This is a genomic window from Pseudoalteromonas sp. 2CM28B (assembly GCF_023161935.1).
Window position 1 is genome coordinate 57672 of record NZ_JALNTH010000008.1, and the last position, 57671, is coordinate 115342.

The window sequence follows — 57671 nt, forward strand, 5'->3', positions numbered from 1 at the left end:
ACAGTTAGAAAACGACTATAAACCATTATTTTTGTAATAAGTAGCGCAGGTTGCTTTTATTAGAGCCTGCTCTGTTGAGTAAAAAGGTAAACAAGCCCCAGTTATTTAACGCAATAAAAAAACGCAGTTGGAATGAGCAACTGCGTTGAAATGTATAGGTACAAGCCAGCGTACCTATAGCGAGGAACTTATTTTCTTAACCTGTTAATACTTGGCTGTGCATTTGCTCGTTTAATACAACGACCTCAGCACGTTTAAAAAAGTTAAAGTCGGTTGCTGTAGCAAGTGTGTAGGCACCCATCATACGGCTAATAATTAAATCGCCATTGTTTAGTTTTGGCAGCATAATTGAATCACTTATTACATCTATACTGTCGCATGTTGGGCCTGCAAGTACCGACTCAAAACGCTCGCCATCTTGTTTTGCACTATCGATAGGGTAGGCTGCCTCATCAAACATTAAACCGCTAAAAGAGCCATAAACGCCATCATCTAAGTAGTACCATGTTTTACCTTCGCGCGTTGCTTGTCCCATTACAGAGGCAACACTGGTTACACTACTTGCTACAATAAAACGGCCAGGTTCAGCAATAATTTGCATTGTTTCTGGTAATTGTGCCAACGCGATATTAATAGGCGCACAAAATACATCAATTGGTAGCACATCTGCGCTGTACGGCACAGGAAACCCACCACCAATATCGATTGTACTAAGTGCTGGTAAGCCTAACTCAGCCACCTGTTTAACCACTTTTGCAGATGCATTTATCGCTTCAACGTATTTAGTTGGGTTAGGTGATTGCGAGCCAACATGAAACGATAACCCTTTAATACGAATACCAAGTTGCTGGGCAAGGCTAATAATGTCGATTGCCGCCTCTGGGCTGCAGCCAAACTTTTTAGACAAATCAGCAAATGCATCTTTATTACGAAAGCTTAAACGCACTAAAATTTCGGCTTGATCTTTATAGGCAATAAATTTTTCAAGCTCGTTAATGTTATCCACCACAAACACTGTACAGCCGTAGGCAAGTGCGTCGCGAATGTCACTGTCGCGCTTTATTGGGTGCGTGTGAATTGTACGCTCGCTAGGTACGCCTTGGCTTGCTACTAAGTCAACTTCGCCACTGGTTGCTAAATCAAAGCTTGCGCCTTCATCTAACAAAGTGCGCACAACAGCAGCATGCGGTAAAGGCTTTAAAGCAAAATGTAACACAACGCCAGGCAGTGCATGTTTAAGTGCACGGTATTGACGGCGTATAGCGTCGCAGTCAAGCACCATTAGAGGTGCGCCAAATTGTGAAGCAAGTTGTTCAATGTGGGCAATACTCGGTTGCGCGCAATCAATTGCTTGATTTGCAGCAACCGCTGCTGCAGGTACTTTAGTTACGGTGTCTTGTTGTTGTGTTGATAAAGCCATTTTATTTTCCGAGTCAATTAAGCAACTGCTCGGGTATGGTGTATCCACGAGTCAGTTGAGTGAGATCAATAGTGCAAACGCACAGTCAAATTCACTCTTGGATAGTTGCTCTATCGCCTTGCTACAAACGGGGTTTGTAATGTACTCGGATTGGCTATCATCAAGAAGCGGCGAGATAATAATGTAGGTTTTTATCCAGCGCAATAAAAATTTTAAATAAATTCAAAATAATTTATTTGTTATTAAAATCAGTGGCTTATATTGATTTGTTGAGTTTATCTTGACGATTGATTTTACTCATCAGATGTTAAGTATACGTGCTCTTGAGAGTAAGCAAGCATCATAGCGCTGGATGTATCAGCACTATAGGCTTGTTGTAAACTTTTTTGTAAGCGCTCGTAAATTTCGGGGGTGTTCATTAAAATATTGATGGTTTTTATTACTTTTTCGCCAAGCTCTGACTTACTACATGCAAAGTAGCCATTAACAAATTCTGGAAATTCAGCTATTTCACGACTATCTATTTGTTTTAGTTGCTCACTGGTGAGTGCACCAAGTACGTTAACCTCGTAATCGACAATCATGTCTATTCTATTATGGATGAGAAGTTGAGGTAGTTGAGAGCTGGTATCTTCTGAGCTTATTGCTGCAATTTGCTCATTATACTTTGTTAAAACAGGCTCAAGTTTTTGATAACTCGTTCCTGAGTCTACGGCAAGGGTAAAGTCTTTTTCTAGTAGTTGAGCAACAGAGACTCGTTCAGGAAAGTTTTGTAAGGTGCGTTTAAATGCGTATATTTTTCGTTGCTCGTAAATAGTAGTTGGTATATTTGAGAACAAAATATGTTTTTCACGCTCGGGCGTTTTTATTATATCGTAGCTGCATACTGCTTCATTACCCATAAGCCGCTTGATTAAACGAGCTTGGTTGGTCCACTGCAATTTAGTATTAATTGTATGATTGAGCAGGCTTTCGAACGTTTTATCTGAGTTTAAAAAGCCATCAGTAGACGCATTCGCTCTAGAGAGTAATGTAAGTGGTTCATTTGCATGGCTCAATGATGATATAAGCAGTACATGCAAGATAATCAAAAATTTAGTAAATACAGGCATAAAACTTAGTGTAAATGTTCTAAATATTTTTGTCATAAAAAAAAGCCCAAACGGGCTTTTTTTAAGTTAAAACATTAAGGCATGTTTTATTTTTAGCGCGCGTTAGTGCTTTCAAAGATTTTATCAGCAGAGGCTGCAACAAACCCCGTGTAAAGCTCGCCATCGGCTTTAGGGTATCTAATGGCAAACTCATAAAAACAGCTAGGGATGCGCAGTTCGCCGTCGCTAAAGGTGACAGCATACTCATCTGCAAGGGTTGATGATTGCTCTAATAATACCTCTGGTGAGCCTTTTACTTCGCCGCCTGATGTATTTAGGGCGAAGCCTGCGTCTTTAAGTGCTTGGTTAACATCCTGAATATTGTCAAACTTAGCAAGCATATTAATATTTACAGTAAAGTGGTTTGCACGATAGCCCCATGCCGACATCCACGCTGCGTACTCACTTTCAGCGAGTAACTGCTTGTAAGTATCGCTACTTACTTGCCAATGTGTGCCTGAGTATAAAAAGTTATCGGCAGTTACTGCGTTTTCATCTATTTGCTCTACCATATCTGTCACAATGGCTTGTAACTCTGGTGAACATTTTTCAACTAATAGCTCAGAAATAAATACTTTAGGTTGCTTAGGGTCGCTATGCTCGTAGTGTTTAGCATAGAGCTTTTTAGCTTCAAAGTGGTATTCACCACACTCTGTATAACCAAGTGCTAAAAAGTGCGCGGCTAGTTTTTCTAGGCCTACTTTTTCAATATTAAAGGTCCGCAGCGCAATATGGTCGTTAATAATGTCATCTTTTTGCGTTGAGCCTAATAAATCATGAATTTTATCTGCCGAGGGGGTAACGGCTAAATAGTTATCCCATAGGTTTTCAAATAATGTATTTACGTTAGTGTGCATGTTAAATCCTTAAATTGGGTTATTCACTTATTCAATTACTAAGCCTGGCGCTAAAGTTTGTGGCAGGTTTACCTTATCGGCCTCAACTGATGCTACAGGGTAGGCACAATAATCAGCGGCATAATACGCACTTGCTCTGTGGTTACCACTTGCGCCTATGCCACCAAACGGTGCTGCACTAGAGGCACCCGTAATAGGGCGGTTCCAATTGACAATGCCGGCACGAATGCGTTTTAAAAAGTGGCTGTAATCATCTTCGTTATCGCCAAGTAAGCCTGCTGATAGACCAAAGCTGGTGTTATTAGCCTCTGCTATTGCGCTGTCAAAGTCGTTGTAGCGATACACTTTTATAAGCGGGCCAAAGTGTTCTTCATCGGCCATGTTGGTAATGTTAGTTACATCAATAATACCTGGGCTTACAAACCCAGTGCCTGCTTTGAGCTGCTTAAGCTCAACAAGTATTTCGCCACCACTTGCAACTAATTCTTTTTGCGCTGCAACCATGCCTAAGGCGGCTTTTTCGCTGATCATGGCACCCATAAATGGTTGATCGCTTGCAAAGCTGTCATCAACAACAATGTTTTTAGTTGCGCTAATCAGTTTTGCTAAAATAGCATCGCCATTGAGCGATTTTTCAATAAACACGCGGCGTGCACAGGTACAGCGCTGGCCAGAAGTAATAAAGCCCGATTGAATAATATCGTGCACTGCAGCGCTTACATCGGCTACATTTTTAACGATTAATGGGTTATTACCGCCCATTTCAAGCGCTAATATTTTACCTGGGTGGCCTGCAAACTGTTTATGTAATAAATGGCCGGTGTTTGAGCTGCCGGTAAAAAATAAGCCGTCTATGTTTTGATGCGAAGCAAGAGCTTTACCTGTTTCTACTTCACCTTGCACTAGGTTAATAACACCTGCTGGTAAGCCTGCTTTTAACCAAAGTGATAAAGTAAATTCAGCAACGTGAGGGGTTAGCTCAGACGGTTTAAATACCACGGTGTTACCCGCTAAAATAGCCGGTACAATATGGCCATTAGGTAAATGCCCAGGAAAGTTATACGGGCCAAATATAGCCACAACGCCGTGTGGTTTATGGCGTATAAAGGCTTTAGCACCCGGCATTGGGTTTTCAGTGGTGCCGGTACGCTCGTTGTACGCTTTAATCGAAATGGCCACTTTACCTGTCATAGCGCCTACTTCTGTGCGTGTTTCCCAAAGAGGCTTGCCGGTTTCGCGCGCTATAATGGCTGCAAATTCTTCGCTGTGCTCTTTTAATTGTGCTACAAAGTTTTCAAGTATGGTTATACGCGACTCAATAGGCGTATCTGCCCATTGTACTTGTGCGGCTCTAGCTGCATTGATTGCAGCATCTACTTGCTCAGCTGTTGCGCCATTACCTTGCCATACAACTTTGCCGTTACTCGGATTAACAGAGCTAAAAGCGGGGCCTTGGCCTGAATGCCATTGGTTATTTATAAGGTGTGTGTTCATATTTGTTTTACAGGCGGAAAAAACGCGCTGCATCTCCTTGGGATAAATTAAGGGCATCAGCCACTTCTTGGCTTATTACTAATGTGTGTTTAGCGTGGTTATAGTGGGCGTGCTGGGTAAAGGTTGCTCTAAACCCACTTACACCCTGATTGCAAACGGCTAAAGTATCTGAGCTGTGCTGGCTAATATGTTCCAGCTCGCCAATAGTAATAGGGCAAACTTGAGATTCACGAATACTGCGAATATTACCAAGCTTGGCTTCTACCGTTGGGCCTGCATCAAACAAATCAACGTAGCCACGGTGCTCAAAGCCTTCTTTTTCGAGCAGTTTAAGTGCGGGTTTAGTTTTTTCATGCACGTTGCCAATCACTGCTTGGGCTTTTTTACTGAGTAGATTGACGTAAATAGGGTATTTAGGCATTAACTCACTAATAAACACTTTATCGCCAAGCCCCACTAAATGATCGGCCTTGGGAAACTCAATACTAAAAAAGTGCTCTTGCAGCCACTGCCAAAACGGTGAATGACCATCTTCGTCACTTACGCCGCGCATTTCAGCAATCACGGTATCGGCAAAGCGTTCGCTGTGCTGCGCCATAAATAAAAAGCGTGAGCGTGATAAAAAGCGCCCGGTTAAGCCTTTACGGCTGTTTTCGCGCAAAAACAAAGTACATATTTCAGAGCATCCGGTGTAATCGTTACACATGCTTAAAATATCAACGGTGTTATAAACATTAAGTGTAGGCGAGTGGTGTACTGTTTTACCTAAATGGTAATGATAAAGCGGCACCGATAAGCCAACAGCGGCTTCTATGGCGGTTGTTCCAATAACCTCACTTGTTTCACTGTCTTCTAAAACAAATAGGTAGCTTTCATCTAACGGCTGATTGATATTTTTAGCAAAGCTTTTTTCGGCGCGGTCTATTTTGTCTTTTAATTGCTGATCGTCCACCGGAAGTGAGGTAAACCCATGGCCCGATTCAATCGCAATTTGCTTAAGTGCAGCAAAGTCTTCAGTGGTAATAGGACGTAATACTTGCATTTATTACTTGCTCCAACAGCGCGCCCTAAGGCGCGCTTAATTAAATTAGCCGTTTACTACGTCGCTTACTGCTTTTTCAAAGCGTGCTAGGCCTTCTTTAATATCTTCAAATGGAATAACTAAAGAAGGGGTAAAACGAATAACATTCATGCCTGCAACAAGGTTCATTAAACCATTGTTAGCACTGGCAACTAAAAAGTCACGTGCGCGGCCTTCAAATTTATCGTTTAATACCGCACCAATAAGTAAACCTTTACCACGTACTTCGCTAAATACGTTGTATTTTTCGTTAATTGCACTTAAGCCATCGCGAAATAGTTGTTCACGCTCTTTAACGCCGTTGAGTACATCCGGTGTGTTTACGGTGTCAAATGCAGCTTCTGCTACTGCACAAGCTAGTGGGTTACCACCGTACGTAGAGCCGTGCGTACCAACTTTTAAGTGCTCTGCGATATGAGTACGAGTGATCATAGCGCCAATAGGAAAACCACCGCCTAAAGCTTTAGCTGTCGTTAAAATATCGGGCACTACACCTAAACCTTCGTAAGCGTATAAATCGCCAGTGCGGCCAACGCCTGTTTGTACTTCATCAAAAATTAGCAGTGCATTGTGCTTGGTACATAACTCGCGTACTTTTTTAGCAAATTCATCTGTTGGTGAAATAATGCCGCCTTCACCTTGTAGTGGCTCCATCATTACGGCACATGTTTTATCACTGATGAGTGCTTCAAATGCTGCAATATCGTTATAATCACAATGCATAATGTCGCCAGGTTTAGGGCCAAAGCCATCAGAGTAAGCAGCTTGTCCGCCCACCGTTACTGTAAAAAATGTACGGCCGTGAAACCCTTTATTAAAGGCAATAATTTGCGATTTTTCTTCGCTGTGTTCGTCAAGTGCAAAACGACGAGCAAGCTTAAGAGCCGCTTCGTTGGCTTCTGCGCCTGAGTTTGCAAAATACACTTTATCTGCAAATGTCGCTTCAACCATTTTTTGTGCTAAACGCAGGGCAGGTTCGTTAGTCATTACATTTGATAAGTGCCAAATTTTTTCGCCTTGCTCTTTTAAAGCAGATACAAGCGCTGGGTGACAGTGGCCTAAACAATTAACGGCAATACCGCCTGCAAAATCAATAAACTCATTGTTATTTTGATCCCACACACGTGAGCCTTCGCCGCGCACTGGAATAACTGCCGACGGATTGTAGTTTGGCACCATTACATCGTTAAATAAGTCTCTTGTTACTTGCATTATGTACACCTAAAAATTGTGAATATTGAATAAAGATTAGCAAAATAAAAACGTTAGCGTTTTCTCAGCTAGGTAATTTTTGTTATTAAGCACTATTATCGAAGGTTGTAGGTTAAATTTGCAGTGCTATTTTGTGAAAAATGATTACAATAAAAGTCAAAATAACGAAATTAATAAGCAATATGATAACTCCACAAGACGAAAAGCTACTTTCAATTTTAAAAACCAATGCAAGAGCCAGTATTTCTGACTTGGCACGCATGCTTAATTTATCGCGCTCTACCGTGCAAAGCCGTATGTTAAAACTTGAAGAAACAGGAGTTATAAAAGGCTATAGCGTAGATTACGGTGAAGACTATTTGACCAGTATGGTCTCGGCTCATGTATCTATAAAGGTGATGCAAAAACTCACCACTAAAACCAATTTAGAACTTAAACAGATTGATGCTATTTCCCAGCTTTATGCCATAAGTGGGGAGTTCGATTTAATTGCTGTAGTGCAAGCGCAAAACTTAGAAAAGCTAAGCCATTTACTTGATGATATAGGTAATTTAGATGGGGTAGAGCGCACAACATCGTCAGTGATTTTAGAAACAAAATTTAAGCGTTAAAGTTAAGTGTTACTGAAGCGAATGGTTACCTATTGATTTAACTTAATATTTAATTTTATCGAAGTTAGATATTTTGGCAAAGCCTTACTATACTAATTGTAATTAACACAATTATTTAGCAATGGATTATGCCCACAACGTTATTTTTTGCACTTTTAACTTTAACTGAACCCTTAAAATTTGGTACCAATGTATCGCTTACAACACCAGATAATGCGGTTAACCAAGTGCAATGCATTTTACACAATATGGATATGCCATTTGAGTTGCAATCGTTACCTTGGCTGAGGGCTCGTCGCGAGGTAAAACAAGATAGGTTGGATGGGTATTTTACAACGCATTTAACCTCTGAGATGAGCCAGTATGGTAAGTTGTCATCACCTATTTACCTAGAAAATTGGTACTGGTTTACTCATCCCGATAGCGTTAATAAAGACCCGAAAAAATTACGTTATGGCGTGGTCCATGGCAGTTATCAGGCTAATTGGTTTAAAACGCAAAATATTACCTCGTTAGTTGAAGTGAACTCGCTAGAAGAAATAGTAAACGTACTTCACCATCATAGAGTAGACAAAGTATTACTTGATTTAGATGATTTTAATAATGCTGCCGATCACTTAGGTATTGACGCATCTGCCTATCCGCGCTCATTTTATCGTTATGTGCCTCTAGGGGTTTTTGCTGCTAATAAGCTTATTAATTCGCACCCTTCTTTTTTAGAAAAATTCGATGAAACGATTCCTCAATGTGCCCCTGCACCGTTTTATTTATCACAGGGCGAACAAGTACAAATATTAAATACATTGTTAGAGCCAATAAAGGCGTTAATTTCACAGCCCATAATTACCGATGCCGCAGCGCAAAGTAACCATATAAAGCTGACTAACAAAGCGCTTAAACTCGCTGACGATCATTGGATAAAAGAAGTTAAAACACATCAACATGATTTAGCTAAAAATATGCTATTTACTGATGCTTCATTATATTTAAAACAATGGCAAAGGCAGTTCAAAGGCATAATTACCGAAATTATAGTGACAGATAAGCAAGGTAAAAATGTGGCTATAAGCAAAATCACCAGCGATTATTGGCAAGGGGATGAGAATAAATTTAGCCTCGTATACCAGCAGTCTTTAGCGTATCGCTTTGACAGTGTTGAATATGATGCCTCAACACATCATTTTCAGGTGCAATTAAGTTTACCGATAAAAAATGCCAAGGGCGATCATATTGGTGTTATTATTTTGGGAGTTGATGTAGAAAAAGCGCTGCACTCATTTAATAACAACGCATTAAATTAATAGCGTGAGCAGCGTTTCATTAAAGCCCACGTGTATAGCAAAATTTTGTGTAAATATTGTATAGCTATTTATTTACAGCAGCCTTTGGCGCTTGTCTGATAACGGTTTTTTGTGCTTCGTTTAATTTAATAACGTAAGCATTTCCTCCTACCAGCCCTTTAAATTCTTCATCGGTAAAAATAAGCGTATTATCATCATAAAAGGTGATCGCTTCTTTTTGCGTAACAATACCTAAATCGATTCGAGACACATCACCAGAAAAAAACTTGTCGCCTTTAAAGTTTTCGAACAGCCAAATACTTGTAGAATCAAGTAACACAAGTTTAGTCCTGTCAGGGCTAAGAGCAGCGGATGTAATCCAACAGAGTTTTTCTAAAGTTGTGCATGTTTTAAATGAATCAATTAACTGAGCATCAAAATTGGCTGCATGATCGCCCACTTTATAAACATTGGTTATGCCATCGAAAGGTTCGGTTCTATTTTTGGTAAATAAATATAAATGGCGTTTGTATTCTACAAAGGCTTCTAAATCAAAGTTGCGTTTGTTAGGCGTAATGGGAGTGCCGTCCATTTCAGGATAGGTAAACTTAATAATTTCGGCTTCGGTAGTCTCTGTTTTTATATCTATTGGGTTTTCTATTTTATAGATAGTTAACCACTTTCTGTCGTTTTTATTATTGCCAAAATCACCTAAGAAAAAATGACCAAATTTATTTTGCGTCATGTCTTCCCAGTCTATATTTTTAGCATTCGTAACAAGGATTTCTTTTTCAATAGCGCCATCTTCGCCCAGGCGATAAAGTTTTGGGTCGTCACCGCCATCATTAATCGCCCACAAACGCTTTTTTTTATCAAACTCAATGCCTGAAATTTCTTTTAATTTAGGGTCTACTGATAATTGCTTTTTACTATAAAGGGTATGTATAGAAAGGCTTACAAAGGAGGCAAGTGCAATAAATACAATTACCGTAGTAAATAAAATGCTTTTTTTCAACATGAAATTTTTGGTATTTCAGAGACGTAAGATGCTGTGTATTATTACTTAAGCACACTGATAACGAAAGAATTTTATAGGTCAGTGTGAACCTTTATACGATTTTTTGCTCAATATATTAATAATGAAAAATGATTAAGTTGGTTTAATACTTGCTGTACATTAGTTTGTCATTAATAAGCGAAAATTTTTATCGTAATCGCACCTTATATGTGCAGCTAAAAACTTTTTTGCACTGTAATAATGCGTAAATAAAAATTTGTTTAAATTACCCGCGTTTAATGATGTTTAAATGCACCCCACATCGCCCTTTGAAGTGTTGTATCGGCCCTGTGGCAAAGATTAAGTACCCATTTTGGTTTAGTTGGAGCCTACTATGTTGAATAAACGTTTTTTCAAAACAAAAAATGAAGCTGAAGTTACCTTTGAGTTTACCCACCCTGATGCAGAGCAAGTAAGTTTACTTGGCGAATTTACCGATTGGCAGCCGGTGCCTATGAAGCTTAATAAAAAAGAAGGGGTATTTAAATGTAAGCAACGCTTGCCAGTTGATCAGCAGTTTCATTTTCGTTATTTAATTAATGGTGACATTTGGGATAACGACCACCAAGCAGATGACTACCTACCTAATACATTTGGCACAGAAAATAGCATAGTGAACACTCAACGCATAAATTAAGGCGAGTAAATGGACGCACTTTCGCAGTTGTTTTATCTGCACGGTATCGGTTATGAGTTTACTAAATACACGGGCGAGCAGGTTATATTTAGCGAAGACACGCGCAAACGTGCCTTACAATGTTGTGGTGTAAATACCGAAGATGAACACCAAATAGCACAGCTTAATTATCAATTAGATGTTGCGCCTTGGTTAGAGTTAGCACCCGATACCAGCTTAGTGAATTTAACTGATAACCTTTTTTATATTCGCATAGATGAGCGTCAACGTGATTTACCTGTTGCGATAACGTTGCCAAAGTTAAACGTAACCTATGAGCGTGCTAACTTACATAATTTGGCTATTACGGGCGATTACTATGTACATGGCGTGCGTTATATTGAAGTAGCAGTGCCTTTAGGAGCTATTCCGGTAGGTTATCATCAGGCGCTGGTTAGTGTAGGGGAGCAGAGCAAAGAGGTTCAATTGTGGGCCACCCCAGAAAAAGTTTTTCAAGTAGATGATACTAAGCGCACTGGACTTTCGCTGCAGTTGTACACAGTTAAAAACAAAGCGGGCTTAGGTATAGGGGATTTTAATGATTTACTAGAGCTATGTGATTTATGTGCGCAGCAGCACATGGACTACATATTACTCAACCCATTACATTTGCTGTTTGCACAGCAGAGTGAGCGAGCCAGTCCCTATAGCCCTAATAGCCGTGCGTTATTAAATCCTTTGTACATTTGTATTGGACTATCAGCTGATGCTAAAAACAATCCACAATTAGATGCTTTGTTACACAGTGATGAGGTAAAAGCGCTTTTTAACAGCAATGAACAGTTTATAAATTATGAAAAAGTAAGCGCAGTTAAATATGAATTATTTAAAGCGCTATTTAGTCATTTTGAAGCACATGCCAGCGCTTCACGACGCGATGAGTTTGCCCAGTTTTGCAAACAAAACGCCCAGACCCTAACTACGCTAAATTCAGCCAATCCTACCTTTGATTACTACTTACAATGGCAGGCTAAATTACAATTAAGCCATTGTCAGCAGCACTGTTTAAATAAAGGCATGGCAATAGGTTTAATTAATGACCTTGCTGTTGGTTGTGCAGGTGATGGCGTTGAGTATCAATCTCAGCAATCCCTTTTTAGTGATAATGCCAATGTTGGCGCGCCGCCAGACCCTTGGGCGCAAGCGGGGCAAAATTGGGGGCTGCCAGCGCTTAACCCGCAACAATTAAAAAATGATCACTTTGCCTTTTATCGCTCACTTATTCGCGCAAACATGCAAGGCGTTGGCGGTTTGCGCATTGATCATGTTATGGCACTAAGGCGCTTATGGTGGTGCTTTGAAAATAACCATACACAAGATGGCTGTTATGTTTATTACCCTTTCGAGCACTTATTGGCTATTTTAAAAATAGAGTCTCACCTTAATCAGTGCATAGTAATAGGTGAAGACTTAGGCATAGTCCCGCCCGAGGTAAAACACGCACTTGCTGTAAGTGGTATTTATTCAAATAGCTTATTTTATTTTGAAAAACAACATGATGGTGAGTTTTTACCGTTACAAGAATTACCTAAGCATTGTTTAATTATGATAGCGAATCATGACGTACCGCCATTTTGCGGCTGGTGGCAAACAGATGATTTAGATATTAAACGCCAGTATCAGCTTATTGATGATCAGCAGTACCAACAGCAATTGCACGAACGACAACAAGAAAAACAACGATTACTGCGTTTTATACAGTTACATAGCGCAGAGCAACTTAGCGAAACTAGCGATGCTATGTGTGTTTACGGTGAACTTGCCAAAGCACTTGCACGCAGTGAGACCCGTTTATTTGCACTTCAGCTTGATGATTTAGATAAACAAACGTATCCGGTGAATATACCCGGTACTAATACCGAATACCCAAATTGGCGCCGTGTTTTAACTCATTCAAGCAACGCTATTTTTAAAAATAATGCCAGTACCTTGGCTGCAGTTAATTCAATAAGGAAAGGATATGAGTAGTACCGCACCAAAGGATTCATTACAGACCCATTACGACGCACAGGTAACTGCACTTCAAGGCGGCAGATTTAAAGACCCTTTTAGTTTTTTAGGGGCACATGCTTATAAAAATGGCTACGAAATACGCGTGTATTTACCCGCAGCTAAAAATGTAAATATTATTATTAATGATAAACAAGTTATTGCTAAGCGTTATAACAGTAGCGATTTATTTATTGCAACAAGCAACGAAATGCCAACGCAACCTTATAAGTGCAACGTTGAATATGCAAACTCAGCATTATGTTTTTACGATGAATATAGCTTTGCAAGCAGCCTAGATACAGATGCAATGTATTTATTTAACGAAGGCAGTTTAGAGCATGCATATAAACATTTAGGCGCACACTTTATTAATCAACAAGGGGTTGATGGAGTGCGTTTTGGTGTGTGGGCGCCTAATGCAGCCAGTGTATCTGTTATTGGCGAATTTAACCTTTGGCAAGCTAATCGTCATTATATGCGTTTTCATCCTGCGTGTGGTGTATGGGAGCTTTTTATCGCAGGGCTTCAGCCCGATACCTGTTATAAATTTTCTATTGTGACACAGCAAGGCGATGTGCTTGAAAAAGCAGATCCGTTTGCCTTTAAAATGCAGCAAGCTCCGGGTACGGCCAGTGTGTTACAACAGCAAGCAACGCCTATTTCGCTCAGTGATAGCGAGCTTAAAAATCGCCAAAAGCGTAACCATATAGACGCGCCCATAAGTATTTACGAAGTGCACTTGGGTTCATGGCAAAGGGCTGAAGAAAACCGCTATTTAAGCTATAGCGAACTTGCCGACAAACTGGTTAATTACACGCTTGAAATGGGCTTTACGCATATTCAATTAATGCCAATAAGTGAATACCCGTTTGATGGCTCTTGGGGTTACCAGCCGGTGGGTTTATTTGCACCAACTAGTCGCTTTGGTGATTACAGCAGTTTTAAATACTTTGTTCAGCAGTGTCACAAAGCAAACTTAGGCGTGCTACTTGATTGGGTGCCTGGGCATTTTCCTAGTGATCCGCATGGTTTACACCACTTTGACGGCACGCATTTATTTGAGCATGCCGATATTCGACAAGGCTTTCATCCTGATTGGAATACCTATATTTATAATTACGACCGCCCGGAGGTTAAAAGCTTTTTAATCTCTAATGCGATGTATTGGCTAGAGCAATTTGGCCTTGATGGACTGCGCGTAGATGCGGTGGCTTCAATGCTTTATTTAGATTACAGCCGCAAAGAAGGTGAATGGGTTGCCAATTGTTATGGTGGGCGAGAAAACCTAGGCGCTATTGAGTGCTTAAAGCAGGTAAATTTGCGTAGTTATAAAAATAATCAGGGCATTATGATGGTGGCTGAAGAGTCGACCGCGTGGCCGGGAGTCACTCAAAGTGTTGATCACAATGGCTTAGGTTTTGGCTACAAATGGAATATGGGGTGGATGAACGACAGCCTTCATTACATGCAACATGACCCGCTTTATAGGCAGCATCATCATCACGAAATGACGTTTTCTATGGTGTACGCATTTAGTGAAAATTACATTTTACCGCTAAGTCATGACGAAGTTGTACATGGTAAAGGCTCATTAATTGAAAAAATGCCCGGTGATGATTGGCAAAAATTTGCCAATCTACGTGCGTATTACGCATTTATGTGGGCACACCCAGGTAAAAAGCTGCTGTTTATGGGCGGCGAAATAGCACAGCGAAAAGAATGGGATCACAACCATTCTATTGATTGGCATTTGCTAGAGCATAAAAGCCACCGCGGTATACAAAACACTGTACAAGCGCTTAATACTGTTTATAAAAAGTCGCCTGCACTGTATGAACTCGACTCAAGCCCTGCGGGTTTTGAATGGATAGATAACAACAATAACGAGCAAAGTATATTTAGTTTTGTACGTTATGCTAAAAATGCCCACGACTTTATTGTAGTAGTGGCAAACTTTACGCCTGTTTCTTATCAGGAGTATGAAATTGGGGTACCCGCAGCGGGTAAATATAAGGTTATTTTAAACACCGATGATGACGCTTTTTTTGGCTCAGGTATTAAAGTAACAGCAAACAAAAACGCCACGGTTAGTAGTGTTAAGGCAAGCGCTCATGGCTTTTCGCACAGCATTAAAATTGCAATGGGCGGGTTAACGACTATTTATTTACAAAAGGTTGAAGATGAGTAATCGATTTGAGGTTTCACATGGGCAACCACAGCCACTTGGCGCAACTATTAGCAGTGGCGGCGTTAACTTTAGCTTGTACGCACCTAAAGCAACACAAGCTTATGTGTGCTTATTTGATAAAAGTGGGCACTCTGAAATATTAAAAGTAACCATGCATATCAACGAAGGCGGTATATGGACAGCCCATGTCGCGCCCTTAGCCGAAGGCGCATTATATGGTTATCGCGTAGAAGGGGAGTACAGTCCTGAAAAAGGTCTGCTGTTTAACGAGCACAAATTGCTGATTGACCCTTATGCAAAAGACTTGTTTGGCGAATTTACATGGAGTGAGCGCCACTATGGGCAAATGCCTATTGGCACGAAAAGCACCGTTAATAATGCCATTGATATACCTAAATCACGGGTTATTAATAGTCAGCCTTATAAACATAAAAAGCCAAACCATAGCTGGTCTAATACCGTTATTTATGAGTGCCATGTAAAAGGCGCCACGTGCCGACACCCTAATATCCCTAAAAATTTACAAGGCAAATTTTTAGGCTTAAGCCACCCTAGCTTTATTGAGCATTTGCATAATTTAGGGGTTACCGCACTAGAGCTACTCCCTGTACATGCTTTTATAAGTGAGCAGTTTTTAACAGCAAAAGGGCTGCAAAATTATTGGGGCTACAACACACTTAACTTTTTTACGCCGCATAAAGATTACTTAGTTGATGATGACATTAACGAATTTAAGCGCATGGTTAGCGAGCTTCATAAAGCGGATATAGAGGTTATTTTAGATGTGGTTTATAACCACACCGCAGAAGCGGGCGCCGATGGGCCGATTTTATCTCTCAGAGGGCTAGATAACCTAGCTTATTACCGAACGGTGGCTGATAAGCCTCAGGTGTATATAAACGATACAGGCTGCGGTAACACCATTAATATTGATCATCCTAAAACTTTAAAGCTGGTACTTGATAGCTTACGTTATTGGGTGCAAGTAATGGGAGTAGACGGATTTAGGTTTGATTTAGCCACCATTTTAGGCCGAAATGCCCATGGTTTTAATAGCGCCCATGCGTTTTTTCAAGCCATTGAGCAAGACCCTGTATTAAGTCGTGTAAAGCTTATTAGTGAGCCCTGGGATATAGGGCCAGGAGGTTATCAACTGGGGGCTTTTGCTGCACCTTGGCGAGAGTGGAATGACCAATACAGAGATGTCATACGCCGATTTTGGCAAAGCGAAGAGGGCGTTATTGCAAATGTAGCAAAACGTATTCATGGCTCATTTGATATTTTTGAGCACAGCCAGCGCGGGCCGCTAAACAGTATTAATTTTATTACCAGCCATGATGGTTTTACGCTTGCCGATTTAGTGAGTTATGAGCATAAACATAATGAAGCGAATGGCGAGCAAAATCGCGATGGCCACAGCGCTAATCACTCCACCAATTGTGGTGTTGAAGGATTTACTAATGATGCCAAAATTATTGCCCTGAGGCTGCAGCAACAAAAGAACTTTTTACTTACGCTAATACTCTCAAAAGGGGTGCCTATGATTGCCTCAGGCAGTGAGATGGGACACTCGCAAGGGGGCAATAATAATGCGTATTGTCAAAATAACCGCACCAGTTGGTTGGCATGGAAAGACTCGCAACAAAATCATTCACTAACCCGATTTATTGACGATGCACTAAAAATAAGACGTGGTCACAGTGCGTTTAAACACAGTGTGTTTTCAGAAGATATTGACGAGCGCTTTACGGTTAAATGGTTTACCGAGCAAGGCGTAAAAATGACCAACGAGCATTGGCACGAGCCACAGCGCCAGTTTTTAATGTATAGCTTGTTAGATAAGCAAAATAAATACGCCTTATTAATCATTTTAAATGCGAGTAAAAAAACAGTTTTTTGTAAGTTACCCCCATCGCCTATCGCGGCGCAATGGGAGATGGTTTTATCAAGTGTACATAACGCATCGCTAAGCAGTAAAGAGGATGTAATAGTCGAAATTTCAGCACAAAGCAGCTGGGTTTTTAGTGCAAATTTAGAGGACGATGGTCATGTCTAAGCAAGACGAAAATGTGTGTGTGGTAAAAGGGTGGCAAGAAGGCCCTGTAATTGATGAAAGCACTTTAAAAGATGATTTAACTCGGCACTTTTATTACAGTTTAGGGCGTGACAAAGTGGGTGAGTCGCAACTGTATTTATATCATGCGCTTGCGCTGACAATAAGAGATCGGCTGGTTGCTCGTTGCAGAGAAACCAAACAACAAATCAAGCAAGAAAAACGCCGTAAAACAGCTTACCTATCGCTAGAATTTTTAATGGGTAGAGCACTTGGTAATGCAATTTTAAATCTCGACTTAGACGAGCAAGTCTCCAATGCACTGCAAGAGTATTGCACCACAATTGAAACCGTAGCCCAGGCAGAGCACGATGCAGGGCTAGGTAATGGTGGCCTTGGGCGTTTAGCTGCCTGCTTTTTAGATAGTTGTGCAAGCCTTGCGCTTCCCGTGGTTGGTTACGGTATTCGCTACGAATACGGTATGTTTAACCAATCATTAAAAAATGGCCACCAAGTTGAGCAACCCGATAACTGGCTTCGTGAGGGGCACCCGTGGGAGCTTGCCGCGCCTGAGCAATCACAACGAGTGAAGTTTTTTGGGCACGTACAAAGTTATACCGACAAACATGGGCGCGAACACCGCCAATGGGTTGGTTGTCACGACGTATTAGCTGTGCCATATGATGTGCCTATTCCTGGTTATAAAAACGACATTGTTAATACGCTAAGGCTATGGAAATCAGAAGCGACCGACGAATTTAACTTAACCGAGTTTAATGCGGGGAGTTATTCAGAAGCGGTAGCGCAAAAAAACCTAGCAGAACAAATCACAATGGTGCTTTACCCAAATGACAGCAGTGAAAATGGTAAAGAGCTTAGATTGCGCCAACAGTACTTTTTATCATCAGCGAGTATTCAAGATATCATATCGCAATGGGTTGAACAATACGGCGAAGACTTTAGTGACTTTGCTGCACATCATGTATTTCAATTAAACGATACGCACCCAAGTATTGCCGTGGCAGAGTTAATGCGCATTTTGGTTGATGACTACGAGCTTGATTGGGATAACGCGTGGGAAATTACAACCAGCACAATGGCTTACACTAACCACACGCTATTGCCAGAGGCTTTAGAAAAATGGTCAGTGCCGCTTTTTGCAAAACTATTGCCGCGAATTTTAGAAATTATTTATGAAATAAACGCCCGCTTTTTAGCGCAAGTGGCTCAGCATTGGCCAGGCGATGCAAGTAAACAGCGTGCTCTTTCGTTAATTGAAGAAGGCGACGTGCCGCAAATACGCATGGCTTATTTAGCAATTGTGGGCAGCTATTCGGTAAATGGTGTGGCCGCACTACATACCCAACTTTTAAAAGAAGGGCTATTTAAAACCTTTTATGAGCTTTGGCCTAACAAGTTTAATAATAAAACCAACGGGGTTACCCCAAGGCGTTGGTTAGCACACTGCAACCCGGCCTTGAGTCATTTAATTACAGAAAAAATTGGCTCAAAATGGGTTAGCGATTTTGCAGATATAAGCCAATTACGCCGCTACTTCGACGACACCGCGTTTCATCAGCAATGGCAAAATGTTAAACGCGAAAACAAACAACGTCTCGTCGATTTAGTGAAAGAGCGCTGTGGTGTTGATTTTGATGTAGAGATGATGTTTGACGTACAAGTTAAACGTATTCACGAATACAAACGCCAGTTATTAAATGTACTTCATGTTATTCATTTATACGACCGTATACGCCGAGGCGATACCACAAACTTAGTACCACGTTGTGTGCTTCTAGGGGGTAAAGCCGCCCCTGGTTATTACATGGCTAAAAAAATAATTAAGTTAATTAATAACGTAGCTGAGGTTATTAATAAAGACCCACTTGCAGCGCCTTATTTACGAGTTGCGTTTTTACCAAATTATAATGTAACCGCAATGGAAACTATTTGCCCTGCAACCGATTTATCAGAGCAAGTATCGACCGCAGGTAAAGAAGCATCAGGCACCGGTAACATGAAGTTTATGATGAATGGTGCGCTTACTATTGGTACGTTAGATGGGGCGAATATTGAAATTAGAGACGCTGTTGGCGCTGATAACTTCTTTTTGTTTGGTGCGCAGGCTCATCAAATTGATGATATTAAATCGCGATATAACCCTTCTCATTTAATAGAGCAAAACAGCGACCTAAGCCATGTAATGCAGTTACTCGAAAGCGGGCAATTTAACCTGTTTGAGCCTAATTTATTTGACGACATTATTAATGCTATTAAAAGCCCTCACGATCCGTGGTTGGTTGCACATGACTTTGAAAGCTATGTGGCAGCGCAAAAGCAGGTAGAGGCTGCGTATCAAGACCAAACGCATTGGACGCAAATGAGTATTTTAAATACGGCCGCAAGTGGCATATTTTCAAGCGATAGAACCATAAGCCAATACAGTGAAGATATTTGGCACCTAACCCCCCTAACTATTAGTGAAACAGACTTACACGCAACTACGAGCCATGCCACTAAGAGCACAGACTAAACGGAGAGAGTATTATGCCTAGTTATGCAAATCGTTACATAAGTAGCTTAACCCGAGATACGTACGCGTTAATACTGGCTGGTGGACGCGGCTCACGCTTACACGAATTGACAGATTGGCGCGCAAAGCCCGCTGTTTATTTTGGCGGTAAGCACCGTATTATCGATTTTCCATTATCAAATTGTATCAATTCGGGTGTGAGGCGTGTAGGCATAGCCACACAGTACAAATCGCACTCTTTGATTCGTCATGTTAATCGCGCCTGGGGCCATTTTAAAAAGGAGCTGGGGGAGTCGGTTGAAATTTTACCCGCATCTCAGCGTAATGGCGATGAGTGGTATTGTGGGACTGCCGATGCGGTTTTTCAAAACATGGATATTATTCGCCACGAACTGCCAAAATATGTGATGATTTTGTCAGGCGATCACGTTTATCGAATGGATTACGGCGCTCTATTAGCCGAGCATGTGCAAAAAGGCGCCGACATGACAGTATGTTGCCTTGAAGTACCTGTTGAAGAGGCTGCAGATACCTTTGGGGTAATGACTGTTGATGAAAAAAATCGGGTATGTCGCTTTGATGAGAAACCTTCGATCCCCAGCTCTGTCCCTGGTAAGCCAGGTACCTGCTTAGCCTCTATGGGCAACTATGTGTTTAATACTGAGTTTTTATTTGAGCAGCTAAAAAAAGATGCTGAAAATGAAGGTTCTGGCCGCGACTTTGGGCACGATATTATTCCGGCAATTATAGAAGAGCACAGTGTGTATGCGTTTCCGTTTAGAGATCCCATGCAAGAAGGGCAACCTTATTGGCGCGATGTAGGAACGTTAGACTCGTTTTGGGAGGCCAATATGGAATTGGTAATGCCCGAGCCACAGCTAGATTTATACGATCCAACCTGGCCTATTTGGACCTATCAAGAGCAGTTGCCACCGGCTAAGTTTATTTTTGATGATGAAGATAGACGCGGTATGGCGGTAGACTCAACGGTATCAGGAGGGTGTATTGTATCGGGCTCAGTGGTTAGAAAATCACTGCTGTTTTCAAACGTGCACGTGCGTTCATTTTGCGAAATAGAGCAATCGGTTATTTTACCCGGGGCTCTCATTAATCGTCATTGTAAAATTAAGCGAGCCATAATTGATCGAAGCTGTGAAATACCCGCAGGGCTTGAAATTGGCTACGATAGAAAAGCCGATGAAGAAAATGGCTTTAGGGTATCTAAAAAAGGCATCGTATTAGTCACCCGTGATATGCTCACGGAACTTGCTAAAAAGCTTGAACGCCAAGCTCACGAAAATAAAAAGTTCGCTTAAAATCGGATGCGAATAACAAAGGTTAAGGAAGTAGTAAATAAATGCATGTATTAATGGTTGCCGCAGAAAACGATGCTCTACCAAACGCTAAAGTGGGCGGGGTAGCAGATGTAGTCAGAGATGCCCCAAAAGCACTAGCAGCACAAGGCGTGAGCGTAGATGTTGTTATTCCTGATTATGGGTTTGAGCAACTGCAACGTGAATATATAGCTGATGTCACTGTTATATTTAGAGCGCAGCCACAGGTATTATCTTTATTTAAAATAAGTGATGACAACCCACACATTAATCAATTTGTTATTTCGCACCCACTGTTTAGCCAATCGGGTTCGGTGTATTGCAATGACGAACCCGGGCGACCTTTTGCTACTGATGCAACAAAATATGCATTATTTAGTGCCGCTCTATGTGAAGCGCTGCTTCAGGGTTTAATAACGCGCCCTCAAGCACTGCATTTACACGATTGGCATAGCGCGTGTGTCGCCGTATTATTAAAATTTGATAAACGCTACGATACCCTCGCTAATTTACATATTGCCTATACAGTTCATAATTTAGCACTGCAAGGGATCAGGCCTTTTAAACACGACGACTCGAGTTTAGAGGCTTGGTTTCCTTCGTTAGGTTATAACGGGCAACATTTGTGTGACCCTCGTTACCCACACTGTTTTAATCCTATGCGCAGTGCTATAAATTTGGCAAATAAAGTTCATTTAGTCTCACCTACTTACAGTACCGAGGTACTAAAGCCGAGTAATTATCAGCAAGGTTTTTTTGGTGGAGAAGGCTTAGAGCTTGATTTACAAAATCAATCGGCTCAAGGCAAGGTGGTGGGAATATTAAATGGCTGTGAATACCCTGAGAAAAACCCTGAGCAGGTTACTTTATCGCTCTTGTATGAGCGTATTGAACATACTTTATTTAACTGGATGGCAAAACATGAGCAGCTTGAAACGAGCTACTATGTGGCGCATCAGCGCATGCTGCAGTTTAAAAACACGCCAATAGATGGGCCCCTCGTAACAAGTGTTGGCAGGCTGACCGAGCAAAAGGTGTTATTACTTTGCCAACAATACGGTAATGCATTAGCGCTTGATAACGTGTGTGAAATAATTAACCGTTTTAATGGTCGTCTTATTATTTTAGGCTCTGGTGACAAAGCCCTTGAAAGCATTTTCACCAAGGCCATGGCACGCAATGCAAACTTATTGTTTTTAAAAGGTTATGGGCAAGGTATTGGCGATAGCCTATATGAGCTAGGGGATTTATTTTTAATGCCAAGCTCGTTTGAGCCATGCGGAATTAGTCAAATGCTTGCTATGCGCGCAGGGCAACCTTGTTTAGTCCACAGTGTTGGCGGTTTAAAAGACACCGTAAGCCATAACAACAATGGCTTTGCATTTTCTGGCGGCTCGTTGAATGAACAAGTTGATGGATTAATGACATGCTTAACTGAAACCCTTACGCTAAAACAGCAAAACCCTAAGCAATGGAGTAACATTACAGCTAATGCTAAAGGAGCACGTTTTTCGTGGGAAACGGTCGCTGCTGATTATATTTCAAGCATGTATTGCTAAATCATTAAAATTAAACGCAGTAGAAGTGACATTTATACCTATTTACGCTATTAATTACTTAGTTTGAGTATATAAATAAGAAGTAGGTAATGTGTCTGTATTTGTTGCAAGGCAAGCAATATTCAATCGTAAGCAAAATGTAGTTGCTTACGAGCTTTTATTTCGTAATAGTGCTGAAAACTTTTTTCCCGATATAGAAGAAGGTCAAGCAACTGCTCGCCTAATAATGGAAAACCAGCTTAATTTAGGCACACGCCACATCACCTCTGGTAAAACGGCACTGATAAATATAGGCCCAGACTCTTTAAAGCACAATTTATGTGACTTTTTACCCTGCAAAGATGTGGTCATTGAGCTATTAGAAACCATTGAACCCACCGACGATAACTATCAGCTTTGCAGAGAGCTTTTTCATAAAAACTATAAACTCGCATTAGATGACTTTGTTTATAACGAGCAATGGGAGCGATTTTTAAAGTTTATTAAGCTAGTAAAGTTTGATATTGCGCAAACGCCTTTATCAGATATTGCCGAGATTGTAGAAAAACTAAAACAGCATAAAAAAATAAAAATATTAGCAGAAAAAATAGAAACCCAAGCCGATTATCACCAAGCACATAAAATGGGGTTTGATTACTTTCAAGGCTACTTTTTTGCCAAGCCCACAATGCACGAACAGCAAGACATTGATTATAACTATGCGTTAGTTGTGGCTATTTACGCGCAAGTAATGAAACCAAGCCCAGATATAAAGCAAATTAGTGCGTTATTTGAAGCCGATGCGGCCTTGGCTTATAAGCTTATGCGGCTAATTAACAGCGGTGTTTTTCCTATTCAGAGTGAAATATCATCTATTAAACAGGCGTTAGTGTATTTAGGGCATGAGCGTTTAAAAAAGTTTGTAAGTCTTATTGTTACCGCGCACACCGCGGGAAAAAAGCCAGCAGAATTAATGCAAGTGTGTGTAGTTAGAGCACGCTTTTGTGAGCTAATAGCAAAGCAAGTGTCTAAATCGTTGGCGGGTGAGGCGTTTTTAACCGGCTTGTTTTCGTTACTAGATGCCATACTCGATCAACCTATGAGTTTATTAGTCGAAAAATTACCTTTTCCTGATGATATTAAAGCGGCATTATTAAACGAAAAAAACACCCTATATTATATTTTAAATGTAGTACAAGCGTACGAAACAGGTAGCTGGTGGACATTAGAAAAAGCCGTTATATTACTTAATGTTAAAAGTGATGTGCTGCCAGGGTTATATAATCAAGCCGTAGATTGGGCAGATAATTATAAAAATAATAGTTAAAGGACAGTAACCGCTCATTATGCGAAATTATAATATGGACTTTATTCGCGGCATTGCCGTGCTTTGCTTAGTGTATATGAATGGCTATGCGTTTGGCTTAATGGATTATAGCTATATTCCTTTATCTACCCCGCCTTTTAGCGACACCCTTATCCATGCTGTGAGTATTTTTTTTGTTGATGGCCGATTTAGAACGCTGTTTAGCTTACTGTTTGGTGCAGGGCTTTATATTCAATGGCAAAAAGTTAAATCAACAGCGCCTTTAAAAGCGCGATTGCATTGGCTTATCATTTTTGGTTTGGTACATGGTTTTTTACTTTGGGCTGGCGACATTTTATTTTTGTACGGTGTATCTGGCTGGTTTGCCCTAAAATATTTACAAAGTAATAACCAACTGCTTGTAAAAAGGGCAGGGGAGTTTCTTTTAATTGGTTGTGTAGCCACGGGGTTGGTGCTCTTTAGTGCGCCAGATGAGCTCGTTTATCGTGATTCAGCACAGTATATCGATTTATATAGCCCGCATTACAGCGATTACTTTTTGAGTAACCTAGGTATGAATATATTAATGCTGGTAGCTGTTCCTATCATGATCATGTGGCTGTGCGTAGGGCTAATGCTGATTGGCATATATTTATATAAAAATGAGGTTTTTAGTAAAGGTTTAACTAAGCCGCACCTTATTGTTTGTATAGCTGGCGCCTTTATTTTTTCAGGCATGAGGCTTTATGCGTCAAAGTTTACTGGGGGAGCGGGGTTCGCCCTACAAGAGTTTATAAATACCTTTGCCGCGTTATTCATGGCTGTATTTTATATTCATCTCATCGTTAAATTTTGTAATAACCGTGCTCATGTGGGCCAGCTTATTCAGCAGGCGGGGCGCTTAGCTTTTACCTTATATATATGCCAAACACTTATGCAGCTGTTGCTTTATAAAGTGTTGTATCCGCAGTGGGTATTAAGTTTTAACCGAATAGACTATTGGATAATCGCGACTGGCCTAGTTAGCGTGCAGCTATTGTTTACAGCTTTATATTGTCGCTATTATGAGCAAGGGCCGCTGGAATATGTTTGGCGCAGGTTAACTCAAGCAAAAATTGCAAAAATTAATGCGTAAAGGTTTAAATTAGGGGCGAAAAATAATGGCGTGTGGTTTACACTAGTCGCCTTTAAAATTAGGACCATTCAGTGCCATGACCGAATTAAAACGTTTAAATAAATTTATTAGTGAAACAGGTTTTTGTTCACGCCGTGAAGCCGATAAATATATTGAGCAAGGTCGTGTAACAGTTAATGGTAATACGCCTGAAATGGGCGTAAAAGTGGCTGATACCGATACTGTTTTAGTAGATGGAAAACCGCTGCGCGAAAAACCAAAACGCGTGTACATAGCGTATAATAAGCCAGTGGGTATTACCTGTACCACCGAGAGTAAAATTCAAAGTAATATTGTCAAAGCCGTTAATTATCCCACCCGTATATTTCCTATCGGCCGTTTAGATAGACCTTCAGAAGGGTTGATTTTTTTAACTAACGAAGGCGATATCGTTAATAAAATTTTGCGAGCGGGTAATAACCACGAAAAAGAATACGTGGTGACAGTTGATAAACCACTCAATCGCCAATTTGTGAGCAAAATGGCCAACGGTATTCCTATTTTAGATACCGTTACAAAAAAATGTAAAGTGACGCAAACAGCTCCGCAAGAATTCAAAATTGTGCTTACGCAGGGTTTAAACCGCCAAATTCGCCGTATGTGTGAATACCTAGGTTATGAAGTTGTGACCCTTAAACGTACCCGCATTATGAATGTAACGTTAAAGGGCTTAAAAGTAGGCCAGTGGCGACATTTAACCGACGTAGAAATGGCGCAAATTAATGACTCCATTGCTGATTCGGGTAAAACGCAAGAGCACTCGGTTGATACCAATAAGCAAAATGCCAATAACAAAGGCGAGCCTAAAAAGCGTGATTTTCAGGGTGAAAACCCACGCGCCTTTAATAATGAGCGAGGCACTCGCAGCCAAAGAAGTAACACGCCCTTTCAAAAGCGCTCAACCACCTATGTAGGTAAAGGCGGAGCTAGTAAAAATACGCAAGGCGATAGTAAAAGTGCAAACAACAAAAAGCCAGCAAACGGTAAAGCGCGTTCATCTGGCACATTAAGTTTAAAAAAATAGCGTGCGCACTTACCATTGTATTTGATGTACAACGTTACCGAGTGGGCTTTTAACGCCCACGATGTTTATTTTCTCATTTTTTAGCCGCTTTAATGCTGGTTTATCTAAATACCACCTAAAAGAGCGCTTTCTGTAATTTTGTAAATCAAGCACAACCAGTTTTGCGCAGCTGTATTCGTAATCACTCGGACATGCCTCTACAGCCAGTAGCTGGTACTCTTGCTGCCAGCTATTGTCGCTATAATAATACGTCCATAACTTTACTGAAATACAAAAACTAGCCCACAGCCATAAATAAACTAAAACCGGTATAAACAAAATACCCAGCCAGCCCCTAAGCTTCCCATCGTGCTAGGGCCTGTTGACCTTTCAGGATTAAAATTTGTTCAAACTAGGGGCGGTTTAATCGTGGCGCGAGGTTTGTAACCTAGTGGACTAAGTAAAAACTGAGCAACAAAGAGTAAATTGCCCCTAGGCAGAACCCTCCGGGCAGCGCATGTTTGGCATTTATTCCACGTTATCGCCTATTTATGGGGAATAACCACACTACATAGGCTCTGCCTTGCCTAAATGCCAAACACACTGCTGCAAATTTAACCTCGAAAGATAAACAGGCCCTACATAGTCTTTAAAATTTGATTTAAACGTTATGCATGCGTTGTACTTTTTGTATCCGTACATCCCCCCAGCGATACTAATTATTACTGACAAAACAGGAAGCAGCTTATGTGTTAAAAAATCATAAGCGGTATTGGCAATAAAGGGGGGATCGAGATTTTCATCCCAAGCAATAAAAAATAGGGGGGGGAATAGTAAACTAGCGGTAATTATTATTCTAAAAAGTTGTTTTGCTGTCATTTGAGGGGTTATTTATAAAACACAACGCCAATATAAAGTAAAAAAAGCCCTAAATAAATGGCTAATGCAGATACGCTGTTTTTAGAGCGCAGTCGTTTAATTAAATCGTAAGTACCGTCAAACATGCCTGTTATTACCAGTGCAATACCGCCCGTGAAACGGTAGTTGTTTAAATCTACATTGCCATTTTCGTCGGTTATAAAGTGAAAATAGCCAAAGAGAATACAAATACAACCTAGTTTATTATGTCCATCTTTAACCTCGGTTTAAATAATAAAAAACGCAGCTACTGTGAGGTAAGCTGCGTTTTAAACGTGCTGTAAGGCTTTTAAATTACTTTCTAGGCTCGTAGTCTATTCTAAATACAACAGTATAAAGCACAGGTACTACGATAAGCGTAAGTATGGTTGCAAAACCTAAACCAAACATAATAGTTACCGCCATTGACTGGAAGAACACGTCAAACAACAGCGGGATCATACCTAAAATGGTGGTAATAGCCGCCATGGCTACAGGGCGTACACGGCTAACGCCAGATTCAAACACAGCTTGATAAGGCGATTTACCATCGCGAAGCTCAAGATTTATTTGATCGACCAACACTATGCCGTTTTTAATCAGCATCCCGCTTAAACTTAGTAATCCAAGTAGTGCCATAAAGCTAAATGGCGCATTCATTATTAACATGCCCGCACTCACACCAATAATGGCAAGTGGCACTGTAGCCCAAATAACTAAAGGCTGTTTAAGTGAATTGAACAGCAGTACGGTTACCGCAAACATCGCTAAATAACCCAGCGGTAATGAGCCAAATATAGCGGCTTGTGCATCCGATGACGACTCATACTCGCCGCCCCATTCTAATTTATAGCCACGCGGTAGCTCTATTGCCTCTACGGGTCCGCGCACGCGTGCAAATAACTTAGCGGCAGTTTCATCGCCTAATACGTTGTGATCGGCCATTACCGTTATTGTGCGCTTTCGGTCGCGGCGCATAATTAGGCTGTCTTCCCATTCAACCACAAATTCGTCAACCACTTGCGTTACTGGCACAAATACACCCAATACAGGGCTGTATATTTGTAAATCGTGAACGCTTTCTACATTTAGGCGCTCATTTGCCGGTGAGCGAGCAATAATTGGCAGAAGTTGCGTACCATCGCGGTATACACCCACTTGCTTGCCAGAAAGGCTAGTAAGCAGTACATCATCAAGGTCTGACTTACTAATACCTAAACGGCGCGCTTTTTGTTCGTTAAATTGTGGACGAATCATTTTAGTACGCGCACGCCAGTCATCACGAATATTATAAGCGCCGTCGTCTTGTGCGATAACTTCTTCAGCCTGGGCGGCTAATCGTCTAAGTATTACCGGATCGGGGCCTGTAAAGCGTGCTTCAATTTTAGCATCGGTTGAGGGGCCAATTTCCATGGGCTTAATTTTAAGTTCAGCTGAAAGCGGTGTATTTTGCGAGTATTCACGCACTTTTTGCATTACTACAGCCACCGCCTCGCGGTTTTTTACTCTAATAATGAGCTGCCCGTATGACGAGTACGACTTTTGCGGTGCATAAGTAAGCATAAAGCGTGGAGCACCTTGGCCTGTAGTACTGGTTATTTCTTCAACTAGCTCTTCTTTTTGAAGGTAGTTTTCAAGCTTTTTGATTCCCTCTAGCGTTGCTCTTATGTCGGAGCCTTGTTGCTGCCAGTAATCTACATAAAACATAGGGGTGTTAGAGGCTGGGAAAAACGATTGTTTAACCGCACCAAAACCAACCACAGCCGAGCAAAGAAGCACGACCATAAGCACAAGTGTGGTTTTACGATAATGCATAGACACATCTAAAAGTGCTTTATAGCCGGTAAAAATAAAGCCTTGGTATGGGTCGTCATTTTCCTCTTCGCCCTCAGCATTTTTAGCTTTTTTAAATTCATCTTGTTTAAACATTAAATTTGCAAAAAATGGCGTAAGCGTAATGGCGGTGATCCAGCTTAGTAAAAGCGATATAAACAATACCCAAAATAAGCTACCCGCAAATTCACCGGTCGCATCAGAGCTTAAGCCAATAGGGGCAAACGCAGTAATACCAATAACTGTAGCGCCTAGTAGCGGCCATTTAGTTTGTTCTACAATATTAACCGCAGCTTTTAACTTAGTTTGGCCACGCTTTAAATTTATTAATATGCCTTCGGTTACTACTATAGCGTTATCTACCAGCATACCAAGGGCAATAATAAGCGCACCCAGAGAAATACGTTGCAGGTCTATGGCGAACAACTTCATAAATATAAAGGTGCCTAAAACGGTGAGTAATAAAATACCGCCAATTAAAATACCACTTTTTAACCCCATAAATATAAGCAGTACCACGATTACAATGGCAATCGCCTCTACTAGGCTGACAATAAAGCCATCTACCGATTTTTCTACTTCTTTAGGTTGGTTATACACCGATTCTACATGTATGCCATGTGGGCGCTGGTATTCAAGCTCTGCTAAGTGCTCGTCAATACGTTTACCTACATCTACTACATTCACGCTATTCATAAACGAGACACCAATTAAAAGCGCTTGTTCTGAGTTGTAGCGAATAACATTGCTGGGTACTTCTGCGTATTCTCTAAATACTTTGGCTACATCACCTAAGTAAATAAGCTCGCTAGCACCGGGTTTTGATATAAGTAGGGTTTCGAGCTCTTTAACATCTTTAAATTCGCCGGTTGGGTGAAAGCGTATAGACTCATCGCCCACTCTAATTTTACCTGCGTTAGAGACTGTATTTTGCGATTGCAGTAAACCAAAAATATGGCTTGGGGCAATTCCGAGCTGCGCTAATTTACGGGTAGACACTTCAACCATTACTTGAGGCTGTTGCTCACCAGCAATGGTCACTTTACTCACACCTTTAACCAGTACGAGTTCACGCTTTAAGTAATCGGTGTAATCTTTAAGTTCATCATAAGAGTAGCCATCGCCGGTAACCGCATACATAACGCCGTATACATCACCAAAGTCATCTAAAATGGTGCTTGGGTAAACGCCACTTGGAAGTGAAGGCGCTAAGTCGTTAATTTTACGGCGCATTTCATCCCAAATCTGGCGCAGCTGCTCTTTTCGGTAGGTGCTTTTCATTTCTACCGATATTTGCGACTTTCCATTTGATGAAATAGAGGTCACATAATCTACGTAGGGGAGTTGCTGAATCGCATTTTCGATAGGAAAGGTGACTTCTTCCTCTACTTGTTGTGGCGATGCACCCGGATACATAGTAATAACCATGGCGGTTTTAAGTGTAAACTCTGGGTCTTCTAGTTGGCCTAAATCAAAGTACGACACACTTCCGCCAATTAACAGCAGTAGTGCAAACATCCAGCTAATTACTTTTTTCTCTATGGAGAGTTGCGCAAAGCTCATAATTATAAGCCTCGCTCTTTATTCCATGGACGTACTTTCATGCCCTCATCTAATGAGTGCACGCCAGCAGAGACGACAATTTGGCCTTCTTTAATACCGCTTAACACTTCAATACCGTCGCGGTGTACTTGGCCTACTTTAACGGCTTGTTTATTAACAACGCCGGTTTCTGGGTTATATACCCACACATAGGCGTTATCTGACACGCTTTCTTTAGCTTCAGAAAAAACCGACTCTACCGGTAAAATAGTGTAAGCCACTTGCGAGCTGGTTACTTTTGATAAATCGATAAATACACGGCCCGTCATCCCTGCAAGTAGGTTAAAGTCTTTAGGCACTGGTAGCGAAAAAACAACTTTGTAGGTAAGCGTAGTAGGATCGGCCTGCGTGTCCCACTCTTTTAAATCAAGGGTGTACTCTTTATTATCATAACCGTCAAACACAACGGTAGGGTGGTAGTCACTGCCTTTTTTAATGCGCGCTATTATTTTTTCAGGAACTTGGATTTCCACATCCATTAAATCGCGGGTTTCTAGGCGTAAAATGTTTTGCTTGGCTTGAATGTTTTCAAAGTTTTTAACAAATACTTTGGCTACAGTCCCTGCAAATGGGGCGCGCAGCTCACTGTATTCTAGGTTGGTTTCGGCAATTTTAAAGGCAGACTCTGCCACTTGCATATTGGCCAATGCTTCATCGTACTCTGATTGACTCGCGATTCTTTTTTCAAGTAATTGTTCAATGCGGCTAAGTTGTGATTTAGCAAGCTCATAACGGGCTTTTCTATCATCGTACTGTAACTGAAAGTCTTCTGGGTCAAGCTTTGCTAAAAGTTGTCCTTTTTCAACTTCTTCACCTGCTAATACCGGAAACTCTACCAGTTCACCATTGACTCTAAATGCTAAGTACGAGCCTTGGTTAGCAACCACTTCAGCAGGAAAACTGCGCACATTTGTTTGCGAATCATGTCCTATATTGAATAACTTTACAGGCCTAATGGGCTCTTCTTTTACTTGCTTTTCTGGCTCAGAACAGGCCATTAAGGTAAGTAAAGTCGTAGTAAGTATACATAGACGAAAGAGTTTCATGTCTTCTCCGTGGCAATGATGGGCAAAATAATTAAGTGCAGGATACGCCGCAACCATATAAAATAAAATTCATTAAATTTTAGAAACATAATAAGTTTTATTTATGATCATGTTGAGCGCAGTATGAAGCTGAATCAATTACAAATTTTAGATGCCATTGTACAAAGTGCAAGTTTAAGTGGCGCGGCGCTTAAATTACATAAAACTCAACCTGCGCTTACCTTAGCAATTAAAAACTTAGAGGCAAAAATTGGCTTCGAACTACTCGATAGAAGCAAGTACCGATTACAGTTAACTGAAAAAGGGCGTGTTTTTCATCGCGAAGCACAACAATTATTGCATGCAAATGATGAGCTAGCACAGCTTGCTAAAGAGCTTGCACTGGGTAACGAGCCACAATATCGAATTTGTTATGAGCAAATTTGTCAAAAAGACAGTTATAACGAGATCATAAGTAATACTTTTAGACTATTTAAGCGTACGGAGTTTAATTTAACCAGTGGAAAACGCTTTGTCTCTTTAGAGCAAGTAAATAGTGGGCAAGTGGAGTTAGGCATCGGCCCTTGGTTTGACTTATTTCATGCAACAGGGCACTTAGAGAGCCTACCAATTGGTAAATTAAATATTGGAATTATTGCATCTACTAATACGTTTCCTAAGTACATGACCTTTAACGAGCTACAAAATTACCCGTGTTTGGCCATGTTTGAAAGTGACTTAAGCATAGACAGCGACAAGCTTTCTTACTCAAAAGGCTCTGCCTTAATGAAGATTGACGATGTAACCAATTTAAAGTCGTTTTTGCTTGCTGGTGCCGGCTGGGCAATGATGAACATAGACTATTGCGCCCCTGAAATAGAAGCCGGGCTGTTACAGCAAATACAGATAAACGACAGAGAAGATGAGTTTGGTATAGAAGTACGTGCATTTAGGCGTGATGCAATACACCATGGCCCTGTTGCGCGCTCTATTTGGGAGCAATTTAAAGTACTCAGTGAGGCGTACGTTAATGACCGATAATATTGATAAAGAAACCCTCATCTACACCATTATTGCAAATATACCTGAAGGTTTTGTAGCAAGTTACGGGCAAGTAGCAACGCTTGCAGGTTTCCCGCAAAATTCACGCTTGGTAGGGCGCTTATTAAAGCAAATGCCAGATGATTCTGTTATACCGTGGCACAGAGTAGTAAACAGCCAAGGTAAAATATCATTTCCTGCAGGCAGTGATAAATACCAAGAGCAGCGCCAAAAGCTATTATTAGAAGGGGTTAGCTTTAAAAACGACAAAGTAAATATGCGCGAGTGTAGATGGCAGTAGTGAACGTATTATCGTAAAAGAGCTTTTAAAGGCTGCTTTATTACAAGTGTGCGGCTTACTTTTTTTTAGCTAGCGTAAATCTACAACAAATAGGGTTTTTCAGCTTCTAGTTTTACCTTTACCACAACCTCCTTATCTAGCTTTGTGAATGAAAAACTTACAATGAAAAGCGATATATTTTCTATTTTTTACACAATAAAAATATATACGGCAAAGTAAAAAACACCTCCACACCTACCTATAGCTAAAATGGCATTAAATCAATTAAGCGTCGAGTTGGCATAACACTTGAACTACTTATTAGTTGTAAATAGATATTGAGCATACCAAATGTTGGCTCACGGGCGCGTTTAAAAATGGTATCTCATTTACAAAAGGTAAAAGCGTAAAAACGTAAGTAATCCTCAAGCCATCTTAAAAGTGAATGATAAATTATTTGAAAAATATGGTTTTTCACATCGCTAGTGGTGAATGATCAAGGTGATGAAGTGTAAATATTTAGTTTTAAGCATGAGGGTTATTAAAACCAAATATTAAGGACTAACAAACTATGACTGACCCAACTTTATTGATTTTAATGTATTTTGTGATCCCTGTTTGGCTTGCTGCTGGTATTGCTGATTGGTTTTGTCATCGACGTAGTAATATTTCTACAACCAGCGGTGCTAAAGAGTCATTTATTCATTTATTAATGTTTGCCGAAGTGGGCATTCCGTTAATCCTCGTTTTAATTTTTGAAGTTAATAGTTTGATTATTGCCATTTGTATTGTATTGTTTTTTCTGCATGAGCTTACAGCAATGTGGGATGTAACTTATGCAGTAAGTAAGCGAAGGGTAGGGCCTATAGAGCAACATATACACAGTTTTTTAGAAATGATACCCCTGTTAGCTTTGGTATTAATTATTGCGCGCCATTGGGAGCAATTTACCGCTTTATTTACTCCAGGCGGCTTTCCTCCTTACTTTACGCTGCAATTAAAAGCCTCTCCTTTACCAATAACTTACTTGGCAACGGTGCTATTTATAGCACTTGCGCTAGAATTTACGCCTTATTTAGAAGAGTTCATTCGCGGTATACGTGCTAAAAAAGATAACACTTAATCGGCTTAAGTTATTTATGCAGTTAATTTATGCGTGTCTAACTCGGCGCACTCTTGCTCACACTGAGCTAAATAGTGCTGTATGAGCACCGATTTTTAGTACCAAGCTAAGGTGCTGTTAACCAGAGCCTCACCAATACCTAGTGGGGCTTATTTAGGTATAATTGAAAAAAGGCTAGGTAATAATAGCGGCGTAAATACGCCGCTATTATTTCATAAAATCAATAAGCTAAGATTAACTAATATAAGTAACTATCATGATTAAGGTAGATGCTGCCCACCTGTCACGCCCATTATTTCAGCGGTAATGTAACTTGACTCTTGCGATGCTAAGTATACATAGGTGGGTGCTAGTTCAGCAGGCTGGCCTGGTCTACCTAATGGTACGTTATCACCAAATTCAGGCAATTTTTTAGCCGGTTGGCCGCCACTTTGTTGAAGCGGGGTCCAAATTGGCCCTGGAGCAACCCCATTAACCCGAATGCCTTTATCAATAACCATTTTTGCTAAACTTTTAGTAAAGCTTGTAATTGCGCCCTTAGTCGATGCGTAATCGAGAAGCCCAGCAGAGGGTTGATAGCATTGGATTGAGGTTGTATTAATAATACTAGCGCCCGGTGGCATATGTTTTACCGCCGCTTTTGTTATCCAAAACATAGCAAATACATTTGTTGCATATGTTTGGCAAAATTGCTCGGTAGATAAATCGTCTAGCTCGGCAACAAACTGTTGCTTACCCGCATTATTCACTAATATGTCGATTGAGCCTAAGTTTTCAACGCTTTGCGCCACAAGGTCGTTACAAAAACTCTCATCAGAGATATCGCCTGCAATTCCCCATGCTTTGTTACCGGTGGCTTTTAAAATATCGAGTGTTTCTTTCGCATCGGCTTCTTCGCTGGCTAAGTAATTAATAACCACATCGGCACCTTCTCTGGCAAATGCAATGGCAACCGCTCTGCCAATGCCCGAGTCGCCCCCAGTGATCAACGCCTTGCGGCCCTTTAATCTGTCGCTACCTACATAGGTATCTTCGCCGTGATCTGCTTTGGGTTTTAAAATTTCATCTAGGCCTGGGTCTGGTTGAGCACTGTCTTTTTCGGTTCGTGCCATTTGATATTGGCTTCTAGGGTCTTGCATCGTAAATTGGTTAGTTGGCATATCAACGTCTCCTTTAACGTAAAGTTTAAGTTGGATTAACTGCATGTAATCACAAAGAGCCTAATGGCATATAACGCAGCAATGCGTGTTACCTACCTCTTTGCTTGGCGGGAATAGACGTAAAAGTGAGTGTGGTTGTAAAATATTGAGTATAAGTAGCAACTTACTAATGTAGCACTTGCCTCAATTGTAGAATCAGCTTGTAATGCGCCCACTTTGTATCTCCTTTAACGTATTTGCTTGGCCAAGGTTTTACTGACCATTTATATTGAAGGAGCAATAGATATGCCATAGCGTTACATTCAAAATATGATGCTATGTCACTTATTTTAATCCATTTATTTTAAAACTAGGAAAGGATTATGTGAAGATAATGGGTAAAAAATGGATAAGAGTACCGAAAATGTTACACGCTGTTTATCGAGCTAGTTAATTAGGCGAGTAAGAGACAATATTAGGCTTATAGTCAGAGCCGTAAATAACAGCGTTTTTAATTAAGGCCCAGGTGATATCGCCTAAGCTACAGCGCGCTTTTATCGCGCTTTTATATAGAAGGGTAGCCAAATTATTGCGGTTTATGTGCGTGGCATAAAATTACTAATTACATGCATTAATACACGTAATTAGTAATTGAAATGTAGTGGCACACACACCCAGCTATTACAAAGAGGTGCCAAATTGCGTGGCTAAATTGAGTGCTTTTAGCGCTATAAAATAATGTTCCTAAGCTATAAAAAATGCCACCGGCCAGTAACCAGTACAGTGCTTTTACATCAATATTTAAATAAAGTGGGTATACAATCGCAAGAGCAAACCAGCCCATAAGTAAGTAGGTAGCCAGCGAGACTTTTTTATTACCATTTTTAATCAGCACTTTATAAGCAACGCCACCAAGCGCGACTGCCCAAATAAAACTCAGTGTCCCCCAAGACCACAATCCATTAAGAGATAGCAATAAAAATGGGGTGTACGTACCCGCTATTAATACGTAAATAGCGCAGTGATCGCACTTTTTATAAAAAGCGCGTAATTTTGGCTGTACACTGGCGTGATAAAGTGTGGATGATAAAAACAATACAAATAAACTAGCCCCATATACAGCGGTGCTAATATAAGCTTTTACGCTGGTGGCTTGTTTAAATAAATCCCACATTACAAACACAGCAAAAAATATTCCCAGTGCATGGCTTAATACATTGAGTTTTTCTTCTTTGCGAGAATAGGGTGCATCTATAGTCATACTAGTCCTACCACTTATTAATTAAACTTGAGTGTACAGGTGTACGCTCAATGTTTCAATGTCAGCATTGTTACTGTAAATTAGTCACCGTACTTTTATTGATTTTAAAGGGAATTAATCGGGTATAGTGTGGTCGTATAGTCTCAATTAATTAAGGCACGTTTATCATGAAAAAAGAGCTCAAAGCCGTTTTACTTACTGCCATTGTGTATCCTGGGGCAGGGCATTTTTCGCTTAAAAAGCGTTTAATAGGCTGTATTTTTGCAAGTGTATTCACGCTACTTTTGTTTATGACATTAGGTGATATTTTGGCTATAGCGCAATGTAGCGCAAATGAAATTTTAGCAGGTAAAATTCCGATGACGGCTTCAGGCATTTTACAAGCCGCCCGTAATCCATCAGGTGAATGTGCTCAGCTTGGGGAATATAAATATCTTCCTTTAATGGTGGTCATTTGGTTACTAAGTATGGTTGATGCTTATCGGTTAGGTAAAAAAGTTAAGCCCGATACACAAAATAAAAAGTAATGGTAGTCGTTGTTTTAAACTGCAAATAGTGAACTAAAAATATTTACTAATAGTTAGTCAAAAAATTAAAAAGGTTAGTTAAATTAACCAAACCTGAATGCTGCGTTGCTATATGGCTTTTGATATAGTCTTTAAATATCAATGATTTAATTTTTATTTTTCTGTTGGCACAACCCTTGATTATGTTATTGCGTCTAAACAATATACACAACAAGGAATACCATTATGAAACATTCATTTAAAATCGCTATGGCAAGTTTATTAGTATTAGGTTCTTCGCAAGTACATGCGAGTGAAGTGGACCTAGATGTAACTGATATTATAACGCAAAACGTAACAAGCTATATTAATCAAGCAACGGCAGAGCTTGAGCAATCAATTTCGCAGAGCCTTAGTTTTGATGCCCAGGCAGTACTTGAGCAATTTGTAAATCAAGCGCAAGAACAAGCTGACGTTACCACGCAGTCTTCAATGCCGGTAACTACGCAAGTTAAAGCTAAATAAGTGTAAAAGGATAAGACGATGAGTAACGAATTAGGATTATTTGCACTTATGTTGGCGCCTGTTGTAAGCATGATTAGTGTTTACTATATGGTTCAAGTAATAAAAAGTATGGGAAGTTGGATCAACTTTTAATTAATAGGTAAATAATTCGATTTAAGTAAGCTGATCGACTTAGTAAAAGCGCACGTAAATAAAGGCAGTGTAATTTAAAGAAGTAGACTTTATGAAACGTGCGATTTTCCCATTACCAATATTTGTGTTACCAGAAGGCTATACGCGTTTACGTATATTTGAGCCTAGGTATTTAAACATGGTAAAAACCGCACTACAAAATAATGTCGGTTTTGTACTGTGCACCTACCAGCACGACACGCCATTTAATATTAGCGCTCAGGGCTGTTTGGTCGATATTATCGACTTTGATCAAGACCCTAGCAATATGCTACTTATTGATGTGTACGCTGCTAAAAGCGTGCAAATAAATGACGTATACCAAGATGAAAGTGAATTGCGCCATGGCTTATTAAGCGATTGCAATACGCCGTATTGGTACAATGACTCCCACAGTGAAATTTCGGCTGATAATCAACGCTTGTCTGATTCTTTGCAGGACATATTTTTAAACAATAAAGAGCTTTCTAGTTTATATAGGCAAACCAAGTTTGATAATTTAGCCTGGGTAGCTGCGCGCTGGCTTGAACTGTTACCTATATCTATTGATAAAAAACAGCAACTTGCGTTCGAAAGTAACTTTGCTAACTTACTAAACTTCCTCCATACTGTGATTAACAATGAATTTGCCTAAAATAATGTGATCTGCGTTTAATTGCTTGGCGTATAGATATATACAAAAGCATACACGGGATTAATTATTATGGTAAGTCAACAACCCTCACCACGTTGTGAACCTAATACAGGTAAATATACTGCCATGCCAGAAACGCCAAGTGCAGAGCTTATGCAAGCTCTGCTTGATGTAGCTACTTCGCGAGACAAAAGAGCGTTTGCTTACTTATTTGAATACTTTTCGCCAAAAATTAAACGCTTTGGAATTAAGCAATTTGGCTCTGAGGCACAAGCAATGGAGCTTGTACAAGAAACACTAACCTCAGTGTGGCGTAAAGCGCATTTGTATCACAGCGATAAAGGGGCTGCGACGACTTGGGTATATACCGTAATGCGTAATGCCTCATTTGATATGCTTCGTAAAATGAAAAGTAATAAAGAAGAAAATATAAGCGAAGATATTTGGCCACTTATTAACGAATCTCAAGATACAACACTTGAATTTAGCGACCACTTGGAAGATCAACAAATTAAACGTTACCTAGACAAACTACCAACCGCACAGCGAGAGGTCGTACGAGGCGTTTATTTCCAAGATATGTCGCAAGAGCAACTTGCTCAACAATTAAATATTCCTGTAGGCACGGTAAAATCACGATTGCGTTTAGCCTTGCAAAAATTACGTAATGAAATGGGAGATCAGCATGATTAAACATCACCCTAGTGAATCTTTACTAGCACAATATTGTTCAGCGCAGTTACCTGCATCGTTAAGCGTTGCGGTATCTATACACGTTGATATGTGCCCAGTTTGCCAAGCAAAAGTGGCAAAACTTGAAGCCGCTAATGCAAAGGATGTATTTAGCGATGCGTCATACGCCCCTGATACATTAAATTTAAGCAATGATTTACAATCGCCAGATTTTGACGCCGACCTGCTAGAATTGATAACCGCCGATGCTAGCATTGATGAAGTTTACGAAGTTGAGCCGGTAACCGTACAAGTTAATGAGCATAACTACGAATTACCACGCGCCTTAACACGCATTTCGCATGGGCGTTTTACGCAAGTGGGTAAGCTTGCTCGCTCTCGCGTTGCTATTGATGATGGCCCATTGCGCTCAAGCCTTTTACATATTGGCGCAGGGGGCGAAATCCCCGAGCATACTCATACTGGTTTTGAAGTAACATTGCTACTTGATGGTGAATTTAGTGATGAAGAGGGTAGTTACGTGCCAGGAGACTTTATTTGGCAAGATGGATCTCATCAGCACACCCCACTCACAAAAGATGGTTGTTTATGCTTTACAGTCGTCAGTAGTGCGCTACATTTTAATAAAGGGCTCAGTAAGTTACTTAATCCTATAGGTAACTTGATTTATTAAGAGAATTTATGCAAACAGACACAATAAAAATAGGTATTAGCGCCTGCTTAGCAGGCGAAAAAGTACGTTTTGATACAGGCCATAAAAAGTCTAACTTTTGTATGGACGAGCTTGGAAAACATGTAGAGTACACGCGTTTTTGCCCAGAGGTAGCCGTAGGGTTACCTATTCCTCGGCCAACCATACGCCAAGTACGCGTAGGCGATACAATAAAAGTATGTCGACCAGATGGCACTGGCGATGTTGGGCCTAAGCTAACTGAATACGGTAAAAAAGTAGCCACAGAGCAAGCTAAAAACCTAAGTGGTTTTGTATTTTGTGCGAAAAGCCCAAGCTGCGGTATGGAAAGAATTAAAATTTATAACGAGGCGGGCACCGGCAATACCTCCGAAGGCGTTGGTTTTTTTGCTGAGCAAATAATGAAGCACAATCCATTATTGCCATGTGAAGAAAACGGCCGCTTAAACGATATGCATTTACGCGAAAACTTTGTAATGCGCGTGTACGCTTACAAACAGTGGCAGTTATTAGCTTCTGAGCCGCTAACAGTGCATAAGCTTACCCAGTTTCATTCGCAATATAAGTACTTATTAATGGCTCATAATTATCAAGCTTACCGCGACTTAGGTAATTTACTTGGTACTTATAAAGGTGATGATATTAACGCTTTAGCAGATGAGTACATTCTTGGGTTAATGAACGGCCTTAAAAAGCCTGCATCACGCAGGAATAACTGCAACACGTTAATGCACTTGCAGGGCTACTTTAAAAAAGACTTATCTAAGGTTGAAAAGCAAGAGCTACGCGATGCCATCGATGAATACCGTCAAGGTTTAGTGCCTTTGTACGTACCGCTTACTTTGCTAAAACATCATCTAAAAGTACACCCTAATGAATACCTAGAAAAGCAGGTGTTTTTTAATCCTTACCCTAATGAACTAAAATTACGTTACGGCATATAATGAATACACTTTTTTGGTTTAGGCGCGATTTGCGCCTTTTTTCTAACGAAGCGCTTATTGAAGCGCTAAATAATGGCGCTAAACAGGCCATTTTTTTTATCTGCGAAAAGCAATGGCAACAACACAACGCCGCTCCCATTCAAATAGATTTACTAAAAAGACGCCTCAATTATATACGCGAGCAGCTAGCACAGTACGCAATAGAGCTGCATATTTTTGACGCCCCTTACTTTGACGATTGTGAAAGTGCGCTTTTATCATTTTGCGATAAACATCAGGTAGAACATGTAATTGCCAATAAAGAGTATGAGTTAAATGAAGTAAATCGTGATGCGCAAATACTTGCAAAGTGTGATGATAAAAATATTACTTTTACCCTCTATGAGGGAGATGTAATAGCGCCTGTAGGCAGTGTTAAAAACCAAAGTAACGAAATGTATAAAGTGTTTACACCATTTAAAAAACAGTGGCTTAAACAACACCAAGATACTCACTTTAGCTTATTACCGTGGCCTTTAAAAAAACAGCCGATAAATAACAACGCACAGGCAATTAAAAGTGATGGCAGCTCAGAAAAATGGCCAGTTGATGATGAAAGCTTAGCAACCATTGTTGATAATTTTATTTGCGACAAATTAAGTAGCTACGACGAACAGCGTGATATACCCAGCGTTAAAGGCACATCGGGTTTAAGCCCTTATTTAGCTCTGGGTATTATAAGCCCTAAGCAGTTACTGGTTAATATTCAAAACCGCTACCCAGATATTTTAACAACATCTAAAAGTAAAACGTTTACTTGGGTAAACGAGCTTATTTGGCGCGAATTTTATCGTCATTTAATTGCGCAATTTCCTAAGCTTTCTCGTGGTGATAACTTTAACGAAAAGTACAATGGCGTTAAATGGCGTAAAAACGAGGCTGAGTTTAAAGCCTGGTGCGAGGGGAAAACAGGTTACCCACTCGTTGATGCAGCGATGAGACAGTTAGTTCAAACCGGCTGGATGCATAACCGTTTAAGGATGGTAGTTGCCAGCTTTTTGACCAAACATTTATTAATTGATTGGCGTGAAGGCGAGCAGTTTTTTATGCAGCACCTTATTGATGGCGATTTAGCCTCTAATAATGGCGGTTGGCAGTGGGCTGCCAGCACTGGCTGTGACGCGCAGCCTTATTTTCGCGTATTTAATCCTATCACTCAAAGTGAGCGCTTTGATCCTAATGGTAAATTTATACGTAAATATTTACCAGAGCTTGAAAAAGTGCCAGATAAACATATTCATTTTCCTCATGCATATTTAGCGTCAATAGGGGCTGATAAGCAATGTTACTGGCCGGCAATCGTAGATCATAAAGCAGCTCGCGAGCGTGCAATAGCTGCATTTAAGGGGTGATATGGAAACAGCATTACCGGTAGCAAAATTTGTAGAAATATATCAACAACTCGATAAATCAAACCTGCATTTGCTTAATGATATTTACAGCGAGCAAATTAAATTTAAAGACCCAATGCACGAAATACACGGGCTAAGCGAGCTTACCCGATATTTTTCTAATCTATATAGTAATGTTAAGCATTGTCAGTTTGATATTAGTGACACCTACGAGTGTGATGACAAAGCATTTTTGTATTGGACTATGCATTACGCCCACCCAAAACTGGCTTCTGGCAAAACTATATCGGTAGAAGGGCACAGTAAGCTGGTTTTTAAAGAAGGTAAAATTATTAACCACCGCGACTATTTTAATGTCGGAGAAATGCTATACAAGCATATTCCTATTTTAGGTGGCGTTATAAATTACATAGATAAACGAGCAGGGTCGCGATGAATATTTTAATTACAGGTGCAACCTCAGGTATTGGCGAGCAGCTTGCAATAAAGTACGCACAGCAAGGCAACACGGTAATTGCTTGCGGTAGAAACCTTGAAAAGTTAGCTGAGCTTGAAAAACACACCAATATTAAAACGTGTCAGTTTGATGCCACAGACCTCAAAGACATAAAGCAAGCAACCCTTGGCTTTAGTGCTTTTGATAAGGTTATTCTTAACGCTGGTAACTGTGAGTATGTAGATGATGCCCGTAACTTTGACAGCGCTTTGTTTGAGCGAGTTATTTCAGTAAACCTGCTGGCAATGGGCTACTGCCTAGAGGCACTATTACCAAAAATTAGTGCGGGCGGACAACTTGTGCTTGTTAGCTCAAGCGTTACGTATTTACCTCTGCCACGCTCTGAGGCTTATGGCGCATCTAAAGCCGGGGTAAGCTATTTAGCGAAAAGCTTAGCAATCGACTTAAACGATGTTGATGTTACGTTAGTGCACCCTGGTTTTGTTAAAACCCCCCTTACTGATAAAAACGATTTCCCAATGCCTATGGCCGTCACTGCATCAGAGGCCGCCGATTATATGATTAAGGGGATCAATAAACGCCGTAAAGAAGTTCATTTTCCTTATCGGTTTACGCTTATTTTAAAAGCATTACGTATTTTACCGTTACCACTTTGGTTACGTTTAGCAAAAGGATTAGCCCGTTGAAAAAAATAGCAATAATAGGTTCTGGCGTATCGGGTTTAACCTGTGCTCATTTACTGCACAAGCATTACGATATTACCGTATTTGAAAAAAACGATTACATTGGTGGTCATACCGCGACAGTAGAGATATCGGATGCTGGGGTTAAACGCGCAATAGACACGGGCTTTATCGTATTTAATGACCGCACTTACCCGTACTTTGAAAAACTACTCGCGCGCATTGGCGTAGACAGACAAGAAACACAAATGAGCTTTAGTGTTCATAATCAAGCAAGTGGTTTTGAATACAACGGACACACCTTTACCAGCTTATTTGCTCAAAAAAGAAATATATTTAGGCCTAAGTTTTGGCGCTTATTAAGCGATATAGTTAAGTTTAATAAACTATGTAAAGCAATGCACAGCGAGCAAAACTACCCTAAAGATCAAACGCTGGGTCAGTTATTAGATACGCACGGCTTTAATGACTTTTTTAAATACCATTACATTTTACCTATGGGGGCGGCAATTTGGTCAACCAGCATCAAAGAGATGCAAAATGTAGGGGTTGAGTTTTTTGTAAACTTTTTTTACAACCATGGCTTACTTGATGTTACAAACAGGCCGCAGTGGTATGTAATCCCTGGTGGGTCTAAGCAATACATTAAGCCGCTTATTAAAGGTTTTGCAGAGCGGATAAAACTAAATACCGACATTGAGACGGTTACACGTGTAGATAATAAAGTAATTATTACCCTTGAAAATGGCGAACAAGCTGAATTTGATAAAGTGGTATTTGCGTGTCACTCAGATCAAGCCCTTGCATTACTTGGTGATGCGACTGAGCAAGAACAGGCTGTATTAGGTGCAATCCCTTATACCGAAAACTCGGTAGTACTGCATACAGATACCAGTTTACTGCCAGATAGAAAAGCCGCCTGGGCTAGCTGGAATTACTTACTAAACGAAAACACCGACAAAGCAGCGGTTGTTACATACCAAATGAATATACTGCAAGGTATAGACTCAGATACACAATTTTGTGTAACCCTTAATCACTTAGAAGGGATTAACAAAGCAAATATATTACGTGAGTTTACTTATCATCACCCTGTTTTTAACGAAGCATCCATTGCCGCACAAAGACTCAAGCACACTGTTGATGGCCAAAATAATAGCTATTTTTGTGGTGCTTATTGGTATAACGGTTTTCATGAAGATGGTGTTCGCAGTGGGGTAGATGTGGCTAAGCAATTAGGTGTTGAATTTGAATAGCGCTGTATACTTAGGCGATGTAAGGCATCGGCGCTTTGCGGTAAAAAACCATCAGTTTAAATACCCGCTTTATATGATGTGGGTAGATTTAAAAAATCCGTTATTGCTTAATAACATTCACCCTATGTTAGGTACTTTTGGGTTTAAAGCACTGCGTTTTAATCAAGCCGATTATTTAAACACACTGCCAAACTCAGAGCCATTAAGTATTATTGAACGTGCACAGTGCCAAATAGAAAAACTAGGTGTTAAAGAAACGTTTTCGCATATTTATATGCTTGGCCAGCTTAGGTGTATGGGCATTTATTTTAGCCCTGTAAATTTTTACTTTTACGGTAATAGCACCGATAACTTTAAATATATTGTTGCTGAGGTAAGCAATACGCCGTGGAATGAGCGCCATTATTATTTGGTGCCCTTACAAAAAAAAGTGAACTTTAAGAAGGCTTTCTCCGTATCACCCTTTATGAATTTAGATATGGACTACCATTGGCAGGTACAACATACAGCCGATAACACATTAATTCATATAGAAAATAAACGTGGGGATGAGTTGTTATTCGACGCGTCTTTACGATTAAAGCGAAGTCAGTTAACGAAGCAAGAAATTAATAAATTATTAAAAAAATTTCCTGCGATGACTTTGTCTATTTTCAAAGGTATTTATGTGCAAGCACTTAAGCTGTTTATTAAAAGGGTTCCTTTTTTAGGTCATTCAGGAAAACCTTAGTATAGTTAAACAAGCTTAGTTGCGGGTAGCGATACAATTATAAAGGGTTTAAGATGGAAAAAGTCTCGAGTATAAACTGCCAAGAGCAAACAGGTTGGTTTACAAACTTATATAAAAAGCTAGTCACCAAAGCCTTTGCAAGTATTGAAACAGGCCAAATAGTGTTAGTTGAAAACAGTCGCTCAACAGTATTCGGTCAACAACATTCAGACTTAAAAACCACGATTACCGTTAACGACACTGCCATGTACAAAGCATTTGCGCTATCTGGCAGTGTGGGTGCTGGTGAGTCTTATATTCTTGGGCAATGGTCATGTGATAACTTGACCAAACTCATCGAAATTTTTGCCATAAACCAAAAACAACTAGATGCTTTTGAAAAAAAATTCTCGTTTTTTAGTGGCCTAGCCCACCGTTTTAACCATCTTAAAAACAGCAACTCAGAATCTGGGTCGAAAAAGAATATCGTTGCACATTATGATTTAGGTAACGATTTATACGAGTCATTTTTAAGCGAGGAAATGCTTTACTCCTGCGCTGTTTATCCATCAAAAGACGCTTCTCTTGAGGACGCTCAACAAAACAAGCTTAAACAAATTTGTGAGCAGGTAGAGATAAACGAAGGCGATTCAGTTATTGAAATTGGCACAGGCTGGGGGGCGTTTGCGATTTACGCGGCCACACATTACAACTGCCATGTGACCACAACAACGATTTCTGATGAGCAATATGCCTATGTGGAAAACAAGGTTAAACAGTTAGGACTTGAAAATAATATAACTTTGCTCAAGCTTGATTACCGTTTATTAGAAGGTCAATACGACAAGCTTGTATCAATAGAGATGATAGAAGCAGTAGGGCATGAATACCTACCAAGCTTTTTTAAGCAATGTAATAGCTTGCTTAAAGAAGACGGTGCAATGCTTATCCAAGCGATCACTATTGGCGATCAACGTTATCAACATTATTTAAAAAACTCTGACTTTATTCAGCAGTATATTTTCCCCGGTGGTTGTTTGCCTTCAATTAATGAGATGAGCGAGCAAATTAAAAACAATACCGATATGGTTATTCATACTGTAAGCGACATAGGCGCGCATTATGCTAGAACACTAGCCGATTGGCGCACACGCTTTATTGATAACTGGCACACCCTTGACAGTGACAAGTTTGATGAGCGTTTTTACAGATTATGGTTATTTTACTTTGCTTACTGCGAAGGCGCTTTTAGAACGCGAGCAACCAGCACCGTTCATTTAACGGCGCGTAAACCACGTTTTACTAGTCAAAATGACGAAATTGCCCTTAATTATTAATTTTGTGCTTTTTCAAACAGTGTGGTTTTTATCACTGTTTTTAGAAGCTCAATCTGTTTTATACACCTCTGGTATTGTTGTGCTTATGTTTGTTTTATCAAAGCAGCATAAGCTCGACGCGTTGCTTTTAGTAAAAGCTTTACCAATTGCGCTGTTATGTGAATACCTTGCTGTGCAGCTAAACCTTTTGGAATTTAAAGTATCCCCTTTTCCGCTTTGGTTAGCCTTGCTATGGGCAGCATTATTGCTTTGCTTAAACACATCAATGGCGTTTATTACTAATCTAAAACTTTGGCAAGCCTATTTAGTGTGCTTAGCCTTTGCGCCAATTAGTTATTATTCAGGCGCTCAATTTGGCGTGCTTAGTATTTATTCACCTGTGTGGATGTTTTGGCTTCTGTACGGCGCACTGTGGGCTGCTGCCTTTACATTAATTCTTATTATTAACCAAAAAATTAAAGCGATTATAAATTTTAGCAAGCAATAACAGGAGCTTGTATGAATATCACCGCAAAAATATGTGTAATAACGGCCGCAATGATTATGGCTACTTTTTTTACCCCATTGAGCTTTAGCGAAGAGCAAACTGACTTTATAAAAGTGGGCGAGGCGCGCATGGAATATTTATTTTGGGATGTTTACGATGCAACGTTATATACCCGCTCAGGGAGTTACAAACAGGGGGCGCACCCCGTTAAATTTACGCTCACCTATTTGCGAGACTTTGCAGCAAAAGACATTGTTAAAGCCACTAAAGAGCAATGGCAGCATTTAGGTAAAAGTGACTTATCTGCTAAGTATGCTGATAAATTGCTCACTCTTTGGCCAGACATTAAAAAAGGCGAGTCGTTAAGTTTACAAACATCACCAAGCGGTCAGGCTACTTTTTATCATAATGATAAAAAGTTAGGTGAAATTAGTGACTCGCAATTTGCCAATCAGTTTTTAGCTATTTGGCTAAGCCCAAACACCTCAGAGCCAGCACTTAGAAAACAATTATTAGGGATTTAACATGCGCAATATAAATAAATTTAAACAGCTATGTATTTTAATGGCCGCATTATTTTTAGTGAGCTGCTCCGCGCCAAAAGTAGAGCACTACAATAGCAGCAACCCAGAATTTGATTTTAAAGCGTTTTTTAGTGGCGATTTGAAAGCATACGGCGTTGTGCAAGATTATAAAGGCGAACTCACACGTAAACTTGTTGTCACTATGAATGCGCGCTGGGAAGGGAACGAGGGAGTTATAGAGGAAGACTTTGTGTATGACGATGGTGAAACACAAAAGCGTATTTGGTATGTCACCCTTAATGACGATAATAGCTTAGTGGGACGTGCTGATGATGTGCTTGGCATTGCAACCGGTAAAAGCGCAGGCAGTGTGTTTCATTGGAACTACAATGTAGCCTTACCCTACGACGGCAGTACGCTTGAGGTAAATTTTGATGATTGGATGTACCTGGTTACACAATCGCGCTTGATAAACCGAACGTCTATTGTTAAGTTTGGTGTCGAGGTTGGGGAAGTGACCTTAGTTATCGAAAAAATATAGAGCAGTGTGTTATTTAAAGTGTGCCTTTTGTGTACTTAAATTAAGTTTTAGTTAACCCAACACGCTGTATTTTACCGAGAATTATTAAAATTTTACGCATTTTCGAAGTATTTAAGCAAAAAATGCAATTTGCTGTTGCTAACTCCTTAAAAATGCATAAAGATAGGTTTTGCGAAGGCAAAATAATAACGAATAGGAATCTAACAATGAATAAAGCTCAATTAGTTGAAAAAATCGCTACTGATGCAGAAATCTCTAAAGCTGCTGCTACACGTGCACTTGACGCGTTTACTGGCGCTGTAACTTCTTCTTTAAAAGAAGGTAATTCAGTTGCATTAGTAGGTTTTGGTACTTTCTCAGTTAAAGAACGTGCAGCACGTACTGGCCGTAACCCACAAACGGGTGCTGAGATCCAAATCGCAGCGGCAACTATCCCAAGCTTTAAAGCAGGTAAAGGTCTTAAAGACCAAGTAAACCCTTAATTGGCGCTTTACAGATTTTTTTAAAAAAGAGCTATTTAGCTCTTTTTTTTGCCTGTATTAAAGTAGCGAGCTTACCTAAGTTAAGCTTATTCCCACATGCCTAATTAGGTATTAATGCAGAGCGTTGTAAGGCAAGGCTTAACATAAAAAATCCCTGCTAATTACTTAGCAGGGATTTAATATAAAACGCTTAACGTTTAAGCTTTAATTAATTACGCTTTTAATGCTTTATCACCACGGCCGATCCCTACAGCACCAGAGCGCACCACTTCAATAATGTCGGTTTCATGGCGTAGGGTGTCTAAAAACGATTCTATTTTGTCTGTGCTGCTTACCAGTTGTAAGCTGTAGCTTTGGCGACCCATATCTAAAATAGCACCTTGGAACACATCTACAACGCGTGTAACAGCTGCACGTGTGGTTTCGTCTTGGGCAAATACTTTAACAAGTAATAATTCACGTTCGATGTGACTCATTTCAGTCAAATCAATAATCTTAAGTACATCAACTAATTTATTAACTTGTTTAGTAATTTGCTCAACGATTCTATCATCACCCATAGTGGTAATGGTGATACGTGACAGTGACTCATCATCAGTTGTACCCACTGTTAAGCTATCTATGTTGTAGGCGCGCTGTGAAAAAAGCCCAACAATGCGAGATAAGGCTCCCGGTTCGTTTTCTAATAAAATAGATAATATACGACGCATTATGCTTTTACTCCTTTACGTAACCACATCTCATCAATGCCGCCTAGTTTAATTTGCATTGGGTATACATGTTCTTTTTCATCAACGTTAATATCTAAAAATACTAAACGGTCGTTAATGCTCATGGCTTTATCTATAGCAGGTTGTAGCTCATCTAAAGTATCTACCTTTATGCCTACATGGCCATAGCTTTCAACAAGTTTTACAAAGTCAGGTAATGAGTCCATATATGAAGATGAATGGCGACCGCCGTAAATCATATCTTGCCATTGGCGTACCATGCCTAATGAGCGGTTATTTAGCGAAACCACTTTTACAGCCAAGTTGTACTGTAAGCATGTTGATAGCTCTTGAATATTCATTTGGATTGAGCCATCGCCGGTTACACACACTGACTCTTTATCAGGAAAGGCAAGCTTAACACCCATAGCTGCTGGTAAGCCAAAGCCCATGGTGCCTAAGCCCCCTGAATTGATCCATTGGCGAGGGTTTTTAAATGGATAATATTGCGCTGCAAACATTTGGTGCTGACCCACATCAGAGCTTACATATGCGTCACCATTAGTGGCTTTATACACTGCTTCTATAACAGCTTGAGGCTTTATTTTGTCGCCATCGGTGTTGTAGCTTAGGCACTTTTGCTCGCGCCAGCTAATAATTTGTCGCCACCAATCCTCTTGTGCACTGCGATCAATTTGAATGCTACTTTTATCTATGCCAGCTTGCAGTTGCTCCATTACAGTGGCTAAACAGCCCACAACCGGAATATGTGCTTTAATCGTTTTAGAAATAGAGGTCGGGTCTACATCAACGTGAACGATGGTTGCATTAGGGCAAAACTTTTTAACATTATTGGTTACACGATCATCAAAACGCGCTCCCAGTGCTAAAATGACATCGGCATTTGCCATGGCTTTATTGGCTTCAAGCGTGCCGTGCATACCCAGCATACCCACGTAATTTGGGTGAATACCCGAAATACCGCCTAAGCCCATTAATGTATTAGTGATAGGTGCATTTAGCGATTCAACTAAGCGGGTTAATTGCTCAGAGGTGTTAGATAAAATAATACCGCCGCCTGAGTATATAACCAGTTTTTTAGCTTCTAAAATTGCGGTAACTGCTTTGCGAATTTGTTTAGAGTGGCCCTTTGTATTTGGGCTGTAGGTTCTAAGCTCTGTTGTTTTAGGGAAGTTGTACTCAAACTTAATAGCAGGGTTAAGCATATCTTTTGGTAGCTCAACAACAACGGGTCCTGGGCGGCCAGTACTTGCAATATAAAACGCTTTTGCCAAAATAGCCGGAATTTCTTCAGCGCTTCTGCAGTTAAAACTATGTTTTACAACCGGGCGAGAACAGCCAACAATGTCAGTTTCTTGGAATGCATCGTCACCAATTAAGCTAGTAGGTACTTGCCCCGATAATACCACCATCGGAATTGAGTCCATATAAGCGGTAGCAATACCTGTAATACAGTTAGTTGCGCCAGGGCCTGAGGTAGCAAGTACAACACCAACTTCGCCAGTAGCTCGGGCATAACCGTCAGCCATATGGGTTGCGGCTTGTTCGTGACGTACTAAAATATGTTCAATATCTTCTTGTTGAAAAAGTGCATCGTATAAATCCAAAACCGACCCACCTGGGTAGCCAAATATATACTTAACCTTCAACTCTTTTAATGCCTGAACAACTAGTTCAGAACCATTATATTCTTGTTTGCTCATCCTCATTCCTCTGTGCGCTGTTTATGCATAAAAAAACCCCCGCGTAGTGCGAGGGTTTTTAAAAAGCAATTTCACTTTTTAATACATCCCCGCTGGGCTTATCACTAAGACCACTACGAGTACGATTAAAAGGTGAAGTTGTTTTTTCATAATTGTCACTTTATAAAAAGCAAAATGCTGCTTTAGATTAAAAATTCTATATGGGGTTATTTTTAAGGGTTTTACGTGCTTATGTCAACCTCGAAAGGACTGTTTTGGATTAAAATTTCAAATTGATTTGTTTTCATACTAAAAAGTTGCACGCTATTTGTAGTTATATAAAAAATATGAAGAAATTATGCTAATTTTACCGAGTAGCCATAATGGGTAAATAGGTGATTTGAGCGCTGTGCTTAATGCATATATTAGGTATGATAGAGCAATAATTTATCTGGGGAAGATACAGTGAAAAAAATAATATGGCTTGGCTTATTTCTTTGCAGCCTAAATCTTAACGCAGCAAATACCAGCGCGCATGACCCAGGTATTATCAACAAACAAAGAATAGAGTATTGGTTAAATAAACGCGCTGATACCCAACAAACCACTAACAAGCCAACGGTTGAAAGCTACTTAGCGAATACTGCACGGCTTAACCCTTCGCAGTTAAAATCTGTTTCTACTATGAAAGCCCGCTTAACCGCTAAGCAAGCCGATAAGCAGCTGCAATATGCAAGTGCGGCTAGCCCTAGCAACGCGCTAAATGAGGTTAAAGTACTGGCTATTTTAATTGATTTTCCTGATTTAAAGCACGATGACAATCAGCTAGTTGATGATGATACCGATATGTATTACGAAAATTATACAAAAGAGCATTACCAACAATTGCTTTTTAATGAGGGTGGGTTTATTGGCCCTAATAATGAAACACTTAGCAGCGTATACGATTATTATTACGACGCATCAGGTGCTAGCTTAACTTTTAGCGGGCAAGTATATGGGTGGGTTAGGGCAGATAGTAATGCAAAAACCTATGGTGAGCGCGTAGGCAACACGCGCGATATAAATGCCCCCGCACTGATACAAGAAGCAGTCGAAAAAGCCACTGCACAATTTGATATTGATTTAACGCAATATGATTTAACAGATTTAGATGATATTGACGGCGATGGCATTATCAACGAGCCAAACGGCATTATCGACCATGTTATGGTTTTTCATTCCAGTATTGGTGAAGAATCCGGTGGAGGCTATTTAGGCGTTGATGCAATTTGGTCTCACCGCTACTACGTATTTGATGAAAACAGTGAACCTGTCAGTATTGCGGGTAGTAGCGTTAAGTTATCGGGTTATACGATAAACCCAATAGATGCCAGCATAGGTGTCGTTGCGCATGAATTTGGTCACGACTTAGGTTTAGCAGATGAGTACGACTTACAGTCAAATACCGTGGGTGAGCCTGTATCGTCTTGGTCAATAATGTCTACTGGTAGCTGGGCTGGTGGGCCTAGGGGTTCACAGCCCGTTATGTTTAGTGCACAGGCGCTTGAGTATTTACAAAACAGATACCAAGGCAATTGGGTGAACCAGCTTAATTTAACCATGGAGGAAGTGAACAGCCAGCCTCAGCAGTCGCTAGTTTATACTAGCTCACTTTCTCAGCAGCAAAGCCAAATTAAAGTGACACTTGCGCAGCAGCTAGAAAAATTTAAAACCCCGGTTGAAGGTGATTTTCAATTTTACTCTGGTACAGGTAACAATCTAACACACGCTCTCACAAACCGTGACCTTACCTGAGGCGGCTACACCACTGACTCTTAGCTTTTTAGCTTACTACAGTATTGAGCGTGACTATGACCTTGTACAAGTAAAGGTAAATCAAACTCCTTTAGCTGGTAATTATACAATCGAGACAAATCCTTATTATGGCGATATAGGCCCGTATATAACTGGTGATTCGTTTTTACATGCAGATGCGCAGCAACCTAATGGTTTTTTAATGCATGAGTTTGATTTAACACAATATGCAGGACAAACCATTACATTAAGTATTGAGTATATTACCGATACAAACACACAGTATTATGGTTTTGTAGCCGATGATTTAAAAATAACATACAACAATACTGTGATTTGGCAAAATAACGCAGAGCAGCCAAGTACTAACTTAGCGTTAAATGGTTTTAGCCGCGTGAGCAGTTATATTTATGCTAAACCAGCCCACTACTATATACAGCTACGTGCGCACAGAGGTGTGGATGCCGGCTTACAAGCAGAGCAATATTCACCGGGAGTTTTATTATGGTATAGCGATAGTGCATTTGATAACAACAACACAACTGATCACCCTGGGGGTGGTTTTAATTTAGTGGTTGATGCGGATCAAAAGCCAATTTATCGCGGTACAAGTAGCACCACACTTGCAGATACACCTATACAAGTACGCGATGCTGCATTTAGTTTATATCAGCAAAGTGCAGGTTTAGGCGATCAAGACTTAGCTGCCATTAGTGAGTTCAATGATCATTTTGATTACAGCTTTACGCAGCAGGCTGAATCAGGTGTGCTGCTTACTCCCCAAGGGTTTAACTTTGAAATAGTCAGCCAACACCCTGAAAGTGAAACAGCAGAGCTTTTGCTTAGCTATGATGCGCTACAACAAATAACCACAACAGTAAACGAGGCAACCGTTAGCTTTAATGTAGCCGGTTTAAAGTTAACCCCCACAGATACATTTTTATGGGACTTTGGTGATGGGCAATCGAGTACTGAGCTAAGTCCTACACATACCTATGCCGATTACGGCACATACAGCGTTACCTTTTCGGCAATGGGTGAGACGACTACGCAAACACAAACTAAACAAATTACCATCACAAAACCGCTAGAAATTGAAAATTTAACGTATCAGTTAAACGGTGCGACTTTATCTGCTCAAGCAATCGTAACTGGCGGAGAAGCACCTTACAACATGAGTTGGCTTATAGATGGTGAACCCGTATCGCAAACTGAAAACCTAGATTACCAATTTAGCTACTCTGGAGATTACACCCTCGCGTTAATAGTAACTGATACGCAAGGGATAAGTGTTAGCCAACAACATGCTTTGAGTGTTAATGCACCGCTGCAATTAAGTACACGCCATACGGCAAATAACTTAGCGGTACAATTTAATAGCTCACCATTAGGTGGATCTGGTAATTATACATATAGCTGGGATTATGGCGATAGCAGCCCACTAGGTACAACGCAAAACCCAAGTCATAATTACCAAGATGCAGGTAGTTATTCAGTAAAACTTGTGCTCACAGACAGTCAAACCAATGAAGTTATAAGTAGTGAGCTAACAGTCTCGGTACAAGAAGCGCAAAGTGAATCGTCATCAAGTGGTGGGGCAATAGGTTATTTAATTGTGCTATTAGTGATAAGTGGATTTTACCAGCGTACCAGCAATAAAGTTTAATGATTTTGTGAAGTAATACCAATCGACTTAAATGTCTAATAACTTAACACCAGTGGTATAAATATGATGCTCGCTGCATTAAAAACTCTATTTAAAATAAATAGCGTAGTTATGCCAAGTGATGTTATCAGCAAAGGTTAAAATACAAAAAAGCCAGCAATATGCTGGCTTTTAGGCTTAAAACAAGATTAACCTTGTTAAATTATAAACGGTCGATTACTGATTGAGTGAAATCAGTTGTACCGTGGCTGCCGCCTAAATCACGTGTTGTGCGATCGCCTGATTTAATTACATCAGCTACAGCGCTACGAATACGCTCAGCCGTGTCGCCCATATCTAAGTGCTCAAGCATTTGGATAGACGCTAAAATTACTGAAGTAGGGTTTGCTAGGTTTTTGCCAGCAATATCTGGTGCACTACCGTGAACGGCTTCAAAAATAGCAGCATCTTCACCAATGTTTGCACCTGGTGCCATACCTAAACCGCCAACTAAACCAGCACAAAGATCAGATAAAATGTCGCCAAATAAGTTAGTTGTTACTACAACGTCAAACTCTTCTGGTGTCATAACTAGCTTCATACATGTTGCGTCAACAATCATTTCAGTTGATTCAATTTGCGGGTAACGCTCAGCAACTTCACGTGCAACTTTTAAAAATAAGCCAGAGGTAGATTTTAAGATATTTGCTTTGTGTACTGCGGTTACTTTTTTACGGCCTTCACGTACTGCTAACTCGTAGGCAAAAGTGATGATTTTCTCAGCGCCTTCGCGAGTAATTATAGATTTAGCTTCTGCTTCGTTACCGTCTTCGCTTACTACTTGGCCTACACCTGAGTACATACCTTGGGTATTTTCACGAATAGTAATGATATCGATATCATCGTAACGTGCTTTAGTACCAACAAATGATTTAACAGGGCGTACGTTTGCGTATAAACCAAACTGCTTACGTAATGTTACGTTAATAGACGTAAAACCTTCACCTACCGGCGTCGTTAGTGGACCTTTAAGAGTGATTTTGTTTTTAGCGATTGTATCAATTGTTTCTTGAGGAAGTAGCTCGCCAGTTTTTTCTAGTGCAGCAAGGCCTGCATCAACAAATTCATAATCAAAATCGCAACCTGCGGCTTTTAATATTTCAAGTGCTGAGTCGATAATGCTCGGACCGATGCCGTCGCCTTTGATCACTGTGATGGTTTGTTTGGCCATTGACTTTTCCTTTAAAAGAATAAAAAACGCACATAAATTATTACTAATAATAGTAACTGCTTGTTAGGTCATTTATGTGACGTATGTGGATATATTTTGAGGGCGCATTTATACCAACTTATCGCCCATTTTGCCAGTTTATACTATAAATACAGGGTATAACCTGTGCTTATAGTCAGCATAAGTGACTTAAATGCTGTTATATAGCGATAAGCCTTGCAGTTGCGCAAAAAAATCATCCTCAGATTTAAAGCCTTGTGCTTTTAGCTGCGCATTTAAAGTTTGTTTTTGCCAAGGCGTTAAAGGCAGAGCGGGTTTAAAAATAGTTTGCGCCACGACCTTTAAACTAATCCATAATTTGTGCTGCTCGTTTAGCTCTTTTTTAGGTTGTTGTTCAGCATCGAGTAGGGGCTTGGTCCATGGATTATCACTCAGTAGTTGTGTTAATTCTGTATTTAAATGTTCATTATTAATCGTTTCCACCCCAAAAAAGGCTGCTAATGGGGCACTATAAGTTTGGTTAGGCACGCTACTTATGGTTACTTTTGCACAGAGCTGTGCACTGCAATGGGTTAATAAATAATGTACGTAACCATAGATGGGCAAGGCTATATGTTCGAATTGCTGTTTTGGGTTATTACTTACCATTAAAGCTAAAATACTAATAAAGCTATTAAGTTTATTCAGTACGATGTGTTTGTGCGGATGATGTGATGTATCCACTAATTGCTCAAATATAACCCGCTGAATAATCGCCGGTGCATTATCGTAGCCGACCATCGACAAGCTATGGCGTAAGTCTTTGGCGGCTTGGTGCTGATTGTTATAGGGCCTGACTGCTTGGCAGAGCTTCTGTGTTATTTCACTAAAAGGGGCCAGTAACTTATCTAAGCCTTTAAAACTGTATTCATGCGCTACTTTTATATGACTTACTAATGCTATTAACTCGGCCTTTGAACTCATCTGCACCGGGGCTTTACGTACCAGGTGCTCATTGTTCCAGGCTAAAAATAATACCCGTTTATCAGTACATAGCCATTGCATTGGTTGATCTTTAAGTGAGGTTTTAACCTTGTACCACGCCAGTTTTTTCTCATTATTGGCATTAATAAGTATATGCTTATTAGCCTCATCACTTGCTAGATAAACCATTGCTTGGTCGCTGTAAACTATTTTACTGCCTGGTAGGTGTGGGCCTATATGCGCTATTAAATCCTTAATTAACCTTTGCGCAAATGGGTTAGCTGTTTTGACATACACTTCACCCAAAGCTTTGTAAAAATTCAATGGGTTCTTTTTCGATGTATAGGTGATGTTCATCGCTATAATATTACTTAATGCACACAAGGTTATGGCATTGTCATATAGCATTATGTCGCTAGTACTTAGTAACGCTTGCTTATACTTATTTAGTTTAGCCAACATACGCACGCTATTTTGAGTAGGGTGCTGTGCACTGAGCAACACTTTTGCTGCTAGCTGATGGCGAAAACGCCATATTTTTTTATCGCTGAGTGTAAGCATTTGCTGCTGCGCAATTTTATTATGCTGCGCTACAACGCAGCAATGTTCTACCAATGCAACACCAATATAAAGCTCGGTTAGTTCGTCATCAAATTGCTGGCTAGCGCACAGTGCGGTGCTAATAACACATTGGTTAATAACGAGGTTTGTAGCAAAGTCGTAGTGGCTGGTGTACAAGCTTAAACGCGCTTGTAAAGCGTGCGGGTGTTGCTGATACAAAACGCGATAGTGCTGGGCTGTTTGTACAACAAGCGGATAAAGATGTTGCCACTGTGTTTTGTCACTATAAATTGTTAGTATTTGATGTGTGTTATGCAGTAACCGCACTAACTGTTTTGAAATAGGCTCATCCATTGGCCATCACCTGATCTTTTCCTGATAAGTTGTATAGGCGCTGGGGCCCCATAAAAATAACTCACCATTTTTAAATAATAAGCCGGTGCATTCATCCATCGTAGTTATGCCATCTGAAGTTTGGTGCTGAGTACGGTAAAAAACAATCTGCCATACTTGGTCTTTATTACGTTTGGCATAGGTTAAATCGGGGCTTCCTAAATAATCGAGTACACTGTTTAAGGTAACCGCCTCATCAATAGACAGCTTTCTTATGTAGCGCTCGTTAAAAGCCTCACGGTCTTGCCAAATCATTGCTTGCGGGTCATCTTTATAAAAGGTGATCACTAAAGTCGCAATGAGTGCATACAAGCCTAACCCTAATATTAAGTATCTTATAAACTTTTTAATCATTTTTAACTCACACTCGCAACAATAAAGTGAGTATATGTTGTGCGCTTAAACAGTGCTATCAACATGCGACTAATGCAACCTTAACTGCTTTAAACTAAAACCTAGCTGTATATCTGTTCGTA

The 57671-nt window shown here is 40.3% G+C and carries 53 protein-coding genes (2 of these 53 cut by a window edge); 34 read left to right on the forward strand and 19 right to left on the reverse strand.

The window, feature by feature from the left end:
- A protein-coding gene (locus tag MTN96_RS13085; RefSeq protein ID WP_248531881.1) for a flavohemoglobin expression-modulating QEGLA motif protein crosses the window boundary here: on the forward strand, positions 1–37 show its 3' portion. It extends 1244 nt beyond the left edge of the window; 37 of the gene's 1281 nt are visible here — the last part of the coding sequence; its start codon lies off the left edge, out of view; its stop codon occupies positions 35–37.
- Positions 38–196: 159 nt separating this feature from the next.
- On the opposite strand, the gene MTN96_RS13090 is transcribed toward MTN96_RS13085, so the two are convergent.
- From MTN96_RS13090 to MTN96_RS13115, 6 genes are all read right to left on the reverse strand, one after another.
- Positions 197–1420 (reverse strand): type III PLP-dependent enzyme, encoded by a 1224-nt coding sequence (locus MTN96_RS13090; RefSeq protein WP_248531882.1) that lies wholly within the window; start codon positions 1418–1420, stop codon positions 197–199.
- Between the two features lie 293 nt (positions 1421–1713).
- The gene (locus MTN96_RS13095; protein WP_248450254.1) at positions 1714–2568 is read right to left on the reverse strand and encodes a transporter substrate-binding domain-containing protein; all 855 of its coding nucleotides are present in this window, start codon (positions 2566–2568) and stop codon (positions 1714–1716) included.
- Between the two features lie 56 nt (positions 2569–2624).
- The gene (locus MTN96_RS13100) at positions 2625–3428 is read right to left on the reverse strand and encodes a DUF1338 domain-containing protein (RefSeq protein WP_248462003.1); all 804 of its coding nucleotides are present in this window, start codon (positions 3426–3428) and stop codon (positions 2625–2627) included.
- Between the two features lie 27 nt (positions 3429–3455).
- On the reverse strand, positions 3456–4922 hold the full coding sequence (gene astD / locus MTN96_RS13105; protein ID WP_248531883.1) for a succinylglutamate-semialdehyde dehydrogenase: 1467 nt from the start codon (positions 4920–4922) through the stop codon (positions 3456–3458).
- Positions 4923–4929: 7 nt separating this feature from the next.
- On the reverse strand, positions 4930–5964 hold the full coding sequence (gene astA / locus MTN96_RS13110; protein ID WP_248531884.1) for an arginine N-succinyltransferase: 1035 nt from the start codon (positions 5962–5964) through the stop codon (positions 4930–4932).
- A 45-nt stretch (positions 5965–6009) separates the two neighbouring features.
- Positions 6010–7215 (reverse strand): aspartate aminotransferase family protein, encoded by a 1206-nt coding sequence (locus tag MTN96_RS13115; RefSeq protein WP_248531885.1) that lies wholly within the window; start codon positions 7213–7215, stop codon positions 6010–6012.
- Positions 7216–7397: 182 nt separating this feature from the next.
- Here MTN96_RS13115 and MTN96_RS13120 point away from each other — a divergent pair, with 182 nt between their 5' ends.
- Both MTN96_RS13120 and MTN96_RS13125 read left to right on the forward strand, forming a co-directional pair.
- A complete protein-coding gene (locus MTN96_RS13120; RefSeq protein WP_004586440.1) occupies positions 7398–7826 on the forward strand; it encodes an Lrp/AsnC family transcriptional regulator in 429 nt (142 codons plus the stop codon).
- Positions 7827–7954: 128 nt separating this feature from the next.
- Positions 7955–9127, forward strand: a complete 1173-nt coding sequence (locus MTN96_RS13125) for a cellulose-binding family II protein (protein ID WP_248531886.1) — start codon at positions 7955–7957, stop codon at positions 9125–9127.
- Positions 9128–9191: 64 nt separating this feature from the next.
- On the opposite strand, the gene MTN96_RS13130 is transcribed toward MTN96_RS13125, so the two are convergent.
- Positions 9192–10124, reverse strand: a complete 933-nt coding sequence (locus MTN96_RS13130; protein WP_248531887.1) for a hypothetical protein — start codon at positions 10122–10124, stop codon at positions 9192–9194.
- 373 nt (positions 10125–10497) lie between these two features.
- On the opposite strand from MTN96_RS13130, the gene MTN96_RS13135 reads away from it, so the two are divergent.
- From MTN96_RS13135 to rluF, 10 genes are all read left to right on the forward strand, one after another.
- On the forward strand, positions 10498–10800 hold the full coding sequence (locus MTN96_RS13135; RefSeq protein ID WP_004586437.1) for an isoamylase early set domain-containing protein: 303 nt from the start codon (positions 10498–10500) through the stop codon (positions 10798–10800).
- Positions 10801–10809: 9 nt separating this feature from the next.
- Positions 10810–12807, forward strand: coding sequence for a 4-alpha-glucanotransferase (gene malQ / locus MTN96_RS13140; RefSeq protein ID WP_248531889.1), 1998 nt, complete (start codon positions 10810–10812; stop codon positions 12805–12807).
- Positions 12800–15019: a 1,4-alpha-glucan branching protein GlgB gene (gene glgB, locus MTN96_RS13145; RefSeq protein ID WP_248531890.1), complete on the forward strand. Its 2220-nt coding sequence runs from the start codon at positions 12800–12802 to the stop codon at positions 15017–15019. The genes malQ and glgB overlap by 8 nt, the downstream gene beginning before the upstream one ends.
- Entirely contained in the window at positions 15012–17075 is a 2064-nt protein-coding gene (glgX, locus tag MTN96_RS13150) for a glycogen debranching protein GlgX (RefSeq protein ID WP_248531891.1), read from the forward strand. Before glgB ends, glgX begins: the two co-directional genes overlap by 8 nt.
- Positions 17068–19605 (forward strand): glycogen/starch/alpha-glucan phosphorylase, encoded by a 2538-nt coding sequence (locus MTN96_RS13155; RefSeq protein ID WP_248531892.1) that lies wholly within the window; start codon positions 17068–17070, stop codon positions 19603–19605. Before glgX ends, MTN96_RS13155 begins: the two co-directional genes overlap by 8 nt.
- Positions 19606–19619: 14 nt before the next feature.
- On the forward strand, positions 19620–20921 hold the full coding sequence (glgC, locus tag MTN96_RS13160; RefSeq protein ID WP_004586432.1) for a glucose-1-phosphate adenylyltransferase: 1302 nt from the start codon (positions 19620–19622) through the stop codon (positions 20919–20921).
- 41 nt (positions 20922–20962) lie between these two features.
- Complete coding sequence (locus tag MTN96_RS13165; protein WP_248531893.1) at positions 20963–22498, forward strand: glycogen synthase; 1536 nt, start codon at positions 20963–20965, stop codon at positions 22496–22498.
- A 91-nt stretch (positions 22499–22589) separates the two neighbouring features.
- The gene (locus tag MTN96_RS13170; RefSeq protein WP_248531894.1) at positions 22590–23804 is read left to right on the forward strand and encodes an EAL and HDOD domain-containing protein; all 1215 of its coding nucleotides are present in this window, start codon (positions 22590–22592) and stop codon (positions 23802–23804) included.
- Positions 23805–23838: 34 nt separating this feature from the next.
- Positions 23839–24918 (forward strand): DUF418 domain-containing protein, encoded by a 1080-nt coding sequence (locus MTN96_RS13175; RefSeq protein WP_248531953.1) that lies wholly within the window; start codon positions 23839–23841, stop codon positions 24916–24918.
- A gap of 76 nt (positions 24919–24994) precedes the next feature.
- A complete protein-coding gene (rluF, locus tag MTN96_RS13180; RefSeq protein WP_248531895.1) occupies positions 24995–25981 on the forward strand; it encodes a 23S rRNA pseudouridine(2604) synthase RluF in 987 nt (328 codons plus the stop codon).
- Positions 25982–25990: 9 nt separating this feature from the next.
- Here rluF and MTN96_RS13185 read toward each other — a convergent pair whose 3' ends face one another.
- The 4 genes from MTN96_RS13185 to MTN96_RS13200 all read right to left on the reverse strand — a co-directional run bounded on the left by MTN96_RS13185 (position 25991) and on the right by MTN96_RS13200 (position 31338).
- Positions 25991–26299: a hypothetical protein gene (locus MTN96_RS13185; RefSeq protein ID WP_248531896.1), complete on the reverse strand. Its 309-nt coding sequence runs from the start codon at positions 26297–26299 to the stop codon at positions 25991–25993.
- A gap of 228 nt (positions 26300–26527) precedes the next feature.
- Entirely contained in the window at positions 26528–26839 is a 312-nt protein-coding gene (locus MTN96_RS13190) for a hypothetical protein (protein WP_174694622.1), read from the reverse strand.
- A 333-nt stretch (positions 26840–27172) separates the two neighbouring features.
- Positions 27173–30253 carry an efflux RND transporter permease subunit gene (locus MTN96_RS13195; RefSeq protein ID WP_064387226.1) on the reverse strand — a complete coding sequence of 1027 codons (3081 nt, stop codon included), beginning with the start codon at positions 30251–30253 and terminating at the stop codon, positions 27173–27175.
- 2 nt (positions 30254–30255) lie between these two features.
- Positions 30256–31338, reverse strand: a complete 1083-nt coding sequence (locus tag MTN96_RS13200) for an efflux RND transporter periplasmic adaptor subunit (protein ID WP_248531897.1) — start codon at positions 31336–31338, stop codon at positions 30256–30258.
- Between the two features lie 123 nt (positions 31339–31461).
- Here MTN96_RS13200 and MTN96_RS13205 point away from each other — a divergent pair, with 123 nt between their 5' ends.
- From MTN96_RS13205 to MTN96_RS13215, 3 genes are all read left to right on the forward strand, one after another.
- Entirely contained in the window at positions 31462–32358 is an 897-nt protein-coding gene (locus MTN96_RS13205; RefSeq protein WP_138577231.1) for a LysR family transcriptional regulator, read from the forward strand.
- On the forward strand, positions 32348–32659 hold the full coding sequence (locus tag MTN96_RS13210; protein WP_248531898.1) for an MGMT family protein: 312 nt from the start codon (positions 32348–32350) through the stop codon (positions 32657–32659). The genes MTN96_RS13205 and MTN96_RS13210 overlap by 11 nt, the downstream gene beginning before the upstream one ends.
- Before the next feature lie 550 nt (positions 32660–33209).
- The gene (locus MTN96_RS13215; RefSeq protein WP_248531899.1) at positions 33210–33761 is read left to right on the forward strand and encodes a diguanylate cyclase; all 552 of its coding nucleotides are present in this window, start codon (positions 33210–33212) and stop codon (positions 33759–33761) included.
- Positions 33762–34021: 260 nt separating this feature from the next.
- On the opposite strand, the gene MTN96_RS13220 is transcribed toward MTN96_RS13215, so the two are convergent.
- Positions 34022–34921 (reverse strand): SDR family oxidoreductase, encoded by a 900-nt coding sequence (locus MTN96_RS13220; RefSeq protein WP_282452032.1) that lies wholly within the window; start codon positions 34919–34921, stop codon positions 34022–34024.
- A gap of 610 nt (positions 34922–35531) precedes the next feature.
- Positions 35532–36161, reverse strand: a complete 630-nt coding sequence (locus MTN96_RS13225; RefSeq protein WP_248531900.1) for a hemolysin III family protein — start codon at positions 36159–36161, stop codon at positions 35532–35534.
- A 167-nt stretch (positions 36162–36328) separates the two neighbouring features.
- Between MTN96_RS13225 and MTN96_RS13230 the strand changes: the two genes are divergently transcribed.
- The 16 genes from MTN96_RS13230 (at position 36329) to MTN96_RS13305 (ending at position 48192) form a co-directional block, all read left to right on the forward strand.
- Positions 36329–36688, forward strand: a complete 360-nt coding sequence (locus MTN96_RS13230; RefSeq protein WP_096042968.1) for a hypothetical protein — start codon at positions 36329–36331, stop codon at positions 36686–36688.
- A 225-nt stretch (positions 36689–36913) separates the two neighbouring features.
- Positions 36914–37192, forward strand: a complete 279-nt coding sequence (locus MTN96_RS13235) for a hypothetical protein (RefSeq protein WP_248531901.1) — start codon at positions 36914–36916, stop codon at positions 37190–37192.
- A 223-nt stretch (positions 37193–37415) separates the two neighbouring features.
- Positions 37416–37997 carry an LON peptidase substrate-binding domain-containing protein gene (locus tag MTN96_RS13240; protein WP_004586417.1) on the forward strand — a complete coding sequence of 194 codons (582 nt, stop codon included), beginning with the start codon at positions 37416–37418 and terminating at the stop codon, positions 37995–37997.
- A gap of 69 nt (positions 37998–38066) precedes the next feature.
- Positions 38067–38690 (forward strand): sigma-70 family RNA polymerase sigma factor, encoded by a 624-nt coding sequence (locus tag MTN96_RS13245; protein WP_004586416.1) that lies wholly within the window; start codon positions 38067–38069, stop codon positions 38688–38690.
- Positions 38683–39363, forward strand: coding sequence for a ChrR family anti-sigma-E factor (locus MTN96_RS13250; protein WP_248531902.1), 681 nt, complete (start codon positions 38683–38685; stop codon positions 39361–39363). The genes MTN96_RS13245 and MTN96_RS13250 overlap by 8 nt, the downstream gene beginning before the upstream one ends.
- An 8-nt stretch (positions 39364–39371) precedes the next feature.
- A complete protein-coding gene (locus MTN96_RS13255) occupies positions 39372–40325 on the forward strand; it encodes a DUF523 and DUF1722 domain-containing protein (RefSeq protein ID WP_096042971.1) in 954 nt (317 codons plus the stop codon).
- A complete protein-coding gene (gene phrB, locus MTN96_RS13260; protein WP_248531903.1) occupies positions 40325–41716 on the forward strand; it encodes a deoxyribodipyrimidine photo-lyase in 1392 nt (463 codons plus the stop codon). Before MTN96_RS13255 ends, phrB begins: the two co-directional genes overlap by 1 nt.
- Position 41717: 1 nt before the next feature.
- Positions 41718–42152 (forward strand): nuclear transport factor 2 family protein, encoded by a 435-nt coding sequence (locus MTN96_RS13265; RefSeq protein ID WP_248531904.1) that lies wholly within the window; start codon positions 41718–41720, stop codon positions 42150–42152.
- The gene (locus MTN96_RS13270) at positions 42149–42859 is read left to right on the forward strand and encodes an SDR family NAD(P)-dependent oxidoreductase (RefSeq protein WP_248531905.1); all 711 of its coding nucleotides are present in this window, start codon (positions 42149–42151) and stop codon (positions 42857–42859) included. Before MTN96_RS13265 ends, MTN96_RS13270 begins: the two co-directional genes overlap by 4 nt.
- Positions 42856–44112: an NAD(P)/FAD-dependent oxidoreductase gene (locus MTN96_RS13275; protein ID WP_248531906.1), complete on the forward strand. Its 1257-nt coding sequence runs from the start codon at positions 42856–42858 to the stop codon at positions 44110–44112. The genes MTN96_RS13270 and MTN96_RS13275 overlap by 4 nt, the downstream gene beginning before the upstream one ends.
- The gene (locus MTN96_RS13280; RefSeq protein ID WP_248531907.1) at positions 44105–44842 is read left to right on the forward strand and encodes a DUF1365 domain-containing protein; all 738 of its coding nucleotides are present in this window, start codon (positions 44105–44107) and stop codon (positions 44840–44842) included. The genes MTN96_RS13275 and MTN96_RS13280 overlap by 8 nt, the downstream gene beginning before the upstream one ends.
- A 53-nt stretch (positions 44843–44895) precedes the next feature.
- Positions 44896–46158, forward strand: coding sequence for a cyclopropane-fatty-acyl-phospholipid synthase family protein (locus tag MTN96_RS13285; RefSeq protein WP_004586408.1), 1263 nt, complete (start codon positions 44896–44898; stop codon positions 46156–46158).
- On the forward strand, positions 46133–46645 hold the full coding sequence (locus MTN96_RS13290) for a DUF2878 domain-containing protein (protein WP_029774497.1): 513 nt from the start codon (positions 46133–46135) through the stop codon (positions 46643–46645). Before MTN96_RS13285 ends, MTN96_RS13290 begins: the two co-directional genes overlap by 26 nt.
- Before the next feature lie 50 nt (positions 46646–46695).
- Entirely contained in the window at positions 46696–47169 is a 474-nt protein-coding gene (locus MTN96_RS13295; RefSeq protein ID WP_248531955.1) for a chalcone isomerase family protein, read from the forward strand.
- 1 nt (position 47170) lies between these two features.
- Positions 47171–47710 (forward strand): DUF3833 domain-containing protein, encoded by a 540-nt coding sequence (locus MTN96_RS13300; protein WP_024031747.1) that lies wholly within the window; start codon positions 47171–47173, stop codon positions 47708–47710.
- Between the two features lie 206 nt (positions 47711–47916).
- On the forward strand, positions 47917–48192 hold the full coding sequence (locus MTN96_RS13305; RefSeq protein WP_004586404.1) for an HU family DNA-binding protein: 276 nt from the start codon (positions 47917–47919) through the stop codon (positions 48190–48192).
- A gap of 212 nt (positions 48193–48404) precedes the next feature.
- Here the strand turns inward: MTN96_RS13305 and ilvN are convergent, their stop codons facing one another.
- Both ilvN and MTN96_RS13315 read right to left on the reverse strand, forming a co-directional pair.
- Positions 48405–48902 (reverse strand): acetolactate synthase small subunit, encoded by a 498-nt coding sequence (gene ilvN, locus MTN96_RS13310; RefSeq protein WP_004586403.1) that lies wholly within the window; start codon positions 48900–48902, stop codon positions 48405–48407.
- A complete protein-coding gene (locus MTN96_RS13315; RefSeq protein ID WP_054981927.1) occupies positions 48902–50626 on the reverse strand; it encodes an acetolactate synthase 3 large subunit in 1725 nt (574 codons plus the stop codon). Before MTN96_RS13315 ends, ilvN begins: the two co-directional genes overlap by 1 nt.
- A 444-nt stretch (positions 50627–51070) precedes the next feature.
- Here MTN96_RS13315 and MTN96_RS37295 point away from each other — a divergent pair, with 444 nt between their 5' ends.
- Entirely contained in the window at positions 51071–52402 is a 1332-nt protein-coding gene (locus MTN96_RS37295) for an immune inhibitor A domain-containing protein (RefSeq protein WP_374275253.1), read from the forward strand.
- Complete coding sequence (locus MTN96_RS37300; protein ID WP_374275255.1) at positions 52389–54068, forward strand: PKD domain-containing protein; 1680 nt, start codon at positions 52389–52391, stop codon at positions 54066–54068. Before MTN96_RS37295 ends, MTN96_RS37300 begins: the two co-directional genes overlap by 14 nt.
- A 202-nt stretch (positions 54069–54270) precedes the next feature.
- On the opposite strand, the gene MTN96_RS13325 is transcribed toward MTN96_RS37300, so the two are convergent.
- The 4 genes from MTN96_RS13325 to xni all read right to left on the reverse strand — a co-directional run.
- Entirely contained in the window at positions 54271–55278 is a 1008-nt protein-coding gene (locus MTN96_RS13325; protein ID WP_121638510.1) for an isocitrate dehydrogenase, read from the reverse strand.
- Between the two features lie 189 nt (positions 55279–55467).
- On the reverse strand, positions 55468–57156 hold the full coding sequence (locus MTN96_RS13330; RefSeq protein WP_248531908.1) for a hypothetical protein: 1689 nt from the start codon (positions 57154–57156) through the stop codon (positions 55468–55470).
- Between the two features lie 6 nt (positions 57157–57162).
- Positions 57163–57549 (reverse strand): DUF3192 domain-containing protein, encoded by a 387-nt coding sequence (locus MTN96_RS13335; RefSeq protein WP_004586398.1) that lies wholly within the window; start codon positions 57547–57549, stop codon positions 57163–57165.
- Between the two features lie 69 nt (positions 57550–57618).
- Positions 57619–57671: the final stretch of a flap endonuclease Xni gene (gene xni / locus MTN96_RS13340; protein WP_248531909.1), read on the reverse strand. It continues 721 nt past the right edge of the window; 53 of the gene's 774 nt are visible here — the last part of the coding sequence; the start codon falls outside the window, past its right edge — the gene reads right to left on this strand; its stop codon occupies positions 57619–57621.

What these genes read in the sequence shown, in the direction of transcription:
- MTN96_RS13100 (WP_248462003.1), bottom strand. Translation starts at nt 3,428, where the DNA reads ATGCACACTAACGTAAATACATTATTTGAAAACCTATGGGATAACTAT.
- glgB (WP_248531890.1), top strand. Translation starts at nt 12,800, where the DNA reads ATGAGTAGTACCGCACCAAAGGATTCATTACAGACCCATTACGACGCA.
- MTN96_RS13205 (WP_138577231.1), top strand. Translation starts at nt 31,462, where the DNA reads ATGAAGCTGAATCAATTACAAATTTTAGATGCCATTGTACAAAGTGCA.
- MTN96_RS13215 (WP_248531899.1), top strand. Translation starts at nt 33,210, where the DNA reads ATGACTGACCCAACTTTATTGATTTTAATGTATTTTGTGATCCCTGTT.
- astD (WP_248531883.1), bottom strand. Translation starts at nt 4,922, where the DNA reads ATGAACACACACCTTATAAATAACCAATGGCATTCAGGCCAAGGCCCC.
- MTN96_RS13300 (WP_024031747.1), top strand. Translation starts at nt 47,171, where the DNA reads ATGCGCAATATAAATAAATTTAAACAGCTATGTATTTTAATGGCCGCA.
- MTN96_RS13335 (WP_004586398.1), bottom strand. Translation starts at nt 57,549, where the DNA reads ATGATTAAAAAGTTTATAAGATACTTAATATTAGGGTTAGGCTTGTAT.
- MTN96_RS13290 (WP_029774497.1), top strand. Translation starts at nt 46,133, where the DNA reads ATGACGAAATTGCCCTTAATTATTAATTTTGTGCTTTTTCAAACAGTG.
- MTN96_RS13225 (WP_248531900.1), bottom strand. Translation starts at nt 36,161, where the DNA reads ATGACTATAGATGCACCCTATTCTCGCAAAGAAGAAAAACTCAATGTA.
- MTN96_RS13330 (WP_248531908.1), bottom strand. Translation starts at nt 57,156, where the DNA reads ATGGATGAGCCTATTTCAAAACAGTTAGTGCGGTTACTGCATAACACA.
- MTN96_RS13155 (WP_248531892.1), top strand. Translation starts at nt 17,068, where the DNA reads ATGTCTAAGCAAGACGAAAATGTGTGTGTGGTAAAAGGGTGGCAAGAA.
- MTN96_RS13295 (WP_248531955.1), top strand. Translation starts at nt 46,696, where the DNA reads ATGATTATGGCTACTTTTTTTACCCCATTGAGCTTTAGCGAAGAGCAA.
- MTN96_RS13235 (WP_248531901.1), top strand. Translation starts at nt 36,914, where the DNA reads ATGAAACATTCATTTAAAATCGCTATGGCAAGTTTATTAGTATTAGGT.
- MTN96_RS13305 (WP_004586404.1), top strand. Translation starts at nt 47,917, where the DNA reads ATGAATAAAGCTCAATTAGTTGAAAAAATCGCTACTGATGCAGAAATC.
- MTN96_RS13325 (WP_121638510.1), bottom strand. Translation starts at nt 55,278, where the DNA reads ATGGCCAAACAAACCATCACAGTGATCAAAGGCGACGGCATCGGTCCG.
- glgC (WP_004586432.1), top strand. Translation starts at nt 19,620, where the DNA reads ATGCCTAGTTATGCAAATCGTTACATAAGTAGCTTAACCCGAGATACG.
- MTN96_RS13130 (WP_248531887.1), bottom strand. Translation starts at nt 10,124, where the DNA reads ATGTTGAAAAAAAGCATTTTATTTACTACGGTAATTGTATTTATTGCA.
- MTN96_RS13135 (WP_004586437.1), top strand. Translation starts at nt 10,498, where the DNA reads ATGTTGAATAAACGTTTTTTCAAAACAAAAAATGAAGCTGAAGTTACC.
- MTN96_RS13095 (WP_248450254.1), bottom strand. Translation starts at nt 2,568, where the DNA reads ATGACAAAAATATTTAGAACATTTACACTAAGTTTTATGCCTGTATTT.
- MTN96_RS13115 (WP_248531885.1), bottom strand. Translation starts at nt 7,215, where the DNA reads ATGCAAGTAACAAGAGACTTATTTAACGATGTAATGGTGCCAAACTAC.
- glgX (WP_248531891.1), top strand. Translation starts at nt 15,012, where the DNA reads ATGAGTAATCGATTTGAGGTTTCACATGGGCAACCACAGCCACTTGGC.
- malQ (WP_248531889.1), top strand. Translation starts at nt 10,810, where the DNA reads ATGGACGCACTTTCGCAGTTGTTTTATCTGCACGGTATCGGTTATGAG.
- MTN96_RS13090 (WP_248531882.1), bottom strand. Translation starts at nt 1,420, where the DNA reads ATGGCTTTATCAACACAACAACAAGACACCGTAACTAAAGTACCTGCA.
- MTN96_RS13120 (WP_004586440.1), top strand. Translation starts at nt 7,398, where the DNA reads ATGATAACTCCACAAGACGAAAAGCTACTTTCAATTTTAAAAACCAAT.
- MTN96_RS13210 (WP_248531898.1), top strand. Translation starts at nt 32,348, where the DNA reads ATGACCGATAATATTGATAAAGAAACCCTCATCTACACCATTATTGCA.
- ilvN (WP_004586403.1), bottom strand. Translation starts at nt 48,902, where the DNA reads ATGCGTCGTATATTATCTATTTTATTAGAAAACGAACCGGGAGCCTTA.
- MTN96_RS13230 (WP_096042968.1), top strand. Translation starts at nt 36,329, where the DNA reads ATGAAAAAAGAGCTCAAAGCCGTTTTACTTACTGCCATTGTGTATCCT.
- MTN96_RS13250 (WP_248531902.1), top strand. Translation starts at nt 38,683, where the DNA reads ATGATTAAACATCACCCTAGTGAATCTTTACTAGCACAATATTGTTCA.
- MTN96_RS13190 (WP_174694622.1), bottom strand. Translation starts at nt 26,839, where the DNA reads ATGACAGCAAAACAACTTTTTAGAATAATAATTACCGCTAGTTTACTA.
- MTN96_RS13265 (WP_248531904.1), top strand. Translation starts at nt 41,718, where the DNA reads ATGGAAACAGCATTACCGGTAGCAAAATTTGTAGAAATATATCAACAA.
- MTN96_RS13245 (WP_004586416.1), top strand. Translation starts at nt 38,067, where the DNA reads ATGGTAAGTCAACAACCCTCACCACGTTGTGAACCTAATACAGGTAAA.
- MTN96_RS13255 (WP_096042971.1), top strand. Translation starts at nt 39,372, where the DNA reads ATGCAAACAGACACAATAAAAATAGGTATTAGCGCCTGCTTAGCAGGC.
- MTN96_RS13270 (WP_248531905.1), top strand. Translation starts at nt 42,149, where the DNA reads ATGAATATTTTAATTACAGGTGCAACCTCAGGTATTGGCGAGCAGCTT.
- MTN96_RS13165 (WP_248531893.1), top strand. Translation starts at nt 20,963, where the DNA reads ATGCATGTATTAATGGTTGCCGCAGAAAACGATGCTCTACCAAACGCT.
- MTN96_RS13195 (WP_064387226.1), bottom strand. Translation starts at nt 30,253, where the DNA reads ATGAGCTTTGCGCAACTCTCCATAGAGAAAAAAGTAATTAGCTGGATG.
- MTN96_RS13200 (WP_248531897.1), bottom strand. Translation starts at nt 31,338, where the DNA reads ATGAAACTCTTTCGTCTATGTATACTTACTACGACTTTACTTACCTTA.
- astA (WP_248531884.1), bottom strand. Translation starts at nt 5,964, where the DNA reads ATGCAAGTATTACGTCCTATTACCACTGAAGACTTTGCTGCACTTAAG.
- MTN96_RS13125 (WP_248531886.1), top strand. Translation starts at nt 7,955, where the DNA reads ATGCCCACAACGTTATTTTTTGCACTTTTAACTTTAACTGAACCCTTA.
- MTN96_RS13220 (WP_282452032.1), bottom strand. Translation starts at nt 34,921, where the DNA reads ATGCCAACTAACCAATTTACGATGCAAGACCCTAGAAGCCAATATCAA.
- MTN96_RS13285 (WP_004586408.1), top strand. Translation starts at nt 44,896, where the DNA reads ATGGAAAAAGTCTCGAGTATAAACTGCCAAGAGCAAACAGGTTGGTTT.
- MTN96_RS13240 (WP_004586417.1), top strand. Translation starts at nt 37,416, where the DNA reads ATGAAACGTGCGATTTTCCCATTACCAATATTTGTGTTACCAGAAGGC.
- phrB (WP_248531903.1), top strand. Translation starts at nt 40,325, where the DNA reads ATGAATACACTTTTTTGGTTTAGGCGCGATTTGCGCCTTTTTTCTAAC.
- rluF (WP_248531895.1), top strand. Translation starts at nt 24,995, where the DNA reads ATGACCGAATTAAAACGTTTAAATAAATTTATTAGTGAAACAGGTTTT.
- MTN96_RS13315 (WP_054981927.1), bottom strand. Translation starts at nt 50,626, where the DNA reads ATGAGCAAACAAGAATATAATGGTTCTGAACTAGTTGTTCAGGCATTA.
- MTN96_RS13175 (WP_248531953.1), top strand. Translation starts at nt 23,839, where the DNA reads ATGGACTTTATTCGCGGCATTGCCGTGCTTTGCTTAGTGTATATGAAT.